Source organism: uncultured Pelagimonas sp. (genome assembly GCF_947498515.1).
Lineage (GTDB): Bacteria > Pseudomonadota > Alphaproteobacteria > Rhodobacterales > Rhodobacteraceae > Pelagimonas.
In genome coordinates this window covers 448,594-504,701 of record NZ_CANMKO010000001.1, presented here as the reverse complement: position 1 = coordinate 504,701, position 56,108 = coordinate 448,594, and the positions used below count along the sequence as shown (strand labels likewise).

Genomic DNA, 56,108 nt, shown 5'->3' with positions numbered 1-56,108 from the left:
AAGCTGTGGCCAACTGGCAAAACTGTTTTCCTGCGCGATGATATGTAGAAAATCGGCGCGTTTCAGCATGCTGAGATCGGCGCGCGGCGGGTGTTGTTTCACCCGTTCAACCGCGTGGGGGACTGAGGCTGCATAGTCGTGTTGCAACCGTTTGGCGGCAAAGCGCAAATCATCAAGGCGCAGCTCAGGTTTGGGGATGGTCATGTTCGGGTTCCTCCCTTCGTGCCCGCTGATCCGCTAATCGGGCAGAGAAACCGAATTTTCAGTGAAAATTCGTTTGGCCAAGGGTCCGGTATTTGGTCGGACACTGGGCCAAAGCAGGTGCGCATGCTTTCCGCGGATCTGGTGGCCCCCTGCCGATGGACCTTGTCGCAAACTGCCCGCTCTGAAATGGAAAATCAAGCGGTGGACGCCCCCGCTCGCAACGCGTAGCTTGTGCGCTGACTCTTTGAGACTGGACCGACATGACCGACACGCCCGAATATCAGGTTCTTGCCCGCAAATACCGCCCCGAGACCTTTGCCGATCTTGTCGGACAAGAGGCGATGGTGCGCACGCTGCGCAATGCATTTAAGGCGGATCGCATCGCCCAAGCCTTTGTTATGACGGGTATTCGCGGCACCGGGAAAACCACTACGGCGCGGATCATTGCCAAGGGCATGAATTGTATCGGAGTGGATGGCGAGGGCGGGCCAACAACCGACCCTTGTGGGACATGCGAACATTGCGTCGCGATCATGGAAGGCCGTCATGTTGACGTGATGGAAATGGACGCCGCATCGCGCACCGGTGTAAACGACATCCGCGAAATCATTGATTCCGTGCATTATCGGGCTGCCTCGGCGCGCTATAAAATTTACATCATCGACGAAGTTCACATGCTGTCGACCAGTGCGTTTAACGCCTTGCTCAAAACGCTCGAAGAGCCGCCAGCCCATGTGAAATTCATCTTTGCGACCACCGAAATTCGCAAGGTTCCGGTGACGGTTCTGTCGCGTTGTCAACGTTTTGATCTACGCCGGATTGAGCCCGAGGATCAGATCGCCCTGCTCCGCAAGATTGCGACGGGCGAAGGGGCCGAGATAACCGACGAGGCGCTGGCCTTGATCACCCGCGCCGCCGAAGGCTCGGCACGCGATGCGACCTCGCTCCTTGATCAGGCGATTTCGCATGGGGCCGGTGAAACCACCGCCGATCAGGTGCGCGCCATGTTGGGCCTTGCCGATCGCGGCCGGGTGATGGACCTGTTTGAACGCATCATGCGCGGAGACGCCGCCGGAGCCTTGGAAGAGATGGCCAGCCAATATGCCGATGGGGCCGACCCCTTGGCGGTTTTACGAGATCTGGCTGAGCTGACCCATTGGATTTCGGTGGTGAAAATCACCCCAGATGCCTCGGATGACCCGACCATCGCCCCAGATGAACGCGCCCGCGGCTTGGCCTTTGCCGACGGGTTGGGCATGCGCACGCTGAGCCGGTCTTGGCAAATGCTGCTAAAAGCGATCGAAGAAGTGTCTAACGCCCCATCGTCGGTGATGGCGGCGGAAATGGCGATCATTCGATTGACCCATGTTGCTGACTTGCCCTCCCCCGAGGAGCTGATCCGCAAGTTACAAGACACGCCGCAACCGTCTGGCCCCGGCCCACAGGGTGGTGGCGGAATGATGAACCAAGGCGGCGGTCATGTTCAGGCCCATGGCGGCGTGATGCCAACCCATCCGAGCCCAAGCGGCCCGGTCGCACATGGCGGCGGCGCGGCAACGGCGCTGGCCACCGATCAGGCTTTGGCGAAATATCCCAGCTTTGAGCATGTTCTTGAGCTGGTCCGCGTCAACCGCGACGTGAAGCTTTTGGTCGAGATCGAAGGCAACCTGCGCCTCGCCGCTTATCAACCCGGTCGCATCGAATTCGCCCCAACCGAAACCGCCGCCCCAGATTTGGCGGCCCGCTTGGGGAGTTCTTTGCAGCGCTGGACGGGCAACCGCTGGGTTGTGACGCTTGTGAATGATTGCAACGCACCGACGATTGTTGAGCGGCGCGATGCGGCGCGATTGGCTTTGCACGCCGAAGCCGAACAACACCCATTGGTTCAGGCGGTACTAGAGGCGTTTCCCAAGGCCGAAATACTGGATGTTCGCACAGCCGAAGACATCGCCGCCGAAGCGCAGGAAGAGGCGCTACCGGAAGTCGAAGACGAATGGGATCCGTTTGAAGAAGACTAAGAGGCGGGCGGAACCAAATTCCGTGCACGGAATTTGCAAATTTCATTGATGAAATTTGGCGCAGCCCTGCCTACTTGTGTCCAAAGACTGGCGTTGCGATAAACGCGCCGACATTCAAAGGCCCCGATCCGGTGCCATTACACAGGAGACATGACATGCTCAAAGGACTGGGCCAGCTTGGCGATATGGCCAAGATGATGAAATCCGCGCAGGAAATGCAGGCCAAGGTCGTGCAGATGCAAGAAGACCTGACCAACACGATCGTTGTTGGTGAATCCGGTGCCGGCTTGGTCAAAGCCCGCGCCACAGCCAAGGGTGAGCTCACCGGTCTGGACATCGATCCGTCGATCTTTGTGCCGTCGGAAAAAGAAGTCGCAGAAGACCTTATCCTGGCGGCGATCAAGGATGCACAGGCCAAAGCCAAAGAGCGCGAACAGGCCGAAATGCAAAAGATCACCGAAGAGCTTGGCCTTCCAGCAGATATGAAGCTGCCTTTCTGATGATGTGTTGGGGCTTGTTTCGACAACTGGCCCCCGCCTTTGTGGCGGCGTCTTTGGCGCTGCCTGCTGGTGCTCAGGACTGGGCGACGCGGGATGTTTGTGACATCCAAGAGCTGGCGGTTTTTCCAGAGGCCTTGTCGCCGTTGCCTCTGGAAACGCTAGAACACCAAGCCAACGACATCCCAAATGGCACCGGGCGTTTTTGGCAAATCACCGCCCCAAACGGGGCTGTGTCCCACCTTTGGGGCACCTTTCATAGTTCCAATCGCTACATTCTCGACCTGCCCGATCAGGTGCTGGATCAGATCGAAGCGGCGCGTCTTGTGGCACTGGAAATCGACCCTACGTTCCGCACCAGAGCTGAAGTTTACAAAACCGCGCAACAAACAGGTCGTTACCGCCCCGCCGGAACCTCGTTTCAATTCGCCGATTTGGGTTTATCTGATCAAATCGAGCTTTGGGTTCGTGACCGAATGGATGCAATCGGTTGGGGCGCTTCCTCCGCGGATTACCTAACCTTAGGGGCTTTGGCCGAACTGTTGCTCTGGTCGCCATGTGATGATTTTGACGGCGGGATCATTCCCGATCAGGACAGCTACATCCAGACCCGCGCCCGGATTGCAGGTGTGCCCATTTTGGGCTTGGAGCCGTCAGACAGGTTGCACCGACACCTAAACCATCCTGACAATCAAGGTTTGGCCCGCGCGATGATTGCGGTTTACGGGGCGTATTTGACCCCGGTCGCGGACTGGAAACCAATGGCGTCGCATATGGCGCTCTATCGTCAGGGCCGGATCGCGGTGTCGATGGTCGCGGATGCGGCCTTTGTTGAACAGACATTGGGCAATGAAGGATCGGCGCTATATGCGCAGCTCAACGATTATCTTTTGATTGAACGCAACTATGGGTTTGTTGAGGCTGCCACCGACGCGCTTGATCAAGGCGGCGCTTTCATTGGGGTTGGGGCCTACCACCTGCCCGGTGCGGAAGGGGTTGTGGACCTGCTCCGCGCGCAGGGGTACAGAGTGGAGCGTGTCCCCTTGCCCGGCGAAGGTGTTGAATGACCCAATCCACCGATAAAATCGAAGAGCTGATCGCCCTTATGGCACGCCTGCCTGGGCTTGGCCCGCGATCCGCGCGCCGGGCTGTGCTCCATCTGATCCGAAAGCGTGGCATCTTGCTCTCGCCTTTGGCGGACACGTTGCAAGAGGTTGCGGCCACGGCCCGCGAATGCCTAAATTGCGGCAATGTCGGCACCTCGGACATTTGTGAGATTTGCGAAGACACGCGCCGCGCCAACGGGATTTTATGCGTTGTCGAAGATGTGGCGGACCTATGGGCGATGGAACGCGCCGGGGTGTTCAAAGGGCGCTATCACGTTTTGGGCGGCACATTGTCGGCTTTGGATGGCGTCGGCCCGGACGAATTGCGCATTCCGCAATTGATCAACCGCGTCCAGGCCGAACAAGTGAACGAGGTTATTCTTGCGCTGAACGCCACCATTGATGGGCAAACCACCGTGCATTACATCGCCGATCAGCTGGAAGGCCGGGTCGAGATGTCATCGCTTGCGCAGGGTGTGCCGATTGGTGGTGAGCTGGATTACCTCGATGACGGCACCATCACCGCCGCCTTGAATGCGCGTAAGAAACTGTAGATTGCGCTTGCAGCGGGCGGGTTGAGGGGGCCAACCCCCTCTGGGCCCAAGGGCCCATTCACCCCCGGAATATTTTTGGAACGAAAGAAGCCAAACTTAGGGTGCTATTGGCGATTTTGGGCCATTGTCCAAACGGGTGATGTGGTCAGCTTTGTCTTGATGAAAGTATGCCCGCACCAATGGATCATGGCCGGGTATAATCAAGTCGGGTTTTGAAGCGAGCTTGTAAAGCGTGTTGAACCCGTCGAGCATGTTTTGTAAATCCACCACAATGGGGAAGGGTTTGCGGGCCTGAAAGTTCTCATAGTAATGCGCCGCGTCCGACGCCAACACCATCCAACCGGCCTGGGTGCGAACGCGGACTGCTTGCAACCCACGGGAATGGCCACCAATGCAATGCACGCTTAGCCCGTCGGCGATTTCGACCTCTCCGTCATGGAAGGTGAGCTTGCCGCGATAAAGGCGCGTGATCGCTTCGCAGACATGGCCGGCTGTGAAAGGCATGCGCAGGGTGTCGTGACACATGCAAGGGCCCGTGGCATAGGCCATTTCCGCCGTTTGCAGGTGCAAGTGCGCATTGGGAAACAAGGCCAAGCCACCCGCGTGATCATAGTGCAGATGGGTGACGATGATTTCGGTGACATCATCCGGTTTCAAGCCAAACGGGGCCAGCGCCTCGGCCGGATTAAGACGAATGGGGCGGTCACGACTTGCGGCCTCGTCGTCGTCATATCCGGTATCAACAAGGATCACCCGATCCCCGCGCCGTAGTAACCACATGAAATAGTCCATGGCATGGGGGGCGTCGTGGTTGTCATCAAAGATGAAGCTGTCGGCGCGGGTGCGGGCATTGCGATCGGCGTATTTGATCGCATAAACCTCCCAGCAATCGGACGGCGCGGTCATCGGATCACCTCGGGGTAGCAGACAAGCGCCTTGTCAACGAGCATCGCATCAACTTGGCCCATGAAGGTTTGGAAATGCGTCGTGGCGAGATGAGCATCAAAGGCGGCGCGGTCGTCATAGACCTCATACAAAAACACCGTATCGCCATCACGGCAAATGTCGAATTGCTGACATCCCACTTCGGTTTCGCGCGACAGGCGGGCATTTTCTGTCATCTTTGGAAGGAACGCCGCCATTTGGCCGGGTTTCACTTGGATCGTCACGGTCACAACATACATTAGGCGGGCTTTCTTTTGAGACGGGAAAAGAGGCGTTTGATGGCCGGGATTTGAGCGCAGATCAGCGCCACGTTCAAGGCAAGAAGGATCGCGGCACCGGGGCGCGACACAAACACGCCAAGATCACCATCCGATAAGAACAAGGAGCGGCGGAAGGTTTCATCAAAGAGACCGCCAAGGATAACGCCAATCACCAAAGGCGCGATGGGGTATTTCATCATGTTCATGAAATAGGCCACGAATCCGACGCCGAGCATGAGATAAAGGTCATTGATCCCGCCGCCGACACTAAAGGAGCCGATGGTAGTCAGCACCATAACAACCGGCAGGAATACGGTTTGCGGAATGCGCAAAATCTTGATGAAAATCTTGGCGGTAAAGAGGCCAAGAATCCACATGGTAAAGCTTGCCAGAACCATGATCGCCACAACCCGCAGGATGATATTGGGGTCGATGGTTGGACCGGGGATGACGTTGTTGATCTTGAACGCCCCCATCAGCGCGGCGGCAGGGGGGGAGCCGGGAATGCCAAGCACCAAAAGCGGGATCAGCGCCCCACCGATACAGGCATTGTTGGCGGTTTCAGAGCTTAGCAGCCCCTCAAGTGAGCCTTTGCCAAAGTTCTTGCCATCGGGCGACACGGTTTTGCCGACGCCATAGCTTACCCAACCGGCAACGTCTTCGCCAACACCGGGAAGCGCGCCAACGCCGGTACCAATGACACCAGACCGTGCGATGGTTGGCATGTGGCGTTTGACAGCGGTCCAATTGGGGAGGATGCGGCCCTGAAGGGCGACCATTTTACCGACCTCCATATGGCGCAAGCCGTCGATGATTTGGGGCACCGCAAAAGCCCCCATCAACACAGGCACCACCTGAAACCCCGACAACATATAAGACCAGCCAAAGGTGTAACGTGGCTCGGACAACAGTGGGTCCATGCCGACCATGGCCATCGCTAACCCGATCAAACCGGCAATCCAGCCTTTGATCACAAGGTCTTCGCTCATCAAGGTTCCGGAAAGGAGGATCCCGAACAGAGCGAGCAAAGCCTTTTCTGGGCTGGCGATGTTCTTGGAAATGAGCAACAGCACCCAAACAAAGATCAACAAGGCAGCTGTGCCAATCAGGGTGCCAATGAAGGAGGCGGTAGTGGTCAGGCCAAGGGCTTCGCCACCCCTGCCCTGCTTGGCCAATGGATGGCCATCCATCGCCGTCGCCGCCGAGGCCGCAGTACCGGGAATATTGAGCAAGATCGACGGATACGACCCACCATAGATTGCCCCAACATAGGCCCCAAGCAACGCGATTAGCGAATAATCTAGTGGGATTTTATTGCCGAAAAAGCCGGTCAAAATGGTCACCGCCAATGTCGCGGTTAACCCCGGCAAAGCCCCAAAGGTGATGCCAAGAAACACAGACGTGACCAAATAGACATAGGTCAGAGGATCAATGATCAGCGCGTAAAACGCCCCGCCAAAGCCGGCAAGTTGGGAAAGAACAAACTCCATATCAGCGGCTCCAGAGCGGTTTGAGAGTGACGTAGTAGTGGTATTCGATCTGTTTAAAGATCAGCCCGCCGCGGTTCGGCACGTTCTGGCGAAACCCAAAGGCCATGGCGCAGACAAGAATGGTGGGGGCTAGTACGGCAATGATTGGGGTGGCGCGGGCTACGCGATCCCCCTTGCCTTGGACAAGGACCACACCCGTCAAGACGAGCCAAACCAAAAGGGTTAGCCAATCATCATCATGTTTGGCCCATTCCGATTGCGGCAGATGCACAGCCATCGCATAGGCTCCGGGCAGTGCAATCGCCGATGCCGCCACACCCATCCGCCGGGCAAAGCCGCCGTGATAGCCATAGATCAACGCCGTGATCAGCAAGCCCGAGCACAGGATGAAATCAACGCGCGGCACAAGGCCCGCAATGTAGAAAAACAAGATGACGGCCAGGGTTGAAAAGCGCCATGCCTCGTCTCGGTTCCAGCCAATGCCGACCTGTCCCAGCGCGGTTTTGGCCCCGCCTTCACGCAGCGCGATCACAAACAAAACCACCGAAAGCACCAAAAGCCCGGTGAAAATACCAAGCGGCACAATCGCGGCCGAATTGTACCAATCACCGCCACTTACTCCAGCGCGGTTTTCGCCCCACAGCGGGATAAACGACGTCCGCCAGAGAAAGAAAAGTGACAGGGCAAACAGCCCGATAGATGTCCAGAAATCGCGCGCCCGCAGCACCGCTTTTTCGTCCGTTATGTTTTGCCGAGTGTCCACCCGCGCCTCCCCACATCGTCCACAAAGGGCGCAAAGCAAACCTTGCGCCCTTTGCCATGTTCAAATTGCCGTTGATTAGGGTTTCATGATGCCCAGTTTTTCGGGATCAACCGTGGCCGCGCCCAGATCTTTGAGCGTGTAGGCAAAGGTGGCTTCGAGCGTGTTGAAGAGCTTTTGCGCCTCGGCGCCGTATTGGCCGCCCACGTCATAATTGTTGGCCGCCGCCCATTCCGCCACAGTCTCCGAGGCAATCGCCTTTTCGAACGCCGCGCCAAGCGCCGCTTTGACGTCATCACCAGCCGAGTTGTGAACTGCAAAGCCAATGGCCTGTTTCAGCGGCAGATATTTGTCGAGGCCATCATAGATGCTAAAGGCCGATGGAACCTCGGCTCCACCGATGGTGGCGGCGTCTGCGGTCAGCATTGCCAATGGCTTGAGCTCGCCACCTTCGATCAATGCAGCTTGTTCCGCCAGAGACGTCACAACCAAGGCAACTTCGCCCGCGATGGCGGCTTCTTGACCGGGGGCAGACCCTTTGTAAGGCACAAATTTGAATTCAGCACCGGCCCCTTGCTGAATGGCCAAGAGGTTCAAATGGTGGATCGACCCGGCTCCAGAGGCGGCGGCGGGAATGGTGCCCGGCGCGGCTTTGGCCGCGTCAACCAACTCTTGAAGCGTATTGTAAGGCGAATTGGCCGGAACCGAGATCAGGTCGGGCGAGCCACCCACAATGAACGGGTACCAATAGTCAAATTTCTTGTCCCACCCGCCCTGAACGGCGGCGGTGACGTTGGATTCCGACAGACCAACCAAGGTGTAGCCATCATCGGGTTGGTTCGAGACATAGACCATCCCATTTGATCCCGCGACACCACCAGTTTGGTTGATGACGTTTACCGAGACCGGCAGATGCTTTTCCATCTCGGCCATGATCATGCGGTTGATCGTGTCGGTGCCTCCTCCGGCCCCCCACACAACTGCGGTGGTGATATCGCGATACGGATAATCCTGCGCAAGCGCAGACGTAGCCAAGCTAGACATGCCAACCCCGGCCACCATGGCGGCGACTGCGGCAATCTTTGCAAGTTTGAACGTCATAAGTTGTCCTCCCAGACCTTTGCGTTTGTTGTTGCATCTATTTGCGTATGCATTAAATAATGCACTGTCAACTTTTTTACTGCATAGAATGCGCGAACATGTCACTTTGGGGCATGCGACAAGGACAGGTGAACATGACTAAGAACTATGAGATTGCGGTGTTTGAGGGCGATGGAATTGGCCCGGAAATCACTGATCCAACTGTAAAAATTCTCGATCAGATGGCGCGCAATTCAAACAGCTATGGCCTAACGTTTACCGATGCCCCCGCCGGGGCAGCCCATTACGCAAAGACAGGCGAATCCCTTCCTGAGGCATCGATGGAGATCGCCCGGCGGTCCGATGCGATTCTGCTTTCGGCGATGGGATTGCCCGATGTGCGCTACGCCGATGGCACCGAAATCTCGCCCCAAATTGACCTGCGCAAAGCGCTGACCCTCTTTGCGGGTGTGCGCCCGGTGACGGTTCGCGCCGGTCAACGCACCCCGTTGAACATGCCCGACGGCAAAGAGATCGACTTTGTTTTGATCCGCGAAAGCACCGAGGGGCTGTTTTACACCCAAGGCCGGGGTGAGGTGACCGAGAATGAGGCGCGTGAAACCCTTTTGATCACCCGCGATATTTCGGAAAAACTGTTCAAATTTGCCTTTGACCTTGCCAAAACTCGCAAGGCCTCTGGTCGGGGGCCGGGCAAAGTGACCTGTGTCGACAAGGCCAATGTCTTTCGCGCCTTTGCGTTTTTCCGCGAGATGTTTGATGCCGAGGCCGCCAAACACCCTGATCTGATCTCGGATCACGCCTATGTTGATGCCACGGCGCTTTGGATGGTGCAAAAGCCTTGGGATTTTGACGTGATGGTCACCGAAAACATGTTCGGCGATATTTTGTCCGACCTGGGCGCTGGTTTGATGGGCGGACTTGGCCTTGCGCCCTCAGCCGATATTGGTTTGGAAAACGCTGTGTTTCAACCCTGCCACGGCTCGGCCCCCGATATTGCAGGTCAGGGTGTTGCCAACCCCTTTGCGATGATCCTATCCGGGGCGATGATGCTGGAATGGTTGGGCATTCGCCACGATGTTGAGGCGATGCAAAACGACGGCGCGCGTCTTCGCCAAGCGGTTGACCAAGTGGTCGCCGAGGGGCAAGTTTTGACCCGTGACCTTGGTGGCGCGGCCGGAACCGCCGATGCCGCAAGCGCCGTTGCAAAGGTTTTGGGGGTGGCATGAGTGATCAAAGAATAAGGGTTGCCTGCGTTGGGGCCGGTTATTTCAGCCAATTCCATTACGGCAGTTGGGCGCGTATTGACGGGGTCGATTTGGTTGGTTCGTGCAACCGCGACATCGAGGCTGCCAAGCGGACCGGCCTCCCCGCGTATAACGATTTGGCGCAGATGATCGACGAGGTAAAACCCGACCTTGTTGACATCATCCTCCCCCCCGTTGTCCACGCCCAGATGATCCGGGTTGCCTTGGACAAGGGGGTTAAATCCCTGATCTGTCAAAAACCGTTTTGTCAAAACAAGGGCGAGGCCCAAGAGATGGTCGCCTTGGCAAAGGCCCATGGTGCCCAAATCATCGTACATGAAAACTTTCGGTTTCAGCCTTGGTATCGCACGCTCAAGGCGCAATTGGATAACAACTCAGTTGGCCAGCTACAGCAGATTACCTTTCGCCTACGCCCCGGTGATGGCCAAGGCCCTCGGGCCTACTTGGACCGCCAGCCCTATTTTCAGGAAATGGAGCGGTTTTTGGTCCATGAAACGGCGGTGCATTGGGTGGATACCTTCCGGTATTTGCTTGGCAATCCGACGGCGGTCTATGCCGATCTGCGCCAGATGAACCCAGTGATCGCCGGCGAAGATGCCGGATATATTCTGTTTGACCACCCGCACGGTGTCCGCGCCTTGTTTGACGGCAATCGCCATCTTGATCACGCCGCAGACAACCATCGTCGCACCATGGGTGAGGCGTTGATCGAGGGCACCGAAGGGGTGATCAAGCTGCGCGGAGATGGGTCATTATGGCGGCGCGGATTTCAGGAATTGCATGAAACCTGCATTCTTGACGCCGATCACTGGGAGGGGTTTGGCGGCGATTGCGTCCACCACTTGCAAAGCCATGTAATTTCGGGCCTTCTGCAGCAAACGCCACTGGAAAACCTTGCGCAGGACTACCTGCGCGTGATTGACATCGAAGAGGCCATCTATGCCTCGGCAGATCAGGGGCAAAAGATCAGACTGGAGCCGTAAGGGGCAAACGTGAAGCAGCAGGACGTCAAACCGCAATCCAACACCCAGCGCGCCATCGAAGCGATGCGCCAGATGATCTTTGCCGGGGATCTTCCGGCAGGATCAGACCATTTGGAAAGCGAGTTGGCCGAGCAATTGGGCATGTCCCGTACCCCAATCCGCGAGGCGGCTTTGACGCTCGAAGGGCAAGGCTTGCTTGAGATGCGACCGCGCAAAGGCGTTCGCATTTTGCCCGTGTCCCCCGACGACATGCGCGAAATTTACGATGTTTTGACCGAGTTGGAGAGTTTGGCCGCCAAACAAGCCGCGAAGCGCCGCCCCAGCCACGCCGACCTTGCTCCGCTGGCCAAAGCCATCACCGACATGGACGCAGCCCTAGCAGCCGGTGCGCTAGAGGATTGGGCTGATGCAGATGAACGGTTTCACAAAGAATTGGTTCGCTTGGGCGGCAATTCTCGCGTGCGTATGATCGTGAACATGCTGAGCGATCAGGTGCGCCGCGCCCGGATGATCACCCTGCATATGCGCCCCATTCCGGTGAAATCCAACGAAGATCACCGCGCCGTTTTTGACGCGATCAAATCTGGTGACGGGGATCAGGCCCACATCATCCACCGCGCCCACCGGCAAGCGGCCAAGGATTTGATTGTCGGACTTTTGGAAAAGCACAAGCTAAGCCGGGTATAGTGTTGAAAATCACCAAACGACTGTCGTCCATTGCATTGGGGGTCTTAGCCTCAATCGCAGCCTCCCCTCCTCTGCTGCATGTTTGGATCATCCGCAGTGGCAAGGGTTGCCCCTGACTGCGGATTATGTCGACCAAGTTTCCAGCTCAGAAAACGATGCCTTTCGGCGCGCAGCCCTGCAAACATTGCTTTTGTCGAAAATCGAGGCACGCAAAGCATCGGTTCTTAAACGTGCTATCCCGCAGGCGCTGTTGAAAACCAAGGACAACCGCGCCAGCATCGGAAAAACCCTCCGAGGAGGTGATCTCCGACAGCTTCCTGAACTGCTATTACGCCCGCCGGTCAACCGCAATCACGCCCGCGATATGGCCGAAATCTATTGGCTACATGGGTGCCCGGATGAGGCAATGCACATGATGCAAGCCCCAACCTTCTTTAGCGCCTTTGTGGCTGTTGGCCTCATTGAGGGGAAAGACGCACAACGCTTGCGTGATATCGCTGGCCATCCCGAGAGGTCGAAGTATAAAGCACAACGTTTTCTAACATTGGCGGACCTTTTGGACGGCCTAAACTCCCCCCCAAAAACCTTGTCCAACTACCGCGATTTTCTGATCGACTATCAGAAAAAGGAAAAGAGGCCAAACTCTCCATTAGACTTGGTTGCCGTCCAGTATTCTTTGGCAGTAATTATGAAAAGTCCTGATCGTCATCCGCCGCCTCGTTTGTCCTCGGGGCTTGATGACATCGCGTTCGCAAACGCCGTGCAGGCCTGGAAGAGTATAGGTACATTTTTCGCCCTGATCGGAGGATGCAAACAGACTCAACGAATGAGACGGGTAATGTTGTCGCTTCCTTCAGATAGACACGACATTTATTGGCGCCCCGAAGTCGAAGCCGTTGACGCCTATTGTCAAATGGAGGCGGCAGCGGGTCAGCGGAACCAATAGTCCCAACCATCTAGGTAATAGGCCACCAAAGGATGCGATTGCATCGTGTTGGCCTCGGCATCAACCCGATCCATATCCGCACCAAACACCTGTGCAGATTGCCAAATATCCGGTGTCAGGTAGCTTAGACCGCGGGGCAATTGTAGCCCCCGATCCGCCGGCAGATGCGGGCCAGAGATGACAAACCCCCATTCGCCAAAGCTTGGCACATAGCTGTGGTACGCGATCACACCCAAATCCTTGCCCGGTGCCTGGGGGTTGCGGGCGCTTTCCAATGTGTTGGCAATCGACCAAAAGGCCTGACGGGCAAAGAATGGTGATCCGGCTTGTGTCACCATCAAGCCTTGGGCGCTTAGACGTTCCATCAACAAGCCGTAGAACTGGCGACTATAGAGTTTAGACAAGGCAACAGTTTTGGGATCGGGCAGGTCGACAATGATCACGTCAAAGACGCGGCTGTTTTTTTCGACAAACTGCCATGCGTCCCCGTTTTGGATATCAACACGGGGGTCACTTAGCGATTTGTCATTCAAAAGCGACAAGTCCGGATGATCGCGGAAAATTTCGGTCACACGCGGGTCAAGATCAACCAAGGTGATTGTTTCGACATCCGCGTAGCGCAGCACCTCGCGCACCGCCATGCCATCGCCGCCACCAAGGATAAGGACGTTGGCGCGCCGCGGGGCAAGAGCCATCACCGGATGGACCAGAGGTTCGTGATATCGGTGTTCGTCAAGGCTATCAAATTGGATAGAATGATTGAGGAAAAGCCGCGTGCGTTCACGATACCGGGTCACAGTGATTTGTTGGTATGGCGTGGCTTCGGTCAAGATAACGTCATCTTCGAAAAGCTGGGTTTCGGTGATCGCCACAAGGCGTTCAGATTGCACCAAGCCATAGATCGCTCCGATCAAGGCCACGGCCCAGACCACCACCATCGCTTTGGTGACATGTTCACGAAACAGGTAGATCGACAGACCGGCAACCAAAAGGTTGAGAACGCCAAAGGCCAAGCTCGCCGACATTAGCCCCAAATGCGGGATCACCAAAAGAGGAAAGGCAACCGAGGCGACCAAGGCCCCGACATAGTCAACGCTCAGGACGTTTTCGAAACGGTTTTCAAAGGCACCGACAGCCTCCATCGCGCGGGCGATCAGCGGGATTTCCATGCCCGACAAAACGCCAATGGCGATAAGCATCGTGTATAGGGGGGCGGCGACGCTCCCCAAGGCAGCGTAATGCAGAAATAGCGCCGGGGCCATAAAGCCCCCCACCACGCCCAACAAGATTTGCGCCCAGATAAAGCCGCTAAGCGGTTGCGCGACAAAGCGAGATAGCCACGCGCCAACCCCCATCGCCGACAAGAATATGCCAATAACAAGCGAAAACTGGCGAATGGAGTCGCCCAAAAGATAGCTCGACAGCGTTGCCGCGATCAGCTCGTAGATCAGCCCGGCAACGGCCACCAGAAAGGTCGCCGCCAAGAGCCAGACTTCCCGCGCCCGTGTGTTGGGCGCAGGTAAAGGCGTGTCACTCATGAAACGATGACGGCCGCGATGATGATCGAGATCGAGATGAAGAGCATACCGATGACCACCGCCAATGCGATGTTCTGATCCTCTTCGATTTCCTTCATGATCGGAAAGGGTGTGATCCAATCAAGGACCTTCCAGGTCACCCACATCAGGAACATGCCCAATGCGGTATAAACGATGGTTCCGACCACTTCGGCGGCTTTGACGGCAAGAAGAAATTCCATGATGTCCCCGTTATTTGACGCGGTTATTGCTATAATAGTACCCGCCCCCACCACTGCCCACGCGAACAGAGTTGGAGGTGTCGAGGTCGGCGCTGGTGCCGCCAACCCCTTGATAGCCAAGATAGGCTGTGCCAGCGACCAGCAAGGTCGAGACCGACAAAAAGACGATGCGAAACAAATTCATGTTGTCACCTTAATCATTCCAATCACCGCCAGCCCAACGCTTGGACTGATGCCGCCAGCGTCGGACAAAGGTCCACGCGCTGATACCTGCGAACGCCAAGCCCAACAAGAACAACAACTTGCCGCTGGTTTGCCCCTCGCGAATGCGTAGGTCGAGCCGGGTAATGGCGTTTTTGGGTTGGGCCAGTGTGCCTGACCAAATGCCGCTTTCGGCTTCGCCCAGGTTCAATTGATAAGTGCCCGCTGTTTTGGCCAAAAACCGCAGGTTCGCCTTGCCCGATCCTTCGGTCCAAGAGCCATCGCTGTCGCGGCCGTGATAACGTTCCATGGTGCGTCCGGCCCCGAACAAGATGTTGCCTTCGGGGTCTTGCACCGTCAGGCCAATGCTCGCCCAGCTATTGGACACATCCGCCGCAAGGGCGATCTCGGCCAGTTTGTTGGGCTGACTGATCTCAAAGGGGATTTCCACCGGCAATCCAGCCACCGGAAGGCCAACCTCGGTCAGGACCGACTTGCCACCGCTAAGGCCAAAGACAAAGCCCAACACCATGCATGCAACGGCAAAACCAGCGGCGCAATTGCGTAGGAAGGTGAAATTCGGGCCACCCTTGAACGGCATCAACGGGTGGATTTTCTTAGTCAGTTTTGGCGGTTCAATGCCAAAGCTTTTCGCCACTTCTTTGCGAGGCAAATAGACCGAGCGATAGGTTTCGCGTTCGGTTTGGGTTTGCGAAAACCCAAGCATCGCATCCTCTGACAGGGTGCTGACAGTGGTCGACTTGTCGCCAATCTTCACTTCCCATGTGAATTCACCCTCCGCAAAGGTGACCTCACTGGTTGTGGTTTCGTAATACTTGAACGTCTGGCCTTTGATGCGCAATATCGGCGGTGTTTCGGCCTTTTCGACCTGATGTTCAGATACCCAACCGGGGCCGCGATAGCGCCGTGAAAAGACAAAATGCCCGTTCTCAATCGTCAGATAGGCATAGCCATGTGTGGGCGAAAACAGCTGATGGTCGATCCATGTCCATTCCTGCCCGCCATAACGTTCCTTGTGCTCAAGCGTGCCGATCACCGTGTAATCGACATCCCAAATCTTGCCCGTCATCCCAAGCATAAACGGCGAGTCGGGGCGTTTGAGATCACTAAAGGTGCGCAGAGCCTTGTAGCTATCAAGCGCGTCCAACTCGGTGCCGCAATAGGGACAGATATGCACAGTAACACGACCGCCGCCCAGCACATCCAAACCAGCCCCACAGGCGGTGCAATTGATTGTTTTTAGATCATCGCTGCGTGTCATGTGCCGCTCACCACTTTGATGTCAAAGGGGTCAAACCATTCACCCAAGAACCAGCTCTCGCCACCGTCCCAAAACTCACCGGACAACAAATCGCCACCCTGGTTCAGAGCGTTGACAAAGGAGTGCGTGTCGCCCACATCGATGGGTTCGCCAAAGCTCCCTCGGATGGCGACGCATTCGGCGCTTTCGATCTCTTTGACCCGGTAGGTTCGGCGGTCATAGGTGACCTTTTGGCCAAGCTTGGCCGGCCCTATCAGGCGCGGTTGGCCCTTGCTGGGAAGCGGTTCCTGAACCACGACATCACCCTCGTCGACCGAAACCCAAAACGGATCACCGCGACCATCGACACCCCAAAATTCATCCCAGAACCCGCGTCCATAGGAATATCGCGCGTGGCCGTAAATATCGACATGGTAACTGCCAAGGATCACTTTGTCGCCAATGCCAAATAACATCGGCGCGTCATGCATCTCACCGCCCTGCCCGGCCGTGAGTGCCTTGTCATCCGCTAAAAACAGCGACGTCCCACACGAAGTGCAGGTGGTCATTTTAACAATAGCCAAGGCCTGTTGGACCTGGTTCCCGCAATTGGGGCAATTAAAATCGGTCATAGGCTACAGGTTGCCCATGCCCGCCGGAAGTTCAAGTAAGGATTTCATGCCTGTGCAACACTGCCCAATTTCGCGGCAGGTGTGCCCGTCATGCACACGGCGCAATGCGGCAATGCCGCTCAAATTCACAATACAGTAACGTTAGCGGTTACATTTAGCGCAAACCGGCGTAAATCTCTGCGCAAAGTGGGGGGAAACTGGGAGGTTGAACCTGCAGAAGGACCTGAACAGGTGAAGCACATGTTGATTGAGAACAAGACCTTTGATGAGCTGAATATCGGGGATCAAGCCGAGTTGCGGCGTCTTTGTACACAAGATGACATGATCGTCTTTGCCAATGTGTCGGGCAACCACAACCCCATGCATATGTATGATGCCGATGGCGACGCCGATGGCCATCCCGAGGCGATTATGCCGGGCATGTTTGTTGGCGCGCTGATTTCTGCTGTCTTGGGCAATGTTCTGCCCGGCGCTGGCACGCTGTATCGGTCGCAAAACTTTCAGTTTCACAACCGGGCCCATGCAGGCGATGAATTGCTAAGCCGCGTGGTTGTGACCGACAAGAATGACAAAGACTGCACCGTCACCATGTCGACCGAAGTGCGGCGGGTGCGTGACGATGCCTTGGTTTTGGACGGCTGGGCCGAGGTCATGGCCCCGCGTCGCAAGGTCACTTACAACAGCCACGACCTTCCCGGGTTAGTCGTACAACGTCATCGTCATTTCGAAAAACTGCTGAAACGGGCCGAACCTTTGGCCGCGCTTGAAACCGCCGTTGTTTGCCCTGAGGATGTCAATTCCTTGGGTGGGGCCTTGTTGGCGCGCGAGCACACGATAATCGAGCCGATCCTGCTTGGGGACGCAGAAAAGATTGCAGCAACCGCCAAAGAGCTTGGACAGTCGTTGGACGGTGTCGAAATCATCGACATCAAAGACCACCGCGGCGCGGCGCGGCGTGCGGTTGAACTTGTACATGAAGGGCGCGCAAATGCTTTGATGAAGGGGCATTTGCACACCGACATGTTGCTGCGCCCACTGTTGGACAAGGTAACCGGGCTTCGGATGGGGCGCCGCTTTACCCATATTTTTGTGATGGACGTGCCCGGTTTGGCGCATCCGCTTTTGGTAAGTGACGCCGCGATCAACATCGCGCCGGACCTGAAAACCAAGGTCGACATCACCCAGAACGCCATTGATCTGGCGCTCAGCCTTGGCATCAAAGAACCCAAAGTTGGGGTTCTCTCGGCGGTGGAAACCGTGAACCCTGATTTGCCATCTTCCATCGACGCGGCTTTACTGTCGAAAATGGCCGATCGCGGCCAGATCACCGGTGGCCTTGTAGAAGGGCCGCTCGCTATGGATAATGCCATCGACATCGCGGCCGCCCGCACCAAAGGCATCGTGTCACCGGTCGCGGGGCGCGCCGACATTTTGGTGGTTCCCAATCTGGATGCGGGCAATATGCTCGCCAAACAATTGGCCTACCTAAGCCACGCCGAGAGCGCCGGGGTGGTTTTGGGCGCACGGGTGCCGGTTATCCTAAACTCTCGCGCTGATGATGACATGGCGCGTCTGGCCTCCTGTGCCGTTGCCGCTCTTCATCACAATCGTCTCAGCGGAGGCGCAAAATGAGCCATGTTCTGACGCTGAACGCTGGGTCTTCGACCTTGAAATTCGGCCTGTTCGAAGCGGGCGAAACCCCAAAACCGCTAATCACCGGATTGATCGACCATATTGGCGGCGCGGCAACGGCCAAGCTTAAGGATGCGCAGGGGAATACGGTTTCTTTTTCCGATCTTCCGGCCAAGAATTCCGCCAATCATGACGGCGCGCTTCAGGCCGCTTTGACGAAGATCTCCAATCGCTTTCCGAATGCGAAAATAGACGCTGTTGGCCACCGTGTAGTGCATGGCGGGCTGAACTTCTCTGACCCGGTCGAACTCACCCCCGAGGTGATTTCCGAGCTCTCGACCTTGATGCCCTTTGCCCCCTTGCATCAACCACACAATTTGGCCGGTGTGCGCTCGGCTTTGGCGGCGTTTCCAGACGCCAAGCAAGTTGCCTGTTTTGACACCGCCTTTCACCGCCAGCACCCGTTTGTGAACGATACGTTTGCCCTGCCGCGTAGCTATTATGACAAGGGCGTGCGTCGCTATGGCTTCCACGGGCTTAGCTACGATTACATCTCGGGCAAGCTCGCTGAAATTGCGCCAACGCTGCATGCCGGGCGCGTTGTGGTGGCCCATCTGGGCAACGGGGCATCGATGTGCGCGATGGAACACGGCCGTTCAGTGGCGTCATCGATGGGGTTTTCCTCGCTCGACGGTCTGCCAATGGGCACCCGCTCCGGTCAGCTTGACCCCGGTGTGCTTTTGTACCTGATGAACCAAGAGGGGCTAAGCGCAACCGAAATTTCAGACCTTTTGTACAAGAAATCCGGATTGCTCGGCCTTTCGGGCCTAAGCCATGACATGCGCGAACTTTTGGCGTCTGACGACATCCATGCTCGCGAAGCGGTCGACTATTTCTGCTTCCGAATTCGTCGCGAATTGGGCGGTTTGGCCGCCGCACTTGAGGGGTTGGATGCGATCGTGTTCACCGGTGGCATTGGAGAAAACGCCGCCAAAATCCGGCGACGTGTCTGTGCCGGGATGCATTGGATTGGGGTGGAATTAGACGAAGGGCGCAATGATGCTAACGAAACCATCATCAGTTCCAGCTTTAGCCGTGTGCATGTTATGGTCTTGCCAACAAACGAAGAATTGGTGATTGCCAAGGCGGCAACAGCGGCGATTGACGCTTGATTATAAACAAGGCGATATACTTGGATTTTAGCTTTAACCTCCTCTTAGAACCCTAATCCATACGGTCTCGGCAAAGTTTCTAACATTGCCAGAGGGTCTAAAATGACAAAGCTAACCGCCGTACTCGTTCTTTCCGCTATTGCCGCCACTGGCGGTTCCAACGTCGCAAGCGCCGCCAACCTAACCATCATGGCCGGTGAATTGCCGCCGATGATTATGGCCGATGGAACGGGGCGCGAAGTTGAAATCATTACCGAAGTGATGTCGCGCTGTGGCCATGAGGTCACGTTCAAAGTCCAACCCTTTACCCGCCATTGGAAAAGCTACGAATCCGGGACCGGCGACGCCGTGACAACTGTACCTCAGGGCATGCCTTTACCGGGTGGCCAGTCGCAGACCTATATCCAATACCAAAATGGGGTGTCCAATCTTCAGAACTCTGGGGCTAGCTTTGCCAACTTGGGTAGCCTCGCCGACCATACTGTGATTGCATTTATGGGGGCTTCTGACATTCTGCCTGGCCTTAAGGCCGCGACCAACAGTTTCAAAAGCTACAAAGAAGCCGCGGATCAGATTGTACAAAGCCGGATGATTTTCGCACAGCGCGTGGATGCGGTGATTGGTGACGGCATGATCTTCGCCGAGTTCAATCGCCAGCTACGTGACGACGCTGCGGACCTCCCTTTTGATCCGATGCAGAACGTTCAATTTCAGGCGACGTTTGAGCCTTCAAATTACGCCATGAATTTCCGCGATCCCGCCTTGACCGCCGATTTTGATCGCTGCTTCGGTGAAGCCGAGGCAGACGGCACAATCGCCCAAATCAACAAGGTGTGGGTTGAAAAATATCGCGACACACTCGGGTCCCAATATTTGGGCTACTGATATCACCACGAGATTTGGCAAAACGTTGATCGCCCGCATCCCCAATCGGATGCGGGCTTTTGGCCGTTCACTGTCTCACACTCGAGTTGATTCAGATTGTCTGAATTAACCGGGTTGTTTGGTTTGAAACGAAAGAAATCAAAAAGGAAATCCAGATAGAACAAGCTGGATTTACTTTGAACCCGCTGGAGACATCGCATGAAATGGTTCGCAAACTGGCCTATCCGTCGCAAACTCTTGGTTCCAGGGTTGTCGTCTTTGTTGGTTCTTGTACTTGTGATCACATTCTTTTGGGCAATGCGCTATTCGCAGGCGCTAAATGATGCATTTGCCCAAGAAATCCAGTTGATCGAAACCTATGTCTCCCCGCCACTTGCCTCTGCGGCATGGAACTTTGACGACGAGCTTGCCCAAAACACCCTGCTGTCCTTTTCCGACTACAAGGGTTTCGTTTTTGCGACCCTGATGACGGATGGTTCTGCCATGGCGGAACACACTTTGGCAGAGGCAATTGACCCAACTTGGGCACAGTCCGGTGCGACCCTCATCGAAAGTGGAGAGCTTCGCACGCGGCTTGGGAACCTTGAGATCATCCGCACCCCTCTCGTTTTGGATGGTAACAATGTGGGCGATCTCGTCTGGGGTGTTGATGTGTCAATTATCAGTGAGGCGATTTTTAATGCCAACAAAACCGCGGCTCTGATTGGCGTGATTTCTTACATTGCGTTCGCCGGTGTGCTGTTCTTGATTTCAACTTCGGTTGCCGGACCGATGACACGGGTTGTTCGGCGGCTCGAAGAGCTTCAGCAAGGCAATACAGATGTCGACATTCCCGAAGTCGATCGTCGAGACGAAGTCGGCTCTATCGGCAAGGCGCTCGCCAACCTTCGTGATGGCACCATCGAAAAAGAACGTCTCGCTGCCGAGCGTGCAGAGCGTCAAAAGAAGCAAATGGAAGTTGTCGAGCAACTCAGTGAAAACCTGTCCTCATTGGCTCAGGGTGATTTGACCGCGCATATTTCAATGGAGTTTCCGCCCCAATACGAACAGCTCAAGAACGATTTCAACGCAACATCCAAGCAGTTGCGCGAAACGGTGTCCGCTGTTGTCGACTCAGCGCGCGATATTCACGCCCGTGCTGCAGAGATTACCGGGGCCTCTGACGATCTTGCACGACGTACCGAGACCCAGGCCGCAACACTGGAACAAACCGCCGCAGCGTTGGACCAACTCACAGTTGGGTTGAAAAACACAGCTGATGGCGCGACCACAGTTTCAAACTCCATGCAAGAAACCAAAGAAGCTGCAGAACAAGGCGGTCAAGTTGTGGGGCGCACCGTGTCCGCGATGGGTGAAATCGAAAGCTCCTCCGAACATATCTCGCAAATCATCGGGGTCATTGACGACATCGCGTTCCAAACCAATCTTCTCGCCCTGAACGCTGGCGTCGAGGCCGCAAGGGCCGGCAAAGCGGGCGTTGGCTTCTCGGTTGTTGCATCTGAAGTGCAAAACCTTGCACAACGCTCAGCGGAAGCAGCCACCGAGATTAAAACTTTGATCGAAGCCTCAACTGACCATGTCAACAATGGGGTAACCCTCGTTGGTGAAACCGGTTCGGCGCTTAACCATATTGTGACACGCATCAACGCTGTTTTCACTTTGAACACCGACATCTCTGAAGGAACACAGAACCAGTCTCTGGGAATTAGCGAAGTCAACACAGCAATGGTCGGACTGGATCAGGTGACGCAACAAAACGCAGCCATGGTAGAAGAGGCCACAGCCGCCAGCCATGCGATGACGGAAAGCGCTACAAACCTTTTGAACCTTGTTTCCCAATTCAGAACGGCTTCTGAAGAATGCGCCAGCCCTAGTGGCGAATGGGACCAAGAAATTCCAGAAGATCAGCGCATAGCATCATGACCTAAAACATACCCATTTTGGCCAATCCTAAGGTTTTGGCCAAAATGGATGTGGGACCGGATCTTTAGATCTGAACATGTATTGACGGAATATCGCGGCATAAGATGGATAGACATATCCGCAGTTTCGACCAAGATAGCGATCCTTGTTACGCCAGTACAAGTTTGGCAATCGATACCACGGCACCATAGAATGCATGTGATGTACAACGTGCAAATTATTGTTCAGAAAAATCAGCGACAAAAGCCCTTTATCTTCGACAACAACAGTACGTCCGGGCGCATGGTCGTGAGCACGATGCTCCAGAAATGTCCTGATTTTCAAAATAGACAGCGCACCATAGACCGAAACCAACCAAGCCCAAACTGGCATATTTCCTACGAGGCTGAACCACAAGATAACCGTAGTCATAGCGGGAACATGAAGCACCCAACCCAATAAAACACGCCGATCCCCTGCTTTTATTGCCTTCCAATCAGACGCAGCAAAGGCCCAAGTTCCCATCACCGGCCCAAAAATCAAGCGCCCGGCCAAGGTATTGTTGATACGATAAAACCTCTTTCTCCAATTAGGCAGGTCCGCCCAAACGATCGGGTCCAAGTAATTGCTTTCTGGGTCATCGTAGGGATCAGTCAAAATCGACTCCCGGTGATGCGCCAAATGCAGGTCCTTGAATCTCAAATACGGCACAACCACAGATAGGGCCGGAAACACCAAAACGGCATTCCAGAAGGCTGACTTCGTAGGATGACCGTGCAGAGCCTCATGCGTCAACGACGAATGTAGGGCTGCCGACACACAGGCCAAAACCATCCCTAAAGGAAGCCAGATTTCGGCAACCCACGTGGTGCTAACGCCCCAGACAAAATAGCAAATCAACAATAGTGCAATCGTTGGCCACTCAACCTTGTGCCTTATGCTGGGTTGGGACATCCATATCGAAAAGCGCTCTAAATACGTTTTTATCATGCGCCAATCGCTATCAACCATTTGGGTTTGCTGGCACTCAGTGTTTAGTTAACAAATTTCCCGCAATGTGATAATTATCACCTCATGAGACAAATATCCGACAAGCGCCTTCGGGCCTGCCTATTTCGCACAAGACTTCAAGAGGCGATGAAAACGGCCAACAGCAATCAAACGCTTCTCTCTGCCCAAGTTGGTGTTGACCGCTCGACCATTTCCCAACTTCTCAAAGACAAGGGGGCCCGCCTACCCAACGCCCATCTCGTTGGCGGTTGTGCCGAAGCTCTGGGGGTGTCATCTGACTGGCTTCTCGGCCTTTCGGATAAACCCGAAAATGCCGAAGATCTCGTTGCGACCTCCCTAAGCATGACGCAAGCCAAAAGGGCCTTGGTCGATGACACCATATTCGGCTGGTACCAAGAGGCCGATGGATACAAGATCCGGTATGTTCCAGCGATGCTACCCGATATGCTTAAAACCCGTGCGGTTTTGAACTGGGAATATGAAAAACACCTCGGACGCAGTTCGGATCAGGCGATTGCAGCATCCGAGGAACGCCTGAACTGGATGCGCCAATCTCAATCTGACTATGAAATTTGTATCGCGCTCCACGAGATAGAAAGCTTTGCCGCCGGGACAGGCTATTACGCAGGCCTTTCCGCAGAGATTCGGGCCGCTCAAATCGACCACTGGACGGCACTCAGCGAAACGCTTTATCCGCGTCTCCGGCTGTATCTTTTCTGCGCGCGACACCTGTATTCTGCCCCTATCACGATCTTTGGGCCGCTTTTGGCAGCGCTCTACATGGGGAGCAACTATTTGGTTTTCCGCGACTCAATTCGCGTCTCTGCCATCACGGACCACTTTGACAATCTGCTACGCCAAGCGGATATCACGACCCGTGACTTGCCGTCTTTCCTGTCGGTTTTAAAAAGCCAGATCAAGGACTAAGGCTGGCCCCCTTGAAGGGCGGGGTGGGTGGGCGGGAGCCGCTCAAGGGGGCCTCCCGCCCTCTTCTCAGTAAGGCATCGGATGTTGTTTGTGCGTCGCGTCCAAGACTGCCAACACCTCTGGGGTCAACGTGACATCAGCCGCACCCAAGGCATGTTCCAACTGCGCCAAGGTGGTGGCCCCAAAAATCGAAGACGCAACAAAAGGCCGGCGTGCCGACCAAGCAAAAGCCATGTGAACCGGATCCAACCCAAAATTGCGGGCCACGGCCAAATACGCGTCAACCGCATCAAAAATCCGTTCAGACTTGCGCCCCCCCATGTCGCCATTGATCGACATACGCGATCCATCAGGCACAGCGCCGCTCTGGTATTTACCGCTTAGAAACCCAGCACCAAGTGGCGAAAACGGCAAAAGCCCGACATCTTCAAACATCATCATTTCGGCCAAATCCGTGTCTGCCATCCGGCAAACCAACGAATACTCGTTCTGAATCGACGCCACGCGCGGCCCACCCACCCGCTCGGCGGCGGCCAACCATTGCGCTGTCCCCCAAGCGCTCTCGTTTGAAAGGCCAAAGGCGCGAATGGTGCCGCGCTCAACTTCACGCTGCAACGCCCCTAGACAATCTTCCATCTGGTCGATCACCTCATCCCGGCTCATCCCACCTTTTAGCGGATCATAGCTCCAATTTTGGCGAAACATGTAGCTGCCCCGGTTGGGCCAGTGGAATTGGTACAGGTCAATACAATCGGTTTTGAGCCGTTTCAAAGACCCTTCAATCGCCTCGGGAATGGTTTGCGCGCTAATCATTGCGCCGTTGCGCGCATGCGCGAACCCGGCCCCGGAATGTTTGGTGGCAAGGACCCACTCCTTGCGCTTCCCCGTTTTCTCAAACCAGTTGCCGATGATTTCTTCAGTTCTGCCAACGGTTTCGGCACTGATCGGATTGACCGGATACATCTCGGCGGCATCCATGAAATTGATCCCAGCCGCCAGAGCCCGGTCAATCTGGGCATGGGCTTCGTCTTGTTTCGTCTGCGTGCCAAAGGTCATGGTGCCAAGGCAAAACTCTGATACATCGATGCCAGTACGGCCCAGTTTATTCATTTTCATTGCGGCATCTCCTTCGCGCGGGTTGCGCGAAAGATAGCGGTATCAGTTCAATTGCCAAGGGGCGTTTCCAGAAATTCACCCTTGAGAACATTTAGTGAACATTGTAATTTACCCCCATGACTGCTGCTGCCCTGCTTGCCCGCAAAACCCATCGCCCGCCACCGGGCCTTGCCCTTCTGGATGATGCCAGCCTGCCACTGGCGCGCGTCCATGAAATCTGTGGGCGGGCGCGGCGCACCCTTGCGGTGCGTATTGCCGCCAAACTTTTGGCCCAACTCAAAAGCAGCCCAAGCCTTGCCCCAATCTTTTGGATCACCCCCAAGTGGGAGCGTAACCGCCTTAACACCGATGGGCTGGCCCCCTTGTTGCCGCCGCAATCGCTGATCTTTCTCGACCCAATCCGGGGCGAAGACATTTTGTGGAGCATGGAGGAAATTCTGCGCAGTGGGGCCGCGCCGATGGTTGTGGCCGATCTGCCCGAACCACCCGGTATGACTCAGGTCCGCCGGTTGCATCTCGCCGCCGAAACCGGGGCGGGCGAAGGGCGGTTTCGCCCGCTTGGTCTCATGCTAACGCCGGGTTCTGGCGGCGCGCCGGGCGTTGAAACTCGCTGGCAGATGGAGCCTGATCACACCCCCGGTCAGGTGCGCTGGCGACTAGAACGGTTGCGTGCCCGCATGGCCCCGCCAAAAACATGGGCGTTAACCGGAAACCATCTGTTTCACCCCACCTCAGGCCCGCAAAATCATACAGGTCGTTGACCCGGTTGCGTATAGTTTGCCATCTTCCTTGCCTCGGATTTCGCCATTGGCCACCCCGGTTGATCGGCCGGAATGTTGCGCAATACCAATGGCCTGAACCGTCACACCCAAAGGGATCGCACGGGTGATATTGATCTTGTATTCCAAGGTCGTATAGCCTGCGCCCGAAGGTAGCGTCGTATGCACCGCACAGGCCATACAGCTATCCAAAATCGCGCCATACCAGCCGCCATGCACCGTGCGCAGCGGGTTGGCCACCGCCAATTCCGGCGTCCCTTCAAACACCACCCGGCCCTGTTCGGCCTCGACCGGCCAAAACCCCATGGTCTCGCCAATCGGCGGTCCGGCCCGCTCTCCGTTAACAATGCTTTGCATCATTTCGAGCCCCGGAACCGACATCAATTCCTCGGGGCTGGGCAATTCATCGACGGTTTTTGCGTATTTGCGCGACGGCATCGGGTGGCCTCCTTATTTGGCAAAGCCATCAAAGACCGCGCCCGCCGGAACGAAAAGAGTGACGCCACGTCTATCTTTTCCAACCAAGGCCCCAAAACGACCCGACAACGTCGCAAAACCCAAAGCGCGCCATGCCCCCACATGCCCCTTTGGCCCCATGCGTATGATGATCTCTTTTGCCGCCCTGTTTTTATCCGTGATCCTGTTACAGCTGTCATCGGGCGGCGTTGGGCCGCTTGACGCTCTGTCCGGTTTGCAACTGAATTTCACCACCCAACAGATCGGTTTTTTGGGGTCGGCGCATTTTCTAGGCTTTTTCATTGGCTGCTGGTGGTCGCCGCGCCTCATGGGAAGCGTTGGACATTCCCGCGCCTTTGCGGTGTTCACCGCCCTTGGCACGATGGGCATTCTCGGCCATGTTCTAAGCGAAAATCCCTATGTCTGGGCCGGAATGCGCGTGGCGCAGGGGCTTTGTATCGCCGGATGTTACACCGTGATCGAGGCATGGTTGCAGGCCAAGGTCACCAATGACAACCGCGGTCGCGCTATGGGTACCTACCGCGTGACGGACATGCTTGCCTCCCTTGTGGCCCAGCTGATGATCTCGGTCCTCGAACCGGCGCATTACGTGTCCTATACGTTTTTGGCGATGATCTGCTGCGCGGCAATTTTGCCGATGACCTTGACCAAATCAAGCCAACCCGAAACCCCGGCCGCCCCACGCCTTCGCCCGCAATTGGCCTTTGCCAGCTCCCCGCTGGCGGTGGCCGGTGTGCTTGTCGCCGCCCTGTCAAGCGCGTCGTTCCGGATGGTCGGGCCGCTTTATGGCACCGGGGTTGGGCTCCAAACCTCTGACATTGCGCTATTTTTGGCGGCCTTTGTCGCGGGTGGGGCTTTGTCACAATACCCTGTTGGCTGGCTGGCGGATCGGTTTGACCGGCGTCACGTTTTGATCTGGCTGTCCCTCGCCGCTATTGCATCCTGCGTTTTCACCGCCACCACCACGGACCTCAGCACAACAGGAGTCATGCTAACGGCCGCTATATTTGGCCTCACGACCTTTCCGATCTATTCGGTGTCCGCCGCCCACGCCCATGACTTTGCCGATAGCTCAGAACGTGTCGAACTCTCGGCGGCGTTGATGTTTTGGTATGCATGTGGGGCCATTGCGGCCCCATGGGTCGCCTCATCCCTGATCGACGCCTATGGCCCCCCGGCGCTGTTCATCATGATCGCTCTGGGCCATGCGCTTTTGGTGGTCTTTGGCCTTGTCCGAATGCAATCGCGCCCGGCAAATGAGACCCGCACCCCCTATGTGTACGCCCCGCGCACATCCTTTGTGATCGGGCGTTTGATGTCGCGCTTTCGCGACAAGACTGGCGAAAGGGACAAAACGCAGTAGCCCTTGGCGCGCGCTTCCGTTAAATCACGCCCAAACCGCACGGGACGAACGACAATGGCACGCCACCTCATCACCTCCGCGATTCCCTATATCAACGGGATCAAGCATCTGGGCAATCTTGTGGGCTCTCAGCTTCCGGCTGATCTTTATGCCCGCTATCTGCGCGCGCGCGGCCATGAGGTCATGTTCCTTTGCGCCACCGATGAACATGGCACCCCCGCCGAACTTGCCGCCGCTAAGGCCGGTAAACCGGTCGATGAATTCTGCGCCGAAATGTGGGGTGTTCAGGCGAAAATCGCCGATGGGTTCCGCCTGTCTTTTGATCACTTTGGCCGGTCCTCATCGGAGCAGAACAAGAAGCTGACCCAACATTTCGCCGCTCAGTTGGACAAACAAGGGCTGATCCGCGAAGTCAGTGAAACCCAAATGTATAGCCATGCCGATGGCCGCTACCTGCCCGATCGTTATATCGAAGGCACCTGCCCCAATTGTGGGTTCGAAGATGCGCGCGGCGATCAATGTGACAATTGCACCAAACAGCTTGATCCGGTTGAGCTGATCAACCCACGGTCGACCATTTCCGGGTCCACCGATCTGGAAATGCGCGAAACCAAGCACCTTTATCTGCGCCAATCCGAGATGAAAGATCAGCTCGACAGATGGATTGATTCCAAAACCGATTGGCCGATTTTGACCACCTCGATTGCCAAGAAATGGCTGCATGACGGGGATGGCCTTCAGGACCGCGGCATCACCCGCGACCTCGATTGGGGTGTGCCGGTGATGAAAGGCGACGCGCCTTGGCCCGGCATGGAAGGCAAAGTGTTCTACGTCTGGTTCGACGCCCCAATCGAATACATTGCCTGTGCGCAGGAATGGGTTGATGCGGGCAAAGGCACCGATTGGGAACGCTGGTGGCGCACAGACAAAGGGGCCGATGACGTCCGTTACACCCAGTTTATGGGCAAGGACAACGTGCCCTTCCACACCCTGTCCTTCCCAACCACGATTTTGGGCTCGGGTGAGCCGTGGAAGCTTGTCGATTACATCAAATCGTTCAACTACTTGAACTACGATGGCGGCCAATTCTCAACATCGCGCGGACGCGGGGTGTTCATGGATCAAGCCTTGGAAATCCTACCGTCCGATTACTGGCGCTGGTGGTTGTTGTCCCATGCGCCCGAAAGCGCGGATAGCGAATTTACTTGGGAAAACTTCCAAGTGTCGGTCAACAAGGACCTCGCCGACGTGCTTGGCAACTTTGCCAGCCGTGTCACCAAATTCTGTCGCTCCAAATACTCAGAAGCTGTTCCGGCGGGCGGGGCCTATGGCGCGCGCGAAGAGCAATTGATGAGTGATCTAGCCGCGAAATTGGCCGAATACGAAGCCCATATGGAAGCCATCGAGGTGCGCAAATCCGCCACCGCCCTGCGCGCCGCATGGGCCTTGGGCAACGAATACCTACAAGAAGTCGCGCCTTGGACAACTTTCAAAACCGACCCCGATCAAGCCGCAGCGCAGATCCGCTTGGCGCTGAACCTGATCCGTCTCTATGCGATCATTTCTTCGCCCTTCATTCCGGACGCAAGTGCCGAGCTTTTGGATGCGATGAAGTCGGACGATGACGCATGGCCAACCGACATCAAAGCCGCCCTCGCGGCAATGCCCGAAGGCCACGAATTTGCCGTGCCTGAGGTCACTTTCCGCAAGATAACCGATGCAGAACGCACCGAATGGCAAGAACGTTTCGCCGGAACCCGCGACTAGAACGACGCCAATCGCTTAAAAAGCATAAAAGGCGCAGCCGGTTCCGCCGTCTGCGCCATTTTTTATGGCTGCGGATACGGTTTTCAATGTGTTGGCGTTCAGGCGACAAAAAACGGCGTTCGGTTTTCAAAGGTGTGATCAACATCAAATGCCTCTTGCTTTGGGAGATTATTTCAAAAACAAGATGCCACAGTCATTTCCATTGAATAAATTCGCAATTCGGGCAACATTACTTTCATGAATGAAAGCCAAGCTGACTTGTCCGACCTTGCGTTGTTTCAGATCGTTGCCACGAGCCCGTCCCTCACCAACGCCGCCCAAAAGGCCGGTGTCCCGCTCCCGACGATGTCTCGCCGCATGGCGCATCTCGAACGCAGCACTGGTCGGCGGCTGTTTTTACGCGGCAAAGGTGGCTTTCAGTTAACTCAAGACGGTCAATCACTGGCGGATGAATTGACTGGGTTGCCCGAGTTGCGTCACCGCGTCTTGCGATGGCTTTCCAAGACCGACCAAACCCCAACAGTTCGGATAACTGCCGGGTTATGGACCTCACAGGTTTTGGCCCAATCCCTGCCCGCTACTGTATCTGGAACTTGGACACCAAGCTTTGTTCCGTCAAATGCGATCTTGGATATCGCCCGGCGCGAAGCCGACATCGGCATCCGAAATGCCGAGCCCGACCACCCATGGCTCGCGCGCCAAAAGCTCCGCAGTATCACCTACGCCATTTACGCCACATCTGACGCGGTCTCCCGCTACGTCAGCTTGCCGGGGCAAGCACCGCTCCCTCCCTCCCAAGCCTGGCTTCACCGCACACATGGTTCCAACATTGGGCTGACCGCAACTGATATGCGGCTCTGCCTCGATTTGGCCCGCTCCGGTCATGGCCGCATTGTCTTGCCCTGCTTTATTGGCGCAAAGCAACGCACCTTGACGCAACTGTCTGATCCGATTGAGGATTTGACCCATGATGAATGGTTGGTGTCCCATCATGACACGCGGCATGACCCACCCATTCGCGCAGCCCTCTCCGCAATCAAAACTGCGTTGCAAGCATCCGGGTAACAGCTCCTTACCGGCCCTTTCATCGACATATTCCTGCAATACCCACCAAAACGCCCCTGTTGAATTGACAGCTCTGTCCCTGCTTGCTACCTCCGCGGCCTTACCAATAAGGGACGACCATGGGACGCAGACGCAAGGGCCGCGATATTTCGGGCTGGCTGATCGTAGATAAACCGGCCGGTATCACCTCCACTTCGGTGGTGAACAAGGTCCGCTGGGCGCTTGAGGCCAAGAAAGCCGGCCATGCGGGCACCTTGGACCCGGAGGCCACCGGCGTTCTTGCCGTTGCCTTGGGCGAGGCCACCAAAACCGTGCCCTACATCACCGATGCGCTCAAAGCCTACCGCTTTGTTGTCCGTCTCGGTCAGGCGACCAACACCGATGACGCCGAGGGTGAAGTCATTGCCGAAACCGATTTGCGCCCCTCGGATGAGGAGATCAAAGAAGCGCTGCATCAGTTTGTTGGCGACGTTATGCAGGTGCCTCCGCAGTTCTCAGCGGTGAAAATCGACGGCGAACGCGCCTATAAACGCGCCCGCGACGGCGAAGAAATGGACATCGCCGCGCGCCCTCTTTGGGTCGAAGAGCTGGTGATGATTTCGCGCCCAGATGCCGATCACGTCGAGCTGGAAATGACCTGTGGCAAAGGCGGCTATGTCCGTTCCATCGCCCGCGACCTAGGCGAAGCATTGGGCTGCAAGGCGCATGTCCTGCGCTTGCGTCGCACGTGGTCTGGCCCGTTTGAAGTGAGTGATGGTCTGAGCATCGACCAGATCGACGAGATGGCCAAAACACCCGCGCTTGACGCCTATCTCAAGCCGCTGGAAATCGGCCTTGATGAATTGCCCGAGCTGCACACAACGCTCGACGGGGCGACAAAGCTGCGCAACGGCAACCCGGGCATGGTGTTTGCCAAAGATGTCGAATACGGCGACGAAGCATGGGCATCATTCGATGGCACGCCAATCGCGGTCGGCATCTACAAGGGCGGTGAATTGCACCCCAAACGGGTGTTCGTTCAGCCCGAATAGCGCGCCCGATGGGACGGTGGGTGGGGCGCATTTGCATCGCAAACAGCGCCGCTCCCGTCACATCATCGCAATCCATTTGTGCAAGGCCGCAACCGCGTCAGATTCATCCAAAAACGGAATATGGCCACGATCGGCCACCTGAACCGCCACCGCATCCGGCCTACGGCGCGTCATCTCCACAAAACACGCCTCTGACAACAAATCCGAATTCGCGCCACGGACTAGGCACAAAGGCAACTCTGCCAAAGCCTCAAAAAACGGCCACAAATCCGGCACAACCTGCGCGCCCTCCGCCAACACGGCATCGCGCAGCTTTGGGTCATAAGTGATGTCCAAACCACCCTCGACCTCGCGGTAATGGGTCTCTGCCTCCCGTTGCCAGCGTTCAGCCGGGACATTGGCAAATCCTGCCATCACCTTAGGCCGCGCCGCCACCGCTTCAGCCATGGTTTTCCAAGCCGGACGACGGCCCAGATAATTCTTGATCACCTCAAGGCCACGATCGGCGATTTCGGGGCCAATATCGTTCAAAGCCACACCCAAAAGCCGCTCTTTGACCGTCGCGGCCAATCCCATGGCAATCAATCCCCCACGCGAACTTCCCAAAATCGCCGCCTTCTCGATCCCAAGATGGTCCAGCAATTCTAACGCATCGCGTCCCTCAATCGGGATCGAATAGCTCTCATGCGGGGCCCAATCCGATTGCCCCCGCCCCCGATAATCCAACCGGATAAGGCGGACCCCATCCAACAACGGAGCGACATAATCAAAATCCCGGCCATTGCGGCTTAGCCCAGACAGGCACAAAAGCGGCACACCCTGCCCCTCATCGGTATAATACAACGACACACCGTCAGATGTTGTAAAACGCGCCATCACACCAGCTCCGGAATGGTTGTCAGATCACTTAACACATGGGCGGGTTTGCCCGGCAACCGATCCATCGGCACCCCCATGCGATTGACCCAAACCGTCTGAAATCCATAGGCCGCCGCATGACCCGCGTCCCAGCCGTTTGAGGACACAAACAACACCTCTTCGGGTTTACAGCCGAACTCGGCCCCAACCAGATCATAGACCTGTGTCGCCGGTTTAAAGATTCCGACCTGATCCACGGACAAAAGCGCATCCAGATAAAGGCCAATCCCGGCGCTATCCACCGCCCCATCTAACATGTCTTTGTTGCCATTGGACAAAATCGCACAATTCTTGCCCGCAGCCTTGAGATGGGCCAGCATAAAAGGCACCTCTTTATAAGCCGGCAATTCCCAATACAGCGCCAAAAGCCGCTCGCGCAGCTCCAAATCATCCAACCCAGCGCGCTCCATCGCCCAATCCAACCCGTCTTTGGTGACTTCCCAAAACGGCACATAGGCCCCCGATACCGCGCGCAGCCAGCTATATTCCAACTGCTTTGCGCGCCAATCCGCGGCGATCTGCGGCCACACCTCGGCTAGCTTTTCGCGCCCCGGCTCTTCGGCCGCGACACGGGCGGCGGCGGCAACATCAAACAAGGTGCCATAGGCATCAAATACGCATGTGGTGATGGTCATGGGGGCTCCTCAATCCTGATGCGCGCAACCCTGACATGGAATGGCAGCAGCCGAAAGACCCCTGCGCTTTCGTTAATGTCGCAACCCGTCATCGTGTTACTCTTGGGCTATTCCGATTCCCAACCAAGGAGATTTCCAATGTCAAATCATGGCACCATCTGGTGGACCGAATTGATGACCCGCGACCTTCCCAAGGCGCTCGACTACTACGCCCAAACCTGTGGTTGGGAATACGAAGCCATGCCCGACCCAGACACCGGCGGCACCTATCAGGTCGCCATGAAAGACGGAAAACCCGTCGCTGGTTTGATGGATATGAGCCAAATGGAACAGCTGACCGGCATCCCGCCACATTGGTTCACCTACATCGCCGTTGATGATGTCGATGCCACGGTCGCAGCCACCGAGGCCGCCGGAGGCGAAATCCGCCGCCCTTGCTTTGACGTGCCCGGAATTGGCCGTATTGCCATCATCGCCGACCCGACCGGCGCGGCTCTTGGCATCATGACCCCGGCCGCCCCGACCGAAGGCGGCTAAGCGGTTTGCAATCTCTGTCCGGGTCTCATAGGGTGCGCGCCGATACGAGCACCCGGACGGTCCGGCCTCGTCCATTCATTCTCTGAGACTAACGAGGCCCCTATGACGCAGGCTAAATCCGGCGATACCGTTCGCATTCACTATACCGGCACTTTGGAAGACGGGTCGACCTTTGACAGCTCGGCAGGCCGCGATCCGTTGGAATTCACCCTAGGCTCTGGTCAGGTCATTCCTGGCTTTGACAAAGGCGTCGACGGCATGACCGTCGGCGAGAAAAAGACCATCAACATCCCTGCCGACGATGCCTATGGCCAACCCGACGACCGCGCCCGCCAAGGCGTTCCACGCGATCAAATCCCGGCGGAAATCCCGCTCGAAGTTGGCATTCAGCTTCAGATGCAATCCCCCACCGGTCAGGTCATGCCTGTCACCGTGGTTGAAATCACCGAAACCGAAGTCACCCTCGACGCCAACCACCCGCTGGCCGGCAAAGATCTGACATTCGAACTGGAACTGGTTTCCATCGGGTAAACCCACTCGAAAGCACCAACAAAACATGACAAAGGCGGGGAACTCCCCGCCTTTTTTGCGTTTGGCCTCTGTTGCATCCCCCGCCATTCACGCTACACCTTTCCAACGACCAAAGGGAGAAAACACATGCACATGGCTGATCTGGGCGGGTATCGCCTGCATTACAAAGTTGAAGGTCCAAAAGACGGCACTCCGGTCGTGTTTGCCAACTCTCTTGGCACTGACTTACGCATGTGGGACCCGATCATGCCCTTGCTGCCTCAGGGCTTGCGCATCCTACGCTATGACAAACGCGGTCATGGGCTTTCGGATACGCCAGATGGGCGTTGGTCGATGGGCAATTTGGTGCATGACGTCGAACAATTGATGGACCTGAACGGTTTCAAGGACGCGATCTTTGTTGGCCTGTCGATTGGGGGCATGATTGCCCAAGGTTTGGCCGCCAAACGGCTTGATCTTGTGCGCGCGATGGTCTTGTCTAACACCGCCGCCAAAATCGGGACCCGCGAAATGTGGGCCGACCGTATCAAAACCGTCGAAGAGGGCGGGTTAGAGGCAGCGTTAGACGGCACGATGCAGCGCTGGTTCTCGGCCAAATTCCGCGACACAATTGAATACACGGGCTGGCAAAACTTTCACCTGCGGACACCTGTGCGTGGGTGGACTGGGTGTGCCGGGGCCATTTCCGGCACCGATTTCATCTCGTCAACATCGGGCTTGCGCCTGCCCACGCTTGGGATCGCCGGGTCTGAGGATGGGTCAACTCCGCCTGATCTGGTGCGTGAAACGCTTGACCTCATTCCGGGGTCGCAGTTCCACCTGATCCGCGGCGCTGGCCATCTACCCTGCATTGAAAACCCCGAGGAATATGCCCGTGTGCTGTGCGATTTCTTCGCCAGTCAAGGCGTCTCCTAAGTGGCAAACTTCCTTTTGGTGCATGGTTCCTGTCATGGGGCGTGGTGTTGGCGTGATGTGATTCCAGCGTTGAAAGCCCTTGGCCACGAGGCCAAAGCCATCGACCTGCCCTCGCATGGCAATGACCCAACCCCGGCTGGTGACGTCACGCTTGACCTCTATGCCAATGCGATTACCGCCGCCGTAGACACGCCAACCATCGTCGTCGGCCATTCCATGGCCGGGTTCCCAATCTCGCGCGCGGCAGAGCTTGACCCGTCCAACATCGCCCGTTTGGTCTATCTCTGCGCCTATGTACCTTGGCCCGGTTTGGGCTTGGCCGATCAACGTCGCAAGGCCCCGCGCCAACCTCTGGCCGAGGCGTTTCGTGTTGCCCCGGATCGCATCACTATGGGTTTTGATCCTACTATGGCCGAGGACAAGTTTTACCATGATTGCGCCGAGGCGCTAGATTTTGCGCTCGCCCATCTCTGCCCTCAGCCAATCCTGCCCCAAGAAACCCCGGCTGAGTTGGGCGCGAATTACGCATCCGTTTCGCGCAGCTACATCACCTGCGAAGACGATCGCGCCATCCCGCCAGAATTCCAGCACGAAATGGCCTCGGCACTTCCCGTTGCCGATCAGCATAGCTTGCCAAGCTCACATTCGCCGTTCTTTTCCATGCCCGACAGGCTTGCCGCGCTCCTGTCCACCATTGCCCAAACCTAACCGGAGCCCATATGCCCGCCACGCCTTTCGACAGCCTGCACCTCTCTGCCCTTTTCCCCGCCGGTGACACCGGTCGCCTGTTCTCCGACAGCGCCGAAATTCGGGCGATGATGTTGGTGCAAGGGTCCTTGGCCTTGGTTCAGGGCGAAGCCGGGGTAATCCCAAGCGAAAGCGCCAAGGCCCTCCATCGCGCCAGCCTGGAATTGCAGATCGACCCGGCCGGTTTGGCCAAGGCCTGTGGTCAAAACGGCGTGACGGTACCGGGGTTGGTCGATGCGTTTCGCAAGAACCTACAGGCCCCCGAACACGGACAATACCTGCATTGGGGCGCGACATCTCAAGACATCCAAGACACCGGTCTGATGCTGCGGATGCGCAGTGCGCTTGGCCAAATGGAAAAAGCCTTAACCGCCATTGTTGGCGATCTGGCCAATTTGGCCGACACACATGCCACCACTCCGATGGCGGCGCGAAGCTTTGGCCTCCATGCGACCCCAACCAGTTTCGGCGCGGTTGTTGCGGCGTGGGGCTGGCCCGTGCTTGAGGCGCTGCGCGACCTGCCAGAGTTGAAACGCCAGACCCTTTTGGTCTCCCTATCCGGTGCGGCCGGAACCGCCTCTGAACTCGGCCCCGACCCGGCCAAATTGCGCGCTGAATGGGCCGCAAAACTAGGTCTGTCCGATCCCGGGCGCAGTTGGCACAGTGATCGCACCCCGATCCTGAGACAGGTCGATTGGATGAACCGTGTCTGCATCGCTTTGGGAAAAATCGGTGATGACCTGATCCTCGCCTCGCAATCGGGCATCGGCGAAATCACCTTGGGCGGCGCGGGCGGCTCATCAACCATGCCACAGAAACAAAACCCGGTTGCCCCCGCGGCGATGGTGGCTTTGGCGCGCCATGTTCAAGGTCTTTCCGCCACCCTTCATGGCGCAGGTCTGCATCAAAACCAACGCGACGGCGCGGCTTGGTTCACCGAATGGCTGACCTTTCCGCAATTGGTGCAAAGCACCGCCGCCGCCTTGACCCATGGTCAAAAACTGGCTCAGGGCATCACACCGAATACCGAAACCATGCAAGAGGCGCTGGACAATACTGGTGGCATGATCCGTGCCGAGGCGCTGAGCTTTGCGCTTGCCCAAAACATGCCGCGCCCCGACGCACAGACCGAAACCAAATCGCTCTGCGCCAAGGCGCGTGACACCGGTCAAAGCCTGCAATCCTTGGCCCAAGCCGCGCATCCCGACCTTCCCGACACCTTGTTTGACACCAAAAGCCAACTGGGCACCGCCCCGGATGAAGCGCGCAATTTCACCGCCGCCGTGAAAGCACAATAACCTATGCCCTTGCCGGTCGTCTTTGTTCTGCTCACGGTCATGATCGACACCATGGGTGTTGGTCTGATTATGCCTGTCATGCCCGACCTGATCAAAGAGGTCACCGGCGGCAACCTTGCCAATGCCGCGCTTTGGGGCGGCGTGTTGACGGCGGCCTTTGCGGCGATGCAATTCTTGTTTGCGCCCTTCTTAGGAAGTCTCTCTGACCGTTTTGGCCGTCGCCCGGTGCTGCTCCTCTCGCTCGCCGTTATGGCGGTGGACTATGTGGTCATGGCCTTTGCTGGATCGATCTGGCTTTTGCTGGTTGGGCGCATCATTGGCGGCATCACCGCCGCAACCCACGCCACCGCCTCGGCAACCATGGCCGACCTGTCCGAACCGGGCAAAGAATCCGAAGGCTTCGGACTCGTCGCCGCCGCTGTTGGGCTCGGCTTTATAGCCGGGCCGCTGATCGGCGGGGCCTTGGGCGAATTTGGCACGCGCGCACCGTTCTGGGCCGCTGCCGTGCTTGCCGCCGCCAATTTGATCCTCGGCTGGGTTGTGCTGCGCGAAACCGTCACCGATGACATCCGCCGTCCGTTTACATGGCGACGGGCCAACCCGTTTGGCTCTTTCTATGACCTTTCCAAACTCCCCGGTATCGGGCGCGGCGTCATTAGCTTTTTCCTCTACCAATTTAGCTTTGCGGTCTACCCGGCAGTTTGGGCCTATTATGGCAAGGCTCAATTCGGCTGGAACGCCGGTATGATCGGCCTGTCGCTGGCCCTGTTTGGTGTGTCCATGGTGGTGGTTCAGGGGGTTTTGATCCGCGCCATTCTGGCCCGTTTTGGGGACCGAGGCACCGCCATTTTGGGGCTGGTGTTTTCCGCCATCGGCTTTGGGGCCTTGGCGGTGATCGACTCAGGGATCGTCGCCCTTATCCTCACCCCACTTGCGGCAATGGGTGCGGTGTTTTCCCCGGCGCTTCAGGGGCTTATGTCGGTCAAACTCGGCCCTGATAGACAGGGTGAACTCCAAGGTATCTTAGGGTCGGCTTCGGCTGTGGCCATGGCGATAGCGCCCCTGATGATGGGCGGTATCTTTGCCCATTATGCCGCGCCGGACGCTGCTTGGTACTTCCCCGGCGCGCCCTTTATCCTGTCGCTAGTGCTGACACTTGTGGCGATGATCCTTTTCCTCGCCCCTACGTCACAGACGCAAAAGTCGTAAACGTCACCTTTGGTCGTTTTTATGCTTGCAGTGGGCCGCCCTGCACCCGAACCTACCCCAAACAGGAGCGCCCTATGACCACAATCAAAGCCGCCGTCTGCACCGAATTCGGGGCACCGCTGCAAATCGAAAACCTGACCCTGCGCGCGCCCGAAGCGGGCGAAGTTGAAGTCACCCTAGAAGCCGTGGCCATTTGCCATTCCGACATTTCCTTTGCCGATGGTGGCTGGGGTGGCGATTTGCCCGCCGTTTATGGCCACGAAGCCGCCGGTCGCGTCACCCATGTCGGCGCGGGCGTCAAACAGGTCAAACAGGGCGATCGTGTTGTTGTCACACTGATCCGCGCCTGTGGCACCTGCCCCAATTGCGCGACGGGCAAACCGACAACCTGCGAGTCGCCAAGCGCCGCCTCGCCGATCACTCGCGCCGATGGCACACCGGTGGTTCAAGCGATGAATTGCGGGGCCTTTGCCGAAAAAGTCGTGGTTGATCAAAGCCAAGTGGTTGCTCTCCCCGATGATATGCCCGCCGAGGCCGTGGCACTTTTGGCCTGTGGCGTGATCACAGGCATCGGGGCCGTGGTCAACGCCGGGCGGTTGCAAGCCGGAGAAGACGTTGTCGTTATTGGCGCGGGCGGCGTTGGCCTAAACGCCATCCAAGGGGCCCGCATTGCCGGGGCGCGGCGCATCGTTGCCGTCGACATGAGCGAAGAGAAACTCGAAATCGCCAAGGAATTTGGCGCAACCCATGGCATCCTCGCCACAAGCAAAGCACCGTGGAAAGACGCCATCAAGGCGCTTGGCCGTGGTGCCGACATAGTTGCCGTCACCGTCGGAGCCATTCCGGCCTATGAAAGCGCCATGCGGTATCTCGGCTATGGCGGGCGCATGGTCATGGTTGGCATGCCCCACACCGGCGCGATGGCACAATACGAACCCGTGGTGCCCGCCTTTATGAGCCAGCATATGATCGGCTCGAAAATGGGTGATGTGGTGATTTCACGCGACATTCCCTGGATGGCCGATCTCTATAAACAAGGGCGTTTGAAACTGGATGAGCTGGTTTCAGGCCGCTGGACACTTGAACAAATCAACGAAGCGATTGCCGACACCAAAACCGGCGGTGCGCGTCGCAATGTGATTTTGTTCTAAAGGGGCCGGACATGAAACTACGTGATCTCGACATCATCATCACCGCCCCGCCCGCCCCCGGTTGGGGGGGGCGCTATTGGATATTGGTCAAATTGACCACCGATGACGGGATCACCGGCTGGGGCGAATGCTATGCGTCGTCCATTGGACCCGAAGCCATGCGCGCCGTAATAAGCGACGTGTTTCAGCGTTATTTCGAAGGCGAAAACCCCGAAAACATCGAACGCATGTTCCGCCGCACCTATAGCTCGGGGTTTACTCAGCGGCCCGATCTCACCGTGATGGGGGCATTTTCGGGTCTTGAAATCGCCTGTTGGGATATTCTGGGCAAGGCGCGGGATCGCCCGGTTTGGGCCTTGCTCGGCGGCATGATGAACGAACGCATCCGCACCTATACCTACCTCTATCCCCTGCCCGAGCATCCTTTGCCCGCGTTTTGGGGAAGCGCCGACATGGCGGCCGAGGCGGCCTTGGACTGCGTTAATCGCGGCTATACGGCGGTCAAATTTGACCCCGCAGGCCCCTATACCATGCGCGGCGGTCACCAACCGGCCATGTCCGACATCAGCCAATCCGTGGCGTTCTGCAAAGCCATCCGCGAGGCGGTCGGAGACAAGGCCGATCTGCTCTTTGGCACCCACGGGCAATTCACCACATCCGGGGCCATTCGATTGGGGCAAGCCATCGAACCCTATAACCCCTTGTGGTTCGAAGAACCCATCCCACCGGACAATCTCTTGGAATTTGAACAGGTTGCGCGCGCCGTGCGCATCCCCATCGCCACGGGCGAGCGCCTCACCACCCGCGCCGAGTTTGCCGCACTCTTGCGCACTGGCGGGGCTAAAATCCTGCAACCGGCGCTTGGCCGGGCCGGTGGCATTTGGGAGTCGCGCAAAATCGCGGTGCTGGCCGAAAGCTTTAATGCCGAAATGGCTCCGCATCTTTATGCCGGTCCGGTGGAATGGGCCGCCAACATTCACCTTGGCGTGTCGATCCCCAATTTGTTGATTGCCGAGACCATCGAAACGCCGTTTCATGACGCGCTGATCAAAGGGTCGCTCAAGGTAGAGGCTGGTTTTGTCACCGCGCCCCAAGCGCCCGGCCTTGGCATCGAGATCGACGAAGATCTGGCCCGTGCCCATCCCTACACCGGCGATGGACTGCACCTCGAGATGCAGGATGCGCCTTGTGACTACGTCAATGGCAACCTGTTCGAAGGCGGGGCCCCTGCACCAATTCCGGCACTCGACACCCCCTAAAACCCGCCTGTGAACCGCCTGAAAATCCTGATCTCGCATTTTGTGAAAAGCGCTGTTAAGTTTATCGCAAACAGGAAATGGATGACCGAGCCGTGAACGAGATGCCCAAGCCTCCTGCGCCGCCAGAGGAAATGTCGACCAACGCCCGACACGCCGCCGCGTTTTTGAAAACGCTGGCGCATGAGGGGCGTTTGATGATCCTGTGCCATCTTGGCTCGGGTGAGAAATCTGTTGGCGAACTGGAATCGCTTTTGGAAATTCGGCAAGCGGCCGTAAGCCAAATGTTGGCGCGCCTACGCGAAGAGGGTTTGGTGACAACCCGGCGCGACGGCAAAACGATCTACTACAGCCTCGCTAACGACGACACCAGCCGGGTCATCGGCCTACTCTATGAGATGTTCTGCGCCGGGTCAGATGGCTGCTAAGCCAGAGTTTGTTAGACCGGGGTTTGCTGGCCCCGAGCTTTGCGCACTAAGCGCCTGCGATGCTGTTGAGCTGCTGAATAAGCGTGAGATACAGCCAAGTGATTTGATCGAGGCCAGCCTAACCCGGATCACCCAAACCAGCCCGGCCATCAATGCTATGGTCACGACCTGTGCTGATCGTGCGCGCGAAGCTGGCAAACACGCCGACATCAATAGCCTTTTGGCGGGCTTGCCCATCGGGATCAAAGATCTCACTCCGGTTGCGGGGGTGCGGACCACCTTTGGCACCAAGGCATTGGCCGATTTCATCCCCGACACCTCTGACCCAATTGTCACCCGCCTCGAAAGCCGGGGCGCGGTGGTCATGGGCAAGACGAACACCCCGGAAATGGGGGCCGGAGCCAATACGTTCAACGCTGTCTTTGGCATGACGCGCAACCCGTGGGACACGCGGATGAATGCCGGTGGCTCTTCTGGCGGGGCCGCTGCAGGGCTTGCCACAGGCGAAGTTTGGCTTAGCCAAGGCTCTGATCTTGGCGGCAGCCTGCGCACCCCGGCAAGCTATTGCGGGATCGTCGGCTTGCGCCCCTCCCCCGGTGTCGCGGGCGGCGGTCCAGCGGCGCAGGGATTTGACACGCTGCCTGTCGAAGGTCCGATGGCCCGCTCTGTCGAAGATTGCGCGCTTATGCTGGATGCCATGTCCGGTTTTGATCCAATTTGGCCGATTTCCGTCCCAGCCCCGGCACAAAGCTATCTCTCGACCTGTCGCGCCAAGGCGGGCCCGATCCGCATCGCCTATGCACCCGACTTGGGTGGACTGGCCCCGGTTACACCCGAAATATCAGAACTGCTCTCTTCGGCCCTCACCCGCATCTCTAGCCCTGACCTTGATGTGATCGAAGCGGTCCCAGAGCTATCCAATGTTGAACATTGCTTTAGAACTCTGCGCGCCTTTGGCTTTTGGACGGGGGCTCGCAACACGCCAGAGCGGATTACCAAGCACTACAAACCAACGTTGCAACAAAACATTGCTGAGGGACGCGCCCTTTTGATGGATGACGTCGCCGAGGCGATGAGCCAACGCTCACAACTCTATGATACAATGCGGATATTCCTAGGCCGCTTTGACGTTCTGGCCTGTCCCGTCAACGGCTTATCTCCGCTACCGGTTGAGGTCGAATACCCCACCGAGGTCAACGGGGAACCGTGCAAAGATTACCTCGACTGGCTGCGCTTTGCGATGCTGGCCACGGTCTGTGGCCTGCCGGCGCTATCGCTTCCCGTCGGGTTCACCGCCAGCGGTATGCCGATTGGCATCCAACTGATCGGCCGCCCCAGAGGTGAGGGGCGGCTTTTGCAAGTTGCGAAGGTCATGGAAGAGGCGTTGAACCTTGGCTCAACGCCCATTGATCCAGTGATCCGGCACGGCTAGGCGCATCCAAATTCCTTGCACGGAATTTTCAAGAATTTTGCAAAATTCTTGTCAGCGCCCGCCTCGCGGATGTGCCTCACTCGGCCCATTCCCAAGGACGCACAAAGGCCCCCAGCACGGTTCCGACCTTAGCGTCATCCGCGCCATTGGCCTGCAACTGCGCCACCAACCCGCGTTTCTTATCATCCAAGACCGAGACAACACGCGCCGGGCACTCTGCCTTTTCCAAGGCCGCATTGTAGATGCGAGTGATCGCATGCTTGCGCAGGTCTGGCTTGAAAACCTTGCCCACGGCGGTTTTGGGAAGTTCATCCAGAATGGTCAAATGCTTGGGGTGCGCCGCGCGTTCGTGAACGTGCTTTTTGGCATGTTCCATAAGCTCTTCAACCGTGACCTCGCCACCATCGATAAGCTCAACAAAGGCACAGGGTAGCTCCCCAGCATGGGCATCTGGTTGACCAATCGCACCGGCAAAGGCAACGGCCGGATGGGCCAAAAGCGCTTCTTCGATTTCCGCCGGATCAATATTATGACCGCCGCGAATGATCAAATCCTTGGCACGGCCAGTAATCCACAGATACCCGTCTTCGTCCAATCGACCCAAATCACCGGTACGCAGGTAGTTGTCGTAGTGGAACAGATCCTTGTTCTTATCCACCTCAGTATAGGTGCTCCCGGCGTAAACCCCCGGATTGGCCACACAAATCTCACCGATTTCGTCGGCAGCACATGCCACCGGATCGCCGTTGTTCGTCTTGAGGATTTTGACATCATTGTAAGGCAGCGGAATACCAACAGAGCCAACCTTTTTCACACCCTCAGGCGGGTTAACTGACACAAGGCATGTTGCTTCGGTCAAGCCATAGCCCTCACAGATCGTCACGCCACAGGTCTTTTCAAAGCGTTTAAAAAGCTCCATCGGCATCGGGGCTGATCCCGAAAACGCGGTTTTGACCGAAGAGATATCAGCATCCACAGGGCGCTGCATCAGGGCCGACACCGCCGTCGGAACAGTGATGATAAAGCTGATTTTCCAGCGCTCGCAGAGTTTCCAGAAATTGTCAAAAACACCCTCGCCCCGGTAGCCTTGCGGGGTTGGGAACACCACGTGCGCGCCGGAATGGATCGCGGCCATCAAGATCACATGTACCGCAAACACATGGAAAAGCGGCAGCGGGCACATGATGTTATCTGTTTCATCAAACAGCAACGTCGCGCCAAGCCAGCCGTTGTAATGCATCCCGGAATAGAGGTGTTGCGCCACTTTCGGCATCCCGGTTGTGCCGCCGGTGTGGAAATAGGCGGCGATGCGGTCTTCTTTGGTGTCTTCAAAGTCCAGCGTCGTGTTGTGTTTACTAATTTCCTTGCCGAAATTCAGCACATCCACGTGTTTGTTGCCATCATTCTTGGGCCGGATCAGCGGCACAATCCACGATTTTGGCGGCGTCAAATAGGCGTTCAGGTCGATCTCAAGAACCGTATGCACATGCGGTGCGTGGCGTACGGCCTCGGCGACCTTTTGCGCCACATCGGTCTTGGGAAACGCCTTGAGCGTCACCACAACCTTGGCGTCAACTTCGCGCAGGATCGACGCGATTTGTTCCGGCTCAAGCAGCGGGTTGATCGGGTTAACGATCCCGGCCACAGCCCCGCCCAAAAGCGTATAAAGCGTTTCTGTACAGTTAGGTAGCACATAGGCCACCACATCGTTTTCACCAATCCCGAGCTTGCGGAAGAGGTTGGCAGATTGCGTGACCTTGTCCTTCATTTCGGCCCAGGTCACCGTATCTGCTTTGTCGCTCGGCCCGGACATCAGCTGATAACTGGTCGCAGGACGATTTGGAAACTTTTCCGCGGTTCGACAAAGCTGGCCGTAGAGACTTACGGGAATGTCCCGATCCCCCCACGGCATCTGCTTTTCAATTGCATTTCGATCGTCCATGCCAGCATAGGCCATGTCCGTCCTCCTCCCCTTATCTCGCTGGTGTGTATTGTTAAAAGTATACTGACACGACGCAAGGGTTCGCGACGTTGGGGCAACATGTCTTTGACGCAGCGTTTTGCACATGGCATGACATTTCCATGGACCATCCGCTCATCGATCTTATCAATGCACGCATTCGCAAAGCCGAGGAAGACGGCGCTTTCGACAACCTCGAGGGAGCGGGTAAACCCCTCCCCCAGAACGACAATTCCCAAGACGCCGTGATGAACCGCATCCTCAAGGACAACGGGGCAGTGCCGGAATTTGTGTCACTTAGCCGGGAATTGGCGCGGCTCCGAGAGGAGCTTTTGGAGACCACGGACAGAACAGAGCGCAAGCGCTTGATCGCCGATATGTCGATGTTGGAAGCACGGATCGAGATCGCCCGCAAACGCGGCTAGCCCCAAATCCCCGCATTTGTTAACCCAACGCACGCTGGGTAACGGACCGTACGCCCTTGGCACAACAGGGGAAACGGTACAAAACCACCGCGATTTCGGGGAGATTGGCAGTGCCTGATCTGGGGCCCCAGATCATGACCTTGGACCAATCTGTGTGATTCTGCCCGTGTTTCAGAGAGATTGGCCCCAAGTTTGATGTCCTGAGCTTGGAAGAGAGTTAATTTGGCTTAGGAATAGTAAAGATCGCAAAATTCCGGCCCAAATTCAGGCCCAAAATTCCGGCCCAAAATCAGGCGACACATTTCCCCTATAGGCGAGATCGCCCAAGGACCACTGTGACGGATTGGGCACCGATGCTCACCGGCAAAAGGCGTTGCGAGCACGGCAAAACGATTGCAAACTCATCGCGTGCATAAGGTGCCTAGGTGCCAAAGCTTAGCCGATGATGGCTTCGATTTTTTCTAGCGTGGCCACATTCACCGCCACGCCATCGACGCGGGCCTGAATACGGCGTTGGTTGCGACCATCGCCCGGAAGTCGTGCGCCGTCTTGCGCGTGGAACGTGTCGACGAGCCGCGCAACCAAAGCGGCAAAGCCACCATCCGACGTTGCTTGTGGATCTATCGCGATAAAGAATTGTCCGGTGCGCGGCGGCCCGCCTGCGGTGCCGGAGAACGGCGAGGCATCGATGCCAAGCGTGGCCCCAGTAAGCGCGGCGGCCATAAGTTCAACCATGAGCGCCGTTCCCACGCCTTTGTAGCCGCCGGAGGGGGCCATTGACCCTTTGAGCCCGACCGCAGGATCGGTTGTCGGCTGCCCCTCTGCGTCCAGTGCCCAACCAACCGGGATCGGCTTGCCCTCGCGGGCGTGTTTCATGACCTCGCTTTTAGCAATTGTGCTGGCACTTTGGTCGATCAGAACCGCGGGTTCCCCTCCGGGGCCGGGCGCGGCAATGGAAAACGGATTTGTGCCGACCACAGGTTTGAACCCACCCGAAGGCGCAATGGACGCCGGGGCATTGGTAAAGCCAAGACCCAGAAGCCCCGCTTTGGCGAGCCGTTGAGTATGGTAGCCGAGCACACCACAATTGTAGCTGTTTTTCACCGCCAGCACGGCGATCCCCTGTGAACGCGCAAGCGGTATTAAGGCGTCAAAACCCATATCGATTGCCGGATGGGCAAACCCCGTTGCGGCATCGACGGTTATCACCGAAGGGGCCGTGGTCTTGAGCTGAGGAACAGCCTGTCCATCCACTTTGCCACACTGAACATGCTCGCAGTAAATTGGGATATAGGCGAGGCCATGGCTCGATATACCGTCGGCCTCGGTCGCGGCGGTGGCCACCGCAAGGGGGCGTGCGTTTTCAAGCGACGTGCCTGCGGCCACCAAAGCGCGCAGGCTTAGGTCTTCTATGTCAGCAAGGCTTAGGGTTTTCGTGTCCATCATGGCGTCCTTGGGTTAATCGTTGTCGGTCATCCCCGCGCCCGCGCCTTTGAGGCGCGATGCTTCGGTTGCGGGTGCGTAGGTGCGATGCGCCAGTTCTTGCAGCATAGCCCAATCGGGTTTGGCGGGATCGGACCGGGAGAAAACGCCATTTGGGCGCAAGGGGCTGGCGGTGGTGTGAAACACAAGCTGATCTGCCTGATAAGGCATCTGCCCAACGAGGTTCAGGGTTTCACCATCGGTCAAAGCGGTAAAACCCGCCCCTGAGAGGGCAACGGTTTTTCCGGTCTTTGACGCAATATCGGCGGCAAATGGTATTAGAAGCGATGGGCAAGTAACGTGGCCCACTTGCCGGGGTTCATCGATCAGCTCATGTGCAAGATCGGCCATCGACGCACCAACATTGAGCGGGCAAAGCGGTGCTGACACAGGCCGCCACACACGCGCGCGCTTGAGGGCATCTTGTTCGATATCACCGGTTTCGGTGGTCAAAAGCCGGGCAAGCGCGGCGCAGCCATCGACCCCATGCCGACAGAGCCAGCGGGTGGCTTTTGCGGCCTCTTCGGCCATGCCCCATGTGTGGCCCGCGCCGCGTGCTGCTTTCTTGGCGGTTGCCTCGACTTCGTTGAGGGACACCGTCATTGCGCCACCTGCGGGAAAACCCAATCTTCGGCGTTGGCCTTTGAAAGATGGTCAGGGTACGGGGCCCCGGCAAACATACAGATACGCACCCAACGGTCTGATCTTGGGTCAAAATGCGTGGCACCAAAAAAGGACAGTTTGGCGCGCAGCATGTCGATAGGTAGAACATCGGCGGAAATGGTATTGTCGCGAATTTCGCCATAGGGCGCGGCCCGGCTTAGCTGTGCACGACGAACGGTGTGGCGATGTTCGGGATGTTCGAGAAGGAATTCTGCTATGTTTGAGGTGTCTGGCCAAGCCTTGAGATCATGGAAAGCCGATGTCGCGTCGCGGGCCGGCGCGAGGGGTTGCTCATAGGGGGCAACCGGCTCTTCAAATCGTTCCCCCAGTCGCGGTTCCAGCTTTTCTTCGGACACATACCACGCCCGCGCGCAGTTTTGGGGGGACTGCCAGTCGAGATCAAAAGCCCAGCCGAAACTGTTCTCCAGAAGGTGCCGCATCTCGGCAATCGTCATCGCGCCGTCGATGCTTGTTACGTCACTTTGGGCGGCGGCCATGCAATTTGCGAGGGGGTCAACGAGGTCTGGATATGGCTCGAGTATAAGCGATGCTAGAAGCTCCTGACCTTCCATGCTGAGCTGCGACGTTGCCCAGACCATCAAGGCATCCCATGGGAATTCCATGTGAAAGCCATGCTGCGCAATGCGACCGGAAACCCGGTCAAGATCGCGCGTCAGAGAGGCGATTTTCTTGATCTGAATGGGATGTTGCGACACCCAGCGAGACACTGAAAGCTCGCTGCGTTTCAGGCGATCTTTGAACAGATGGATGTCGTCGGGTGTGGCCCGAGCAATCAGACGCACACGGCGGATGGCCTCTTCGCGGGCCATGATCCAGTTATTGAACAACATTGGATGGTTGATCACAAAGGGCGCCATGCCCAGCCCGGTCGAGTTGCCCAATCCAAGTCGCTGAGCAATGGATTGATCCAGGGTTGTTGCCGCAGAGCCGCCCTTGATCCGCGCCATGTGCTGAACCAGATCGCGAACAAAGGCTCTGGTGAGATAGACGGACAACATTTCGACCTGAAACGGGGGGCTTAGCTCTGGTCGGTTGCAAATCGTCTCGCGATCTGCGGCACCGAATTTGCCCGAGCCATAGACCGCTGTGGTCCGCATGAGATAGCCGACCTGATCAAGCATGTCCGTGTCTGGCTGATGGCCTTTGGCCAGCGCGGATACAACATGATCCCAAAGACGCACCGACCGGTTCGCCCGTGACAACGACAGCTCGCGTTCACTTATCCGCCCGGCTTCCTGCAACGGCACGTTTTGCTTTAACCGCTCAATATCCGCATCCGTTGGCACGCCATCAAACAAGGCAAACGTCGCGTCCCATGCTTCAGCGATCACCCGATCTGACCGCAAGTCATCGGGCAGATCATGAGCAAACGCCACCAATGAATAGCTGCGTTGCGGACCCGTGGCCGTATAAACGGCATAACCAACACCGGCGTCGTCAATCTCAAATTTCGGACGCGAAAACCGCCAGCCTTCACCGGCCAAACGCCGCAATAACACCCGCATAAAACTCAACCGACATTGATGCAGCGAGCCAAGTCGCTCTAGTCGCATCACCTCCGAAGGAGGGCGCCGAGTGATATGGGGGCTACGCGCGGTCAAGGTTGCTGCGCGTCAAAGTTTTCGTTGAAGAAACGGTACCAATTGCCGCCCATTATCGCCGCAACCTCTTGGGCCGTCATCCCAACGTCACGCAACCCGGTTTCCAAAGCGCCGAAATCGCGGTTGTCCTGAAACCAATTGGGCATCGCCGGGAAGCCCGGTGCCGCCGCTGATCCTTCACCAAAGTCGATGTCTTTGGTCCATCGACCGGTGCGCATCCATTCCACAACGCTGTCTGGCTGATCTTGGCACAGGTCCGATCCGATGCCCAAATGCGCCACCCCATAGGTGTCGGCCGCGCGGGCCACCATCTCACTGAAACTTTGAAGGGTGCAGGCAGATTTGTCTTTTAGATGGTGCGGATAAAGCGAGAACCCCAACATGCCGCCATTTTGCGTGACGGCCCGAATGACATCGTCCTTCTTGTTGCGCAGAGCCGGTGACCATTCGAACGGGTTGGCGTGCGTGATGGCAATCGGCCGCTCAGAGAGCTCGGCCGCCTCGATCGTCGAACGATCGGCAGAATGGCTCATGTCGATCACCAAACCCACCCGGTTCATTTCTTTGATGACCTGTTTGCCCATGCGGGTGATCCCGGTGTCCTCGGCTTCATAGCAGCCTGTGGCAAGCAGGGATTGGTTGTTATAGGTCAGCTGCATAAAGCGCGCGCCCAATGTGTGCAGGATTTCAATCAGCCCAATATCGTCCTCGATTGGGCTGGGATTTTGAAACCCAAAAAAGATGGCTGTCCGATTTGTCTTGCGGGCCACGTCAATGTCACCCGCCGACGTGCCTTTCATAATGAGGTCGCTGTATGTCTCAAACCAACGGTTCCAGCGTTCAAAATTCAAAACCGTTTCACGAAACGTCTCGTGGTAGGCAATGGTGACATGCACCGCATCAACACGGCCTTCGCGCAGCTGTCGAAAAATCTTCTCAGACCAGTTGGCGTATTGAAGGCCGTCGATACGCATCAAGACGGCACCCCGGCGCTGATGTAGGCTGTTTTAACTGTGGTGTAGAATTCCGCAGCCGCCTTGCCTTGTTCACGTGGGCCATATGAGCTGTCACCGCGGCCGCCAAATGGCACGTGGTAATCGGTTCCCGCCGTGGGGAGATTGACCGTCACCACACCCGTTCGCGCATGGCGTCGGAAATGTGTGGCGCGCGCCAGATCGCGGGTGACAATCCCCGAGGTCAGGCCAAAATTCGTATCATTGACCGTGGCAAGCGCGTGGTCGTAACCGTCAACTTTGATCACACAGGCCAAAGGCGCGAACATCTCTTCGCGATTGATGCGCATGTCGTTGGTGGAGTTTAGAAACACACCGGGTGACATGTAAAACCCGTCATCCGGCATATCCAATCTGACACCGCCACAGGCAAGTTCAGCCCCCTCGGCCCGCCCCAACGCGACATAATCCAGATTTTCCTGAAGCTGTTGGGCGCTCACAACTGGCCCGATTTGTGTGCCGTCATGAAGCGCGTGCCCGACTTTCATCGCCTGGGCACCAGCGACAAGTTTTTCCACAAACGCATCATGCACCGCCGCGTGAACAATCAGGCGCGACGACGCCGTACATTTTTGACCCGTGCCACCAAAAGCGCCGCCAAGCGCGACAGTAACGGCAAGATCGAGATCCCCGTCATCCATCACAGCCAGCGCATTTTTGGAGCCCATTTCCATCTGAACCTTGGTCAGGTTCTGGATCGCAGCCGTCGCGATTCCTTTGCCTACGGGCACCGAGCCGGTGAATGAAATCGCATCAACAGAGGGGTGTTCGACAAGGTGTTGCCCAAGCGAGCCTCCCGGCCCCATCACCAAGGAAAACAGCCCCTCTGGAATGTCTTGCCGAGAGATGATTTCGGTCAATGCGACGGCCGATGCCGGCGTAAGATTGGCCGGTTTCCAGACCACCGCGTTTCCGTAACACAGGGCGGGTGCGATCTTCCAAGAGGCTGTTGCCGTTGGGAAATTCCACGGTGAAACAATGGCCACTACCCCAACAGGTTCGCGCCGGACATCAATTTCGACACCGTCGCGCACACTGTCGGCATTTTCACCCAACTGGCGCAGACATTCGGCCGCGTAATAGGTGAAAAACTGCCCGGCGCGAAACACCTCTCCGCGCCCTTCTGCCAAGGGCTTGCCCTCTTCGCGGCTCAGCAATTGGCCAAGTTCGTCGGCACGGGCCATCATTTCTTGTCCGATGCTCATCAGAACGGCTTGTTTGCGCTCCATGCCATAAGCGGCCCAAGCGGCTTGCGCACTTTGTGCCTTGGCCAAGGTTTGATCCAGCTGGTCCCGGCTGGCCTGTGCATACCGGCCAATCAGATCGCTGGTGTCCGATGGGTTTCGGTTTTCAATGTCGTGATCCCCGACAACCCATTGTCCCGCAACAAAATTGCAATTGGTATTCGACATGCCTTGTCCCTCAAATGTTGGCCAATGTGACCATAGGTAGATAAGGCATCGTGGACTTTCGGCCCGACATCAGTCAAATTTAAACTTCTGAAGCAAATTACAGAAAAATTGAAACGTGATCAAAATCGATACTTTGCGGTGCTTTAGCACGGTTGCGCAGTTGGGAAGTTTGTTAGAGGCCTCAGCCCGATTGGGCCGCACCCCGTCGGCGCTTTCGATGTCGCTAAAGCAGCTAGAAGGCCATCTTGGTGCGCGGTTGTTTGAGACAGAGCGCAAAAACAAGCTAACGCCCCTTGGCCAAGAGGTATTTCGATTGGCTCAGGTGCAATTGCGCCAGTTTGATGACACGGTCACATCGATCGAGAATGCGGCAAACGCCCCTGAGGGGTTGATTAAAATTGCATCGATCCCGTCGGCCGCTGGGTTGGCATTGCCCAAGGCAATTTCCACATTGATGGCGCAATTCCCGCATCTCAAGGTTGAACTCAGAGACATGGACAGTGCGATGGTTGCCGAAGCCTTGCTGCATGGTGAGGCGGATATCGGGATCGCCTCTGGGGCCCGGTCGCTCAATGGCGTGACCTGTATCACGCTGTTTGAGGATGCGTTTGGGTTGCTATGTGGGCGCGACCATCCACTGGCGAAATCCACCTCGCCGCCCACACTCGACGACGTCTTCGCCTACGCCTTTGTCAGCAACACCTTGTGCCGCCAGTTGAACCTAAGCGAACTCAACGCCGCCTCTGCGGGTGCCCAGCTTACGGTTCACAACACGCATTCTTTGATTGCGATGACACGGACAAACAAGTGGGTGACGATCCTTCCACAAAGTGTGGCCCGCGCCTTGCCGGATGAGCTGGTGTTTCGCGCTATTGATGGCATAGATCAGCGGCGCAGCGTGTCTTTGTTGGTGAGCCAACGGGCGCGTTTTCCGAAGATACTTGAGGTGTTTAGCGATCTATTGGTTCACTCCGACTGGACGTAAGTCCGTCGGTTTCTTCTTAGGTTCGGTCACGACCACATCGCCCCTGAAAATCGCCAAATAATGCTACAGGGGCTTGTTCCAAGTGGGCAATCAGAGCTTTTTCGAGGCCCCTGCCCCATAGGATTTCAGCACAGCTGACATGTCTCTCGGTGCGATGTCGATCCGCTCGATCTGAGATCGCGGAACGGTCATAACGGTGCCGTTTCGGGTGTTGGGTGAATTTGGTTGAAACACAACACTATCACCATTCGACAAGCGTTCGGTTTCAAAGCCCAAGGTGCGCTGTCCTGACGGCTCACCAATCAAAACCGCCTGCCAGTTGTCCTCAATTGAGGTGTCGTCAATCGAGTCGATAAAGCCGCGCTTGGTGCTGTGATAGGTCGGAATGGCGCGGGTCAGGAAATGGTCAAGCTTTTCGACTTGGGCCGCGATAATCGAGCTGCGCGCCATGACCCCCGCCCCATAGCAGACCAAGAACACCGCAAGCCCCGCGAGTATATTGGCCAAGGCAACCCCGCCAAGCGTTTCGATCGGAATGACCTTGCTTATTGGTTTCGCAATTTTGAACGCAAACCCATAGGCCTTGTTCAAAATGATCAGGATAAAAACCAGAGGGACCAAGAAAATGATCCCTCCGATAACGGTCGTACGCAGACCTTTGTTCATCGAAAAATCTCCAAAACCAAATGGCTATACCTTGGGGGATTGGAGCGAATTTCCGGGCCCTAACGCAAGGAAAAAGTCACCTAGCCCGGCCCGATACATCAATCGCGGCGGGGATCACGGGGATAGGTGCCCAAGATTTCAAGCATATCGGTAAAGTAATCCAGCTCTTCCATGGCGCGTTGTACGGCCGGGTCGTCGGGGTGACCTTCTATATCCGCGTAGAATTGCGTGGCGGAAAACGAGCCGCCGACCATGTAGCTTTCGAGTTTGGTCATGTTGACGCCATTGGTCGCGAAACCGCCCATGGCCTTGTAGAGCGCCGACGGGATGTTACGGACCTGAAAAACAAAGGTGGTCATCATGCCGTGATCGCCACGCTTTGCGTGATCGGCGTCGCGCGACATAATAAGGAAGCGCGTGGTGTTATGGGCGTGATCTTCGATATGGCGGGCGAGGATGTGCAGGCCATTGGTTTCCGCTGCGAGATCCGAGGCCAGCGCCCCGACTGTCATCTCTCTGTTGGCGGCGATCTCGGCTGCGGCCCCGGCGCTATCGGCCGCGGCTTCTCCTTTGATCCCATAGCGGTTTAGGAAATCTGCCGCTTGGGGAATCAACACCGGATGCGCCCGCACCAAGTCAAGGTCTTCGATTTGAACACCGGGCATGGCCATCAGGCTAATATGCACGCGGACAAAGGCCTCATCGACGATGCGCAGCCCGCTTTCTGGCAACATCCGGTGAATATCAGCCACCCGCCCATAGGTGGTGTTTTCCACCGGCAACATGGCAAGATCGGCTTTCTTGCTGCGCACCGCCTCGATGACATCTTCAAAACTGTTACAGGGCAGCGCCTCCATATCCGGGCGGGCGTCGCGGCAAGCCTCATGAGAATAGGCTCCGAGCTCTCCTTGGAAGGCGATGCGCTGGGTCATTTTTGCTGTTTCCTGTCAAATTGGCACCATTGTACCGGTGGGCGGGCGTTTGGTCGCGCCTTCTATACCTTGCCATGGGCGAAGGGAAGCAATAGACACGCGCCCGACGAATAGCGAATGCGAATAGCGAACAGGGCACCTCATGTTTGACACAATGACCATGACCAAAGTTGTAGGCGGCGTCTGCGGATCGCTGCTGGTCTTCCTTTTGGGCAAATGGGTCGCCGAAACGCTCTACCACACCGGTGGCGGGCACGGCGATCACGCACAGGCCGCCTATGTGATTGACACAGGCGGAGACGACGCAGGCGGAGAAGAAGAAGTTGTTGAAATCGACGTAGCAGCCGTTTTGGCCGCGGGCGATGCGGCTTCGGGCGCGAAACTGTTCAAAAAGAAATGCGCCAGCTGCCACAAGGTTGACGACGGTGCCAACGGCACAGGCCCCTACCTTTATGGTGTGGTTGGCCGTCCGGTTGGAAGCGCGGAAGGGTTTGGCAACTACTCTGGAGCTCTGAGCGAGGCCGCCGACGTTTGGTCGCCTGAGCATCTCTTTGGTTTCTTGGAAAACCCCAAGAAATACGCACCAAACAACGGTATGGCGTTCAAAGGTTTCCCCAAGCCTGAAGATCGCGCTGATGTGATCAGCTATCTGAACTCTCTGGGCGGCTAAGCCCCAAGGTTTCAGAACAGAATCAGACCGCGTCCTATCCGGGACGCGGTTTTTTTGTGCCTGAACGCATCTCAACCGATAGGCGAAATCGCGTAACATCACGGAATCTCAACTTGAATGTCGCGCCCACCTGCCTTTAGCTATAAATTAACTAAAATGATCGTGAATTGTCAGTGACGTCCAAGCTGACCAGATAAAGGGGAGACCACATGCAGCGACCCAATGCCCGGATCCGCCCGATGACACAAACACGCACCTTAACCCGATCCGTTAGACCCTTGGTAACTGGGGCAATGCTCGCTCTTGGGGTTGCCTGTATCGCCACAATCGGATGGGCCGAGCAAAAGGTGATTAAATCGCATGGCGTCTCAACCTTTGGTGAATTGAAATACGGTGCCGATTTCACCCACTTTGACTATGTGAACCCCGATGCCCCCAAGGGCGGTGAGTTTTCAAGCTGGGCCTTTGGCACCTTTGACAGTCTGACCCCCTACATCCTCAAGGGGAATGCCGCCGCCGGTGCCGGGGTGTTTTACGACACGCTTTTGACCGGCAACCTCGAAGAGCCGGATGCAAGCTATGGTTTGCTCGCGCATACGCTGGAATACCCGGAAAACCGCGAATGGGTGATTTTCCACATGCGCCCCGAGGCCAAGTTCCGCGATGGCACGCAGGTCACGGCGCAGGACGTGGTGTTTTCCTATGAGACCCTCAAGGACAAGGGCCGCCCGAGTTTTCAAACCACATTCGCCGATTTTGTCAGCGTCGAGGCGATTGATGATCTGACGGTAAAGTTCACCTTTAACCCCGAGGGTCCGCTGCGCGAGTTGTTGATGACGGCGGGCGGCATTCCTGTGTTGTCCAAAGCCTATTACGACACGGTCGATTTCACCCAAAGCAGCCTTGAGCCGCCGATGGGATCGGGGCCATTTGACCTCAACAAAGTCGAACCGGGTCGCTCGATCTCGTACAAGCGCCGCGATGATTATTGGGCCAAGGACCTGCCGGTCAATGTTGGGCACAATAATTTCGACACGATCAAATACGAATATTTTGGCGATTACCTAGCGGCCTTTGAGGCGTTCAAAGGCGGGGCCTATGCCTTCCGCGAGGAGTATTCGTCTAAAACTTGGGCGACCAGCTATGATTTCCCAGCGCTAGACGCCGGTCATGTTGTCAAAGAGGTGATCCCCGATGGCCGCCCTGCGGGCACCCAAGGGTTCTGGTTCAACCTGCGCCGTGACAAGTTCGCCGACCCACGGGTGCGCGAGGCGCTGGCGTTGGCCTTCAACTTTGAATGGTCCAATGAATCGCTGTTCTATGGCATCTATGGCCGCACCGATAGTTTCTGGGAAAACTCCGAAACCCTACAAGCGAGCGGCATGCCGAGCGACGCAGAACTGGCGATTTTGGAACCGCTGCGCG

56 protein-coding genes (2 of these 56 only partly in view) are annotated in these 56,108 nt (G+C 56.8%); 32 read left to right on the top strand and 24 right to left on the bottom strand.

Annotation, left to right across the window (positions count from 1 at the left end):
- Nucleotides 1–204, bottom strand: partial view of an ankyrin repeat domain-containing protein gene (locus Q1A43_RS02615; protein ID WP_299932218.1) — the 5' end (the start) only. The gene continues 1,338 nt to the left of window position 1, outside the view; 204 of the gene's 1,542 nt are visible here — the first part of the coding sequence; the start codon lies at nt 202–204; its stop codon lies beyond the left edge, outside the window.
- A gap of 260 nt (nt 205–464) precedes the next feature.
- Between Q1A43_RS02615 and Q1A43_RS02610 the strand changes: the two genes are divergently transcribed.
- The 4 genes from Q1A43_RS02610 to recR all read left to right on the top strand — a co-directional run bounded on the left by Q1A43_RS02610 (nt 465) and on the right by recR (nt 4,379).
- A complete protein-coding gene (locus tag Q1A43_RS02610; protein ID WP_299932216.1) occupies nt 465–2,222 on the top strand; it encodes a DNA polymerase III subunit gamma/tau in 1,758 nt (585 codons plus the stop codon).
- A gap of 155 nt (nt 2,223–2,377) precedes the next feature.
- Nucleotides 2,378–2,722, top strand: a complete 345-nt coding sequence (locus Q1A43_RS02605; protein ID WP_299932213.1) for a YbaB/EbfC family nucleoid-associated protein — start codon at nt 2,378–2,380, stop codon at nt 2,720–2,722.
- A complete protein-coding gene (locus Q1A43_RS02600; protein ID WP_299932210.1) occupies nt 2,722–3,786 on the top strand; it encodes a TraB/GumN family protein in 1,065 nt (354 codons plus the stop codon). Before Q1A43_RS02605 ends, Q1A43_RS02600 begins: the two co-directional genes overlap by 1 nt.
- Complete coding sequence (gene recR / locus Q1A43_RS02595) at nt 3,783–4,379, top strand: recombination mediator RecR (protein ID WP_299920832.1); 597 nt, start codon at nt 3,783–3,785, stop codon at nt 4,377–4,379. The genes Q1A43_RS02600 and recR overlap by 4 nt, the downstream gene beginning before the upstream one ends.
- A gap of 96 nt (nt 4,380–4,475) precedes the next feature.
- Here recR and Q1A43_RS02590 read toward each other — a convergent pair whose 3' ends face one another.
- From Q1A43_RS02590 to Q1A43_RS02570, 5 genes are all read right to left on the bottom strand, one after another.
- Nucleotides 4,476–5,285: an N-acyl homoserine lactonase family protein gene (locus tag Q1A43_RS02590; RefSeq protein ID WP_299932207.1), complete on the bottom strand. Its 810-nt coding sequence runs from the start codon at nt 5,283–5,285 to the stop codon at nt 4,476–4,478.
- Nucleotides 5,282–5,563: a putative quinol monooxygenase gene (locus tag Q1A43_RS02585; protein WP_299920836.1), complete on the bottom strand. Its 282-nt coding sequence runs from the start codon at nt 5,561–5,563 to the stop codon at nt 5,282–5,284. Before Q1A43_RS02585 ends, Q1A43_RS02590 begins: the two co-directional genes overlap by 4 nt.
- Nucleotides 5,563–7,074 carry a tripartite tricarboxylate transporter permease gene (locus Q1A43_RS02580; protein ID WP_299920839.1) on the bottom strand — a complete coding sequence of 504 codons (1,512 nt, stop codon included), beginning with the start codon at nt 7,072–7,074 and terminating at the stop codon, nt 5,563–5,565. Before Q1A43_RS02580 ends, Q1A43_RS02585 begins: the two co-directional genes overlap by 1 nt.
- A gap of 1 nt (nt 7,075) precedes the next feature.
- The gene (locus Q1A43_RS02575) at nt 7,076–7,837 is read right to left on the bottom strand and encodes a hypothetical protein (RefSeq protein WP_299932204.1); all 762 of its coding nucleotides are present in this window, start codon (nt 7,835–7,837) and stop codon (nt 7,076–7,078) included.
- 75 nt (nt 7,838–7,912) lie between these two features.
- Nucleotides 7,913–8,935 (bottom strand): tripartite tricarboxylate transporter substrate binding protein, encoded by a 1,023-nt coding sequence (locus Q1A43_RS02570; RefSeq protein WP_299932201.1) that lies wholly within the window; start codon nt 8,933–8,935, stop codon nt 7,913–7,915.
- 134 nt (nt 8,936–9,069) lie between these two features.
- Between Q1A43_RS02570 and Q1A43_RS02565 the strand changes: the two genes are divergently transcribed.
- The 4 genes from Q1A43_RS02565 (at nt 9,070) to Q1A43_RS02550 (ending at nt 12,816) form a co-directional block, all read left to right on the top strand.
- Nucleotides 9,070–10,161, top strand: a complete 1,092-nt coding sequence (locus Q1A43_RS02565; RefSeq protein ID WP_299932198.1) for an isocitrate/isopropylmalate family dehydrogenase — start codon at nt 9,070–9,072, stop codon at nt 10,159–10,161.
- A complete protein-coding gene (locus Q1A43_RS02560; RefSeq protein WP_299932195.1) occupies nt 10,158–11,183 on the top strand; it encodes a Gfo/Idh/MocA family oxidoreductase in 1,026 nt (341 codons plus the stop codon). Before Q1A43_RS02565 ends, Q1A43_RS02560 begins: the two co-directional genes overlap by 4 nt.
- A 9-nt stretch (nt 11,184–11,192) precedes the next feature.
- Nucleotides 11,193–11,870, top strand: coding sequence for a GntR family transcriptional regulator (locus Q1A43_RS02555; protein ID WP_299932192.1), 678 nt, complete (start codon nt 11,193–11,195; stop codon nt 11,868–11,870).
- Between the two features lie 106 nt (nt 11,871–11,976).
- Nucleotides 11,977–12,816, top strand: coding sequence for a hypothetical protein (locus tag Q1A43_RS02550; protein ID WP_299932189.1), 840 nt, complete (start codon nt 11,977–11,979; stop codon nt 12,814–12,816).
- On the opposite strand, the gene Q1A43_RS02545 is transcribed toward Q1A43_RS02550, so the two are convergent.
- Genes Q1A43_RS02545 through Q1A43_RS02525 form a run of 5 tightly spaced genes read right to left on the bottom strand, consistent with a single transcriptional unit; the run spans nt 12,801 to nt 16,669 of the window.
- Complete coding sequence (locus tag Q1A43_RS02545) at nt 12,801–14,354, bottom strand: polyamine aminopropyltransferase (protein ID WP_299932187.1); 1,554 nt, start codon at nt 14,352–14,354, stop codon at nt 12,801–12,803. The genes Q1A43_RS02550 and Q1A43_RS02545 overlap by 16 nt on opposite strands.
- Complete coding sequence (locus Q1A43_RS02540) at nt 14,351–14,575, bottom strand: DUF350 domain-containing protein (RefSeq protein ID WP_299920855.1); 225 nt, start codon at nt 14,573–14,575, stop codon at nt 14,351–14,353. Before Q1A43_RS02540 ends, Q1A43_RS02545 begins: the two co-directional genes overlap by 4 nt.
- Before the next feature lie 10 nt (nt 14,576–14,585).
- The gene (locus Q1A43_RS02535; protein WP_299920858.1) at nt 14,586–14,759 is read right to left on the bottom strand and encodes a hypothetical protein; all 174 of its coding nucleotides are present in this window, start codon (nt 14,757–14,759) and stop codon (nt 14,586–14,588) included.
- Between the two features lie 9 nt (nt 14,760–14,768).
- The gene (locus tag Q1A43_RS02530) at nt 14,769–16,058 is read right to left on the bottom strand and encodes a DUF4178 domain-containing protein (protein ID WP_299932184.1); all 1,290 of its coding nucleotides are present in this window, start codon (nt 16,056–16,058) and stop codon (nt 14,769–14,771) included.
- Nucleotides 16,055–16,669, bottom strand: coding sequence for a DUF4178 domain-containing protein (locus Q1A43_RS02525; RefSeq protein ID WP_299932181.1), 615 nt, complete (start codon nt 16,667–16,669; stop codon nt 16,055–16,057). The genes Q1A43_RS02530 and Q1A43_RS02525 overlap by 4 nt, the downstream gene beginning before the upstream one ends.
- 240 nt (nt 16,670–16,909) lie before the next feature.
- Here Q1A43_RS02525 and Q1A43_RS02520 point away from each other — a divergent pair, with 240 nt between their 5' ends.
- From Q1A43_RS02520 to Q1A43_RS02505, 4 genes are all read left to right on the top strand, one after another.
- Complete coding sequence (locus Q1A43_RS02520; RefSeq protein WP_299932178.1) at nt 16,910–18,301, top strand: bifunctional enoyl-CoA hydratase/phosphate acetyltransferase; 1,392 nt, start codon at nt 16,910–16,912, stop codon at nt 18,299–18,301.
- Nucleotides 18,298–19,473, top strand: a complete 1,176-nt coding sequence (locus Q1A43_RS02515; RefSeq protein ID WP_299920870.1) for an acetate/propionate family kinase — start codon at nt 18,298–18,300, stop codon at nt 19,471–19,473. The genes Q1A43_RS02520 and Q1A43_RS02515 overlap by 4 nt, the downstream gene beginning before the upstream one ends.
- Before the next feature lie 102 nt (nt 19,474–19,575).
- Nucleotides 19,576–20,358 (top strand): transporter substrate-binding domain-containing protein, encoded by a 783-nt coding sequence (locus Q1A43_RS02510; protein ID WP_299920872.1) that lies wholly within the window; start codon nt 19,576–19,578, stop codon nt 20,356–20,358.
- A gap of 198 nt (nt 20,359–20,556) precedes the next feature.
- Complete coding sequence (locus Q1A43_RS02505) at nt 20,557–22,281, top strand: methyl-accepting chemotaxis protein (protein ID WP_299932175.1); 1,725 nt, start codon at nt 20,557–20,559, stop codon at nt 22,279–22,281.
- A 27-nt stretch (nt 22,282–22,308) separates the two neighbouring features.
- Here the strand turns inward: Q1A43_RS02505 and Q1A43_RS02500 are convergent, their stop codons facing one another.
- Nucleotides 22,309–23,271, bottom strand: coding sequence for a fatty acid desaturase (locus Q1A43_RS02500; protein ID WP_366944222.1), 963 nt, complete (start codon nt 23,269–23,271; stop codon nt 22,309–22,311).
- Between the two features lie 63 nt (nt 23,272–23,334).
- Here Q1A43_RS02500 and Q1A43_RS02495 point away from each other — a divergent pair, with 63 nt between their 5' ends.
- Nucleotides 23,335–24,198: a helix-turn-helix transcriptional regulator gene (locus Q1A43_RS02495; RefSeq protein WP_299932172.1), complete on the top strand. Its 864-nt coding sequence runs from the start codon at nt 23,335–23,337 to the stop codon at nt 24,196–24,198.
- Between the two features lie 66 nt (nt 24,199–24,264).
- Here the strand turns inward: Q1A43_RS02495 and Q1A43_RS02490 are convergent, their stop codons facing one another.
- On the bottom strand, nt 24,265–25,314 hold the full coding sequence (locus tag Q1A43_RS02490; RefSeq protein WP_299932169.1) for an aldo/keto reductase: 1,050 nt from the start codon (nt 25,312–25,314) through the stop codon (nt 24,265–24,267).
- A 116-nt stretch (nt 25,315–25,430) separates the two neighbouring features.
- Here Q1A43_RS02490 and Q1A43_RS02485 point away from each other — a divergent pair, with 116 nt between their 5' ends.
- The gene (locus Q1A43_RS02485; RefSeq protein ID WP_299932166.1) at nt 25,431–26,075 is read left to right on the top strand and encodes a hypothetical protein; all 645 of its coding nucleotides are present in this window, start codon (nt 25,431–25,433) and stop codon (nt 26,073–26,075) included.
- On the opposite strand, the gene Q1A43_RS02480 is transcribed toward Q1A43_RS02485, so the two are convergent.
- Complete coding sequence (locus Q1A43_RS02480) at nt 26,046–26,531, bottom strand: PaaI family thioesterase (protein WP_299932163.1); 486 nt, start codon at nt 26,529–26,531, stop codon at nt 26,046–26,048. The genes Q1A43_RS02485 and Q1A43_RS02480 overlap by 30 nt on opposite strands.
- A gap of 157 nt (nt 26,532–26,688) precedes the next feature.
- Here Q1A43_RS02480 and Q1A43_RS02475 point away from each other — a divergent pair, with 157 nt between their 5' ends.
- The 4 genes from Q1A43_RS02475 (at nt 26,689) to truB (ending at nt 31,796) form a co-directional block, all read left to right on the top strand.
- On the top strand, nt 26,689–27,933 hold the full coding sequence (locus tag Q1A43_RS02475; RefSeq protein WP_299932160.1) for an MFS transporter: 1,245 nt from the start codon (nt 26,689–26,691) through the stop codon (nt 27,931–27,933).
- A 54-nt stretch (nt 27,934–27,987) separates the two neighbouring features.
- Nucleotides 27,988–29,700, top strand: a complete 1,713-nt coding sequence (gene metG, locus Q1A43_RS02470) for a methionine--tRNA ligase (protein WP_299932157.1) — start codon at nt 27,988–27,990, stop codon at nt 29,698–29,700.
- Nucleotides 29,701–29,937: 237 nt separating this feature from the next.
- The gene (locus Q1A43_RS02465) at nt 29,938–30,765 is read left to right on the top strand and encodes a LysR family transcriptional regulator (RefSeq protein WP_299932154.1); all 828 of its coding nucleotides are present in this window, start codon (nt 29,938–29,940) and stop codon (nt 30,763–30,765) included.
- Nucleotides 30,766–30,884: 119 nt separating this feature from the next.
- The gene (gene truB, locus Q1A43_RS02460) at nt 30,885–31,796 is read left to right on the top strand and encodes a tRNA pseudouridine(55) synthase TruB (protein WP_299932152.1); all 912 of its coding nucleotides are present in this window, start codon (nt 30,885–30,887) and stop codon (nt 31,794–31,796) included.
- Nucleotides 31,797–31,853: 57 nt separating this feature from the next.
- On the opposite strand, the gene Q1A43_RS02455 is transcribed toward truB, so the two are convergent.
- Complete coding sequence (locus tag Q1A43_RS02455) at nt 31,854–32,672, bottom strand: alpha/beta hydrolase (protein WP_299932149.1); 819 nt, start codon at nt 32,670–32,672, stop codon at nt 31,854–31,856.
- Entirely contained in the window at nt 32,672–33,349 is a 678-nt protein-coding gene (locus tag Q1A43_RS02450) for a haloacid dehalogenase type II (protein ID WP_299932146.1), read from the bottom strand. The genes Q1A43_RS02455 and Q1A43_RS02450 overlap by 1 nt, the downstream gene beginning before the upstream one ends.
- Nucleotides 33,350–33,487: 138 nt before the next feature.
- Here Q1A43_RS02450 and Q1A43_RS02445 point away from each other — a divergent pair, with 138 nt between their 5' ends.
- From Q1A43_RS02445 to Q1A43_RS02400, 10 genes are all read left to right on the top strand, one after another.
- On the top strand, nt 33,488–33,886 hold the full coding sequence (locus Q1A43_RS02445) for a VOC family protein (RefSeq protein ID WP_299932143.1): 399 nt from the start codon (nt 33,488–33,490) through the stop codon (nt 33,884–33,886).
- A gap of 102 nt (nt 33,887–33,988) precedes the next feature.
- A complete protein-coding gene (locus Q1A43_RS02440) occupies nt 33,989–34,417 on the top strand; it encodes a peptidylprolyl isomerase (RefSeq protein ID WP_299920908.1) in 429 nt (142 codons plus the stop codon).
- Between the two features lie 126 nt (nt 34,418–34,543).
- Nucleotides 34,544–35,332 (top strand): 3-oxoadipate enol-lactonase, encoded by a 789-nt coding sequence (gene pcaD, locus Q1A43_RS02435; protein ID WP_299932140.1) that lies wholly within the window; start codon nt 34,544–34,546, stop codon nt 35,330–35,332.
- Nucleotides 35,333–36,040, top strand: coding sequence for an alpha/beta fold hydrolase (locus tag Q1A43_RS02430; protein ID WP_299932137.1), 708 nt, complete (start codon nt 35,333–35,335; stop codon nt 36,038–36,040). It begins immediately after the preceding gene.
- Between the two features lie 11 nt (nt 36,041–36,051).
- The gene (locus Q1A43_RS02425; protein ID WP_299932134.1) at nt 36,052–37,377 is read left to right on the top strand and encodes a lyase family protein; all 1,326 of its coding nucleotides are present in this window, start codon (nt 36,052–36,054) and stop codon (nt 37,375–37,377) included.
- A gap of 3 nt (nt 37,378–37,380) precedes the next feature.
- Entirely contained in the window at nt 37,381–38,586 is a 1,206-nt protein-coding gene (locus Q1A43_RS02420; protein WP_299932131.1) for a TCR/Tet family MFS transporter, read from the top strand.
- 74 nt (nt 38,587–38,660) lie between these two features.
- Nucleotides 38,661–39,737, top strand: coding sequence for a Zn-dependent alcohol dehydrogenase (locus Q1A43_RS02415; protein ID WP_299932128.1), 1,077 nt, complete (start codon nt 38,661–38,663; stop codon nt 39,735–39,737).
- A gap of 11 nt (nt 39,738–39,748) precedes the next feature.
- Nucleotides 39,749–40,996 (top strand): mandelate racemase/muconate lactonizing enzyme family protein, encoded by a 1,248-nt coding sequence (locus Q1A43_RS02410; RefSeq protein ID WP_299932125.1) that lies wholly within the window; start codon nt 39,749–39,751, stop codon nt 40,994–40,996.
- Nucleotides 40,997–41,127: 131 nt separating this feature from the next.
- Nucleotides 41,128–41,421 (top strand): metalloregulator ArsR/SmtB family transcription factor, encoded by a 294-nt coding sequence (locus Q1A43_RS02405; RefSeq protein WP_299921249.1) that lies wholly within the window; start codon nt 41,128–41,130, stop codon nt 41,419–41,421.
- Nucleotides 41,411–42,853, top strand: coding sequence for an amidase (locus Q1A43_RS02400; protein ID WP_299932122.1), 1,443 nt, complete (start codon nt 41,411–41,413; stop codon nt 42,851–42,853). The genes Q1A43_RS02405 and Q1A43_RS02400 overlap by 11 nt, the downstream gene beginning before the upstream one ends.
- A gap of 76 nt (nt 42,854–42,929) precedes the next feature.
- On the opposite strand, the gene Q1A43_RS02395 is transcribed toward Q1A43_RS02400, so the two are convergent.
- Nucleotides 42,930–44,810 (bottom strand): acyl-CoA synthetase, encoded by a 1,881-nt coding sequence (locus tag Q1A43_RS02395; RefSeq protein ID WP_299920929.1) that lies wholly within the window; start codon nt 44,808–44,810, stop codon nt 42,930–42,932.
- Nucleotides 44,811–44,935: 125 nt separating this feature from the next.
- On the opposite strand from Q1A43_RS02395, the gene Q1A43_RS02390 reads away from it, so the two are divergent.
- Nucleotides 44,936–45,238, top strand: a complete 303-nt coding sequence (locus Q1A43_RS02390; protein ID WP_299920932.1) for a DUF1992 domain-containing protein — start codon at nt 44,936–44,938, stop codon at nt 45,236–45,238.
- Nucleotides 45,239–45,673: 435 nt separating this feature from the next.
- Here Q1A43_RS02390 and Q1A43_RS02385 read toward each other — a convergent pair whose 3' ends face one another.
- From Q1A43_RS02385 to Q1A43_RS02365, 5 genes are read right to left on the bottom strand one after another with little or no spacing between them, the layout of a single operon-like run.
- Nucleotides 45,674–46,684 carry an Ldh family oxidoreductase gene (locus tag Q1A43_RS02385; protein ID WP_299932119.1) on the bottom strand — a complete coding sequence of 337 codons (1,011 nt, stop codon included), beginning with the start codon at nt 46,682–46,684 and terminating at the stop codon, nt 45,674–45,676.
- A 12-nt stretch (nt 46,685–46,696) separates the two neighbouring features.
- On the bottom strand, nt 46,697–47,323 hold the full coding sequence (locus tag Q1A43_RS02380; protein ID WP_299932116.1) for a DUF3726 domain-containing protein: 627 nt from the start codon (nt 47,321–47,323) through the stop codon (nt 46,697–46,699).
- Entirely contained in the window at nt 47,320–48,957 is a 1,638-nt protein-coding gene (locus Q1A43_RS02375) for a hypothetical protein (RefSeq protein ID WP_299932113.1), read from the bottom strand. Before Q1A43_RS02375 ends, Q1A43_RS02380 begins: the two co-directional genes overlap by 4 nt.
- 44 nt (nt 48,958–49,001) lie before the next feature.
- Nucleotides 49,002–49,979 (bottom strand): membrane dipeptidase, encoded by a 978-nt coding sequence (locus Q1A43_RS02370; RefSeq protein WP_299932536.1) that lies wholly within the window; start codon nt 49,977–49,979, stop codon nt 49,002–49,004.
- Nucleotides 49,979–51,430: an aldehyde dehydrogenase family protein gene (locus Q1A43_RS02365; RefSeq protein ID WP_299932111.1), complete on the bottom strand. Its 1,452-nt coding sequence runs from the start codon at nt 51,428–51,430 to the stop codon at nt 49,979–49,981. The genes Q1A43_RS02370 and Q1A43_RS02365 overlap by 1 nt, the downstream gene beginning before the upstream one ends.
- 115 nt (nt 51,431–51,545) lie before the next feature.
- Here Q1A43_RS02365 and Q1A43_RS02360 point away from each other — a divergent pair, with 115 nt between their 5' ends.
- Nucleotides 51,546–52,415, top strand: coding sequence for a LysR family transcriptional regulator (locus Q1A43_RS02360; protein WP_299932108.1), 870 nt, complete (start codon nt 51,546–51,548; stop codon nt 52,413–52,415).
- 90 nt (nt 52,416–52,505) lie between these two features.
- Here Q1A43_RS02360 and Q1A43_RS02355 read toward each other — a convergent pair whose 3' ends face one another.
- Nucleotides 52,506–53,081, bottom strand: coding sequence for a hypothetical protein (locus Q1A43_RS02355; protein ID WP_299932105.1), 576 nt, complete (start codon nt 53,079–53,081; stop codon nt 52,506–52,508).
- Nucleotides 53,082–53,179: 98 nt separating this feature from the next.
- Nucleotides 53,180–54,013: a prephenate dehydratase gene (locus Q1A43_RS02350; RefSeq protein ID WP_299932103.1), complete on the bottom strand. Its 834-nt coding sequence runs from the start codon at nt 54,011–54,013 to the stop codon at nt 53,180–53,182.
- A 160-nt stretch (nt 54,014–54,173) separates the two neighbouring features.
- Here Q1A43_RS02350 and Q1A43_RS02345 point away from each other — a divergent pair, with 160 nt between their 5' ends.
- Together Q1A43_RS02345 and Q1A43_RS02340 are read left to right on the top strand one after the other, a co-directional pair.
- Nucleotides 54,174–54,683 carry a cytochrome c family protein gene (locus tag Q1A43_RS02345; RefSeq protein WP_299932101.1) on the top strand — a complete coding sequence of 170 codons (510 nt, stop codon included), beginning with the start codon at nt 54,174–54,176 and terminating at the stop codon, nt 54,681–54,683.
- A gap of 209 nt (nt 54,684–54,892) precedes the next feature.
- Nucleotides 54,893–56,108: the 5' portion of an extracellular solute-binding protein gene (locus Q1A43_RS02340; protein ID WP_299920954.1), read on the top strand. The gene runs 695 nt beyond the window's last position; only the first 1,216 of its 1,911 coding nucleotides appear in the window; it begins with the start codon at nt 54,893–54,895; its stop codon lies off the right edge, out of view.

Excerpts from the sequence above, each read along its gene's own strand:
- Q1A43_RS02515 (WP_299920870.1), top strand. The coding sequence starts at position 18,298 with ATGAGCCATGTTCTGACGCTGAACGCTGGGTCTTCGACCTTGAAATTC.
- Q1A43_RS02560 (WP_299932195.1), top strand. The coding sequence starts at position 10,158 with ATGAGTGATCAAAGAATAAGGGTTGCCTGCGTTGGGGCCGGTTATTTC.
- Q1A43_RS02510 (WP_299920872.1), top strand. The coding sequence starts at position 19,576 with ATGACAAAGCTAACCGCCGTACTCGTTCTTTCCGCTATTGCCGCCACT.
- truB (WP_299932152.1), top strand. The coding sequence starts at position 30,885 with ATGGGACGCAGACGCAAGGGCCGCGATATTTCGGGCTGGCTGATCGTA.
- Q1A43_RS02520 (WP_299932178.1), top strand. The coding sequence starts at position 16,910 with ATGTTGATTGAGAACAAGACCTTTGATGAGCTGAATATCGGGGATCAA.
- Q1A43_RS02450 (WP_299932146.1), bottom strand. The coding sequence starts at position 33,349 with ATGACCATCACCACATGCGTATTTGATGCCTATGGCACCTTGTTTGAT.
- Q1A43_RS02580 (WP_299920839.1), bottom strand. The coding sequence starts at position 7,074 with ATGGAGTTTGTTCTTTCCCAACTTGCCGGCTTTGGCGGGGCGTTTTAC.
- Q1A43_RS02380 (WP_299932116.1), bottom strand. The coding sequence starts at position 47,323 with ATGACGGTGTCCCTCAACGAAGTCGAGGCAACCGCCAAGAAAGCAGCA.
- Q1A43_RS02385 (WP_299932119.1), bottom strand. The coding sequence starts at position 46,684 with ATGATGGACACGAAAACCCTAAGCCTTGCTGACATAGAAGACCTAAGC.
- Q1A43_RS02535 (WP_299920858.1), bottom strand. The coding sequence starts at position 14,759 with ATGAATTTGTTTCGCATCGTCTTTTTGTCGGTCTCGACCTTGCTGGTC.
- Q1A43_RS02395 (WP_299920929.1), bottom strand. The coding sequence starts at position 44,810 with ATGGCCTATGCTGGCATGGACGATCGAAATGCAATTGAAAAGCAGATG.
- Q1A43_RS02400 (WP_299932122.1), top strand. The coding sequence starts at position 41,411 with ATGGCTGCTAAGCCAGAGTTTGTTAGACCGGGGTTTGCTGGCCCCGAG.
- Q1A43_RS02420 (WP_299932131.1), top strand. The coding sequence starts at position 37,381 with ATGCCCTTGCCGGTCGTCTTTGTTCTGCTCACGGTCATGATCGACACC.
- Q1A43_RS02455 (WP_299932149.1), bottom strand. The coding sequence starts at position 32,672 with ATGGCGCGTTTTACAACATCTGACGGTGTGTCGTTGTATTATACCGAT.
- Q1A43_RS02410 (WP_299932125.1), top strand. The coding sequence starts at position 39,749 with ATGAAACTACGTGATCTCGACATCATCATCACCGCCCCGCCCGCCCCC.
- Q1A43_RS02505 (WP_299932175.1), top strand. The coding sequence starts at position 20,557 with ATGAAATGGTTCGCAAACTGGCCTATCCGTCGCAAACTCTTGGTTCCA.
- Q1A43_RS02465 (WP_299932154.1), top strand. The coding sequence starts at position 29,938 with ATGAATGAAAGCCAAGCTGACTTGTCCGACCTTGCGTTGTTTCAGATC.
- Q1A43_RS02585 (WP_299920836.1), bottom strand. The coding sequence starts at position 5,563 with ATGTATGTTGTGACCGTGACGATCCAAGTGAAACCCGGCCAAATGGCG.
- metG (WP_299932157.1), top strand. The coding sequence starts at position 27,988 with ATGGCACGCCACCTCATCACCTCCGCGATTCCCTATATCAACGGGATC.
- Q1A43_RS02405 (WP_299921249.1), top strand. The coding sequence starts at position 41,128 with ATGTCGACCAACGCCCGACACGCCGCCGCGTTTTTGAAAACGCTGGCG.
- Q1A43_RS02370 (WP_299932536.1), bottom strand. The coding sequence starts at position 49,979 with ATGCGTATCGACGGCCTTCAATACGCCAACTGGTCTGAGAAGATTTTT.
- Q1A43_RS02425 (WP_299932134.1), top strand. The coding sequence starts at position 36,052 with ATGCCCGCCACGCCTTTCGACAGCCTGCACCTCTCTGCCCTTTTCCCC.
- Q1A43_RS02590 (WP_299932207.1), bottom strand. The coding sequence starts at position 5,285 with ATGACCGCGCCGTCCGATTGCTGGGAGGTTTATGCGATCAAATACGCC.
- Q1A43_RS02610 (WP_299932216.1), top strand. The coding sequence starts at position 465 with ATGACCGACACGCCCGAATATCAGGTTCTTGCCCGCAAATACCGCCCC.
- Q1A43_RS02390 (WP_299920932.1), top strand. The coding sequence starts at position 44,936 with ATGGACCATCCGCTCATCGATCTTATCAATGCACGCATTCGCAAAGCC.
- Q1A43_RS02445 (WP_299932143.1), top strand. The coding sequence starts at position 33,488 with ATGTCAAATCATGGCACCATCTGGTGGACCGAATTGATGACCCGCGAC.
- Q1A43_RS02570 (WP_299932201.1), bottom strand. The coding sequence starts at position 8,935 with ATGACGTTCAAACTTGCAAAGATTGCCGCAGTCGCCGCCATGGTGGCC.
- Q1A43_RS02375 (WP_299932113.1), bottom strand. The coding sequence starts at position 48,957 with ATGCGACTAGAGCGACTTGGCTCGCTGCATCAATGTCGGTTGAGTTTT.
- Q1A43_RS02495 (WP_299932172.1), top strand. The coding sequence starts at position 23,335 with ATGAGACAAATATCCGACAAGCGCCTTCGGGCCTGCCTATTTCGCACA.
- Q1A43_RS02415 (WP_299932128.1), top strand. The coding sequence starts at position 38,661 with ATGACCACAATCAAAGCCGCCGTCTGCACCGAATTCGGGGCACCGCTG.
- pcaD (WP_299932140.1), top strand. The coding sequence starts at position 34,544 with ATGCACATGGCTGATCTGGGCGGGTATCGCCTGCATTACAAAGTTGAA.
- Q1A43_RS02365 (WP_299932111.1), bottom strand. The coding sequence starts at position 51,430 with ATGTCGAATACCAATTGCAATTTTGTTGCGGGACAATGGGTTGTCGGG.
- recR (WP_299920832.1), top strand. The coding sequence starts at position 3,783 with ATGACCCAATCCACCGATAAAATCGAAGAGCTGATCGCCCTTATGGCA.
- Q1A43_RS02490 (WP_299932169.1), bottom strand. The coding sequence starts at position 25,314 with ATGAAAATGAATAAACTGGGCCGTACTGGCATCGATGTATCAGAGTTT.
- Q1A43_RS02350 (WP_299932103.1), bottom strand. The coding sequence starts at position 54,013 with ATGACCCAGCGCATCGCCTTCCAAGGAGAGCTCGGAGCCTATTCTCAT.
- Q1A43_RS02545 (WP_299932187.1), bottom strand. The coding sequence starts at position 14,354 with ATGAGTGACACGCCTTTACCTGCGCCCAACACACGGGCGCGGGAAGTC.
- Q1A43_RS02565 (WP_299932198.1), top strand. The coding sequence starts at position 9,070 with ATGACTAAGAACTATGAGATTGCGGTGTTTGAGGGCGATGGAATTGGC.
- Q1A43_RS02500 (WP_366944222.1), bottom strand. The coding sequence starts at position 23,271 with ATGGTTGATAGCGATTGGCGCATGATAAAAACGTATTTAGAGCGCTTT.
- Q1A43_RS02440 (WP_299920908.1), top strand. The coding sequence starts at position 33,989 with ATGACGCAGGCTAAATCCGGCGATACCGTTCGCATTCACTATACCGGC.
- Q1A43_RS02485 (WP_299932166.1), top strand. The coding sequence starts at position 25,431 with ATGACTGCTGCTGCCCTGCTTGCCCGCAAAACCCATCGCCCGCCACCG.
- Q1A43_RS02540 (WP_299920855.1), bottom strand. The coding sequence starts at position 14,575 with ATGGAATTTCTTCTTGCCGTCAAAGCCGCCGAAGTGGTCGGAACCATC.
- Q1A43_RS02530 (WP_299932184.1), bottom strand. The coding sequence starts at position 16,058 with ATGACACGCAGCGATGATCTAAAAACAATCAATTGCACCGCCTGTGGG.
- Q1A43_RS02355 (WP_299932105.1), bottom strand. The coding sequence starts at position 53,081 with ATGAACAAAGGTCTGCGTACGACCGTTATCGGAGGGATCATTTTCTTG.
- Q1A43_RS02480 (WP_299932163.1), bottom strand. The coding sequence starts at position 26,531 with ATGCCGTCGCGCAAATACGCAAAAACCGTCGATGAATTGCCCAGCCCC.
- Q1A43_RS02345 (WP_299932101.1), top strand. The coding sequence starts at position 54,174 with ATGACCAAAGTTGTAGGCGGCGTCTGCGGATCGCTGCTGGTCTTCCTT.
- Q1A43_RS02600 (WP_299932210.1), top strand. The coding sequence starts at position 2,722 with ATGATGTGTTGGGGCTTGTTTCGACAACTGGCCCCCGCCTTTGTGGCG.
- Q1A43_RS02475 (WP_299932160.1), top strand. The coding sequence starts at position 26,689 with ATGCGTATGATGATCTCTTTTGCCGCCCTGTTTTTATCCGTGATCCTG.
- Q1A43_RS02605 (WP_299932213.1), top strand. The coding sequence starts at position 2,378 with ATGCTCAAAGGACTGGGCCAGCTTGGCGATATGGCCAAGATGATGAAA.
- Q1A43_RS02525 (WP_299932181.1), bottom strand. The coding sequence starts at position 16,669 with ATGACCGATTTTAATTGCCCCAATTGCGGGAACCAGGTCCAACAGGCC.